Raw genomic sequence first — 57,671 nt, 5'->3', positions numbered from 1 at the left:
GGTCGCGCGATCATGTCCCCACGGGAGATGTCGATCTCGTCCGCCAGGCGGACGGTCACGGCCATCGGGGGGTAGGCCTCCTCGACCGGACCATCGGCGGTGTCGATCGCCTCGATGGTCGTCTCGAGGCCGGCCGGCAGCGCGACGACCTTGTCACCGGGCTTCATGACGCCGGACGCGACCGTGCCCGCGTACCCGCGGTAGTCACGGGCGTCGTGCGACTGCGGCCGGATCACGTACTGGACGGGGAAACGGACGTCCATGAGGTTGCGGTCCGAGGCCACGTGCAGCCGTTCGAGGTGGCTGAGCAGGGCCGGTCCGTCGTACCAGGGAGTGTTCTCCGACCGGTTGACGACGTTGTCGCCTTCCAGCGCGGAGATCGGGATGAACGTCAGGTCCGGGACACGCAGGCGGGACGCAAACTCCGTGAAGTCCCGGCGGATGTTCTCGAACACCTCCTCGTCGTAGTCGACGAGGTCCATCTTGTTCACGCAGACCACGATGTGCGGCACGCCGAGCAGCGTCGCCAGGAACGTGTGTCGGCGCGACTGCTCGATGACGCCCTTGCGCGCGTCGACGAGGATCAGCGCGACGTCGGCTGTCGAGGCGCCCGTGACCATGTTCCGGGTGTACTGGATGTGCCCCGGGGTGTCAGCGATGATGAACTTGCGCTTCGGCGTCGCGAAGTAGCGGTACGCGACGTCGATCGTGATGCCCTGCTCCCGCTCGGCGCGCAGGCCGTCGGTGAGGAGGGCGAGGTCGGTGTAGTCGTTACCGCGGTCCTTCGAGACCTGCTCCACCGAGTCCAGCTGGTCCTCGAAGATCGTCTTCGAGTCGAACAGCAGGCGGCCGATGAGGGTCGACTTGCCGTCGTCGACGGACCCGGCCGTCGCGAACCGCAGCAGGTCGATGGAGCCGTCGGTCAGAGCCTCGGCGGTGGTGTTCTCGGTCGTGGTCATGGCTTAGAAGTAGCCCTCTCGCTTGCGGTCCTCCATCGCGGCCTCGCTCACCTTGTCGTCGCCACGCGTGGCGCCGCGCTCGGTGATCCGGACGGCCGCGACCTCCTCGACGATGGCCTCGAGGGTGGTCGCCTTCGACTCGACGGCGGCCGTCAGGTTGGCGTCACCGACCGTGCGGTAGCGCACGGACCGGACCTCGGAGGTCTCCCCCTCCTTGAGGGGCGTGAACTCGTTGACGACGAACAGCATGCCGTCGCGCTCCACGACCTCGCGCTCCTGGGCGAGGTAGAGGTCCGGGATGTCGATCTGCTCGGCCGCGATGTAGGACCAGATGTCCAGCTCGGTCCAGTTGGACAGCGGGAAGACCCGGATCGACTCGCCCTGGTGGACCCGGCCGTTGTACAGGCTCCAGATCTCGGGGCGCTGGTTCTTCGGGTCCCACTGACCGAAGTCGTCGCGGAACGAGAAGACGCGCTCCTTGGCCCGCGCCTTCTCCTCGTCGCGACGGCCACCGCCGAACGCGGCGTCGAAACCGTGCTTCTCGACGGCCTCCAGCAGCACCGGCGTCTGGATGCGGTTGCGCGAGCCGTTCGGCTCCTCCTGGACCAGGCCGCGGTCGATCGCGTCCTGCACGGAGGCGACGACGAGCTGGATCCCGAGGTTCTCCACCCAGCGGTCACGGCAGTCGAGCACGGTCTGGAAGTTCAGACCGGTGTCGACGTGCATGATCGGGAACGGGATGCGCGCCGGGGCGAAGGCCTTCGCCGCCATGTGCAGCATCACGATGGAGTCCTTGCCGCCGGAGAACAGCAGGACGGGACGCTGCATCTCCGCCGCCACCTCCCGGAAGACGTGGATGCTCTCCGCTTCGAGGCTGCGGAGCTGGCTCAGGACGTGGGACGTCACGACTGGGCACCTTCCTTGATCGCCACGCCGACCTCCTGCAGCGCCGCGCGCAGGTGCGCGGTCAGGGCCGGGTGGCAGACGAACAGATCGGGGAGCCAGGGGTCCTGGCGGTTGTACTCGAGCGGGGAGCCGTCGAGCCGGGTCGCCGTGTGGCCGGCGGCCAGCGCGACACCGACGGGCGCCGCCGAGTCCCACTCGTATTGTCCACCACCGTGGACGTAGGCATCGACCGTGCCGTCGACGGCAGAGACCACCTTGACGCCGGCCGAGCCCATCGGCACCAGCTCGACGTCGTCGCGCCGGGCGAGGTCGGCGACGAACTGCGGGGGCCGGGAGCGGCTGGCGGCGATGCGGAGCGTGCGATCGCCCGCCAGGACCGCCTCGGCGGCCTCGTCCAGGTCCTTGGCCGACGAAGGCGTCACCGTCGTGTGCACGACCTGACGGGCCGGCAGCGCGACGGCGGCTGCCGCGAGACCTCCGGGACCGGCGGTGGCGTCCTCCTGGCCGCGCACCCAGAGGGCGACGTGCACGGCGAAGTCGTCGCGCCACGAGCCGTCCTCGGTGCGCTCGGCGAACTCGCGGGTGCCGTCCAGCGGGTCGATGATCCAGACCCGGTCGGCGTCGAGCCGAGCCGCGCCGTCCTTCGCCTCCTCGGACAGGACCGCATCCTCCGGGCGGGCGTGCGTCAGGGCGGCGGCCAGCCAGCTCTGGGCGGCCGCGTCGCCGGCGTTCTTCAGCTCCCGGGGGTCGAAATCGCCCCCGGCGGCGTCGACGTCGGCGCGCAGCGCGCGGAGCACATGACCGGCTCCGTCGGCGAGGGCGGCAGCGAGCTCAGCGTCGTCCAGGGAAGGATCGGGATGCGCCGGAGAGGGCGTGGTCATCGAACTCCTCGTGTCTCGGGGCTTGACGCACGACGGGTCAAGAACTCGGCTGAGGCTACCATTGCGGCCATGTCTTCCCCCGTTCCGGTCCACCGTGCGGGCCCACTGCTGCCACGGCTCCACCGGGGACCTTCGGAGCCGTCTCCGGTCGTGGCGCCGAGGATCCGGGCGGGATCACCTCCATGATCGACGTCGATCCCGCCCTCGCGCTCGGCGGCCTCGTCGTCGGCTTCGTGGTCGGTCTGACGGGCATGGGTGGCGGGGCGCTCATGACCCCCATGCTGATCTTCGTGTTCCGGGTCGACCCCCTGGTCGCCGTCTCGAGCGACATCGTCGCGAGCCTTTTCATGAAGCCGGCGGGCGCCGTCGTCCACCTCCGGCGTCGGACGGCGAACCTGCAGCTCGTCGGCTGGCTCTGCGTCGGGTCGGTCCCGGCGGCCTTCGGCGGCGTCTTCCTGATCCGGGCGCTCCCCTTCGGCGACTCCCTGGACGAGGCCCTGCGCCTCGTGCTCGGCGTCGCCCTCCTGCTCGCGGCGACGATGCTCGTCGTGCGCGCGACGATCGGCATGGTGCAGCACCAGCGCGCCCTCGGGGAGGGGCCCGTCCGTCCGACCAACGCCGGGGTGGTGGTCCGCCCGGTCCCCACGGTCGCCCTGGGGGCGGTCGCGGGTCTGCTCGTGGGCATGACGTCGGTCGGGTCGGGGTCGATCGTCATCGTGGCGCTGCTGATGCTCTACCCCGCGCTCAAGGCCTCCAACCTGGTCGGCACCGATCTCGTGCAGGCCGTGCCGCTGGTCGCCGCGGCCGCGCTCGGCCACCTGATGTACGGGGACTTCTCGCTGGACCTGACCACCTCGCTGCTGATCGGCGCCGTCCCCGGCGCGTGGGCCGGCGCCCACGTCTCCAGCCGGGCCCCGGGCGGCCTCATCCGACGCGCGCTCGCCGTCCTCCTGCTCGCCTCCGGGCTGAAGCTGCTGGGCGCACCGCTCGCCGTCGTGCTGGGTGCCGCCGCGGTCGCGCTGGTCGGGGGGAACATCGCCTGGGTCGTGATCAGGGACCGGCTGGCCCACCACCCACCACGCACCCCGCCGACGCCGGACCGGGCGTCGGTCTCGACGACGAAGGACGACACCGAACGCCCATGAACACACCGGAGACGACCTACGTCCTGAGCCCGGTCGAGCTCGACCTGCTCGAGCTCCACCTCGGTGGCGGGACGGACACGCTGACCCTGCTCGACCGCCCGGTGCAGGGACCCGTGACGCTCACCGACGCGGAGAACACGCCGCTGGCCGTCCTCGGGGAGGACGGCACCGCGACCGCGCTCAAGCCGATCGCCCGCGCCGCGGGACCGCACTGGGACCCGGCGGTGCGCCGCGGCGCGCACGACGTCGCGCACGAGATCCGCCGCGAGGTCGGGCCCGTCGGTGACGTGCTGGCCCTCCTGGTCGACGCCGCCCCGACACGGGACGAGCTGGACGCCCTCGACGGTCTCGTCGCCGGAGCCGCCGCCGTGCTGGTGCTGGTGCCCGCGTCCCGGCGGCACCCGGAGCCCGGTCACCTCGGCGCGCCCGGCCTCGCGCGCGTCGGCACCGTGGTGGGCGACGCCGTCGCCGCCGCGTTCGACGGGCCGGTCCGGACCGTCGTCGTGCCCTGGGCCGACGGCGCCGGACTGCGCTGGGACGACGTCGCCGCCCACCACGGCGCGGACCGCGTGGAGCGCCTGGCCGACCACCGCACTCCCCCGACGGCGGAGCGGGTGGCAGGTCTGAGCACGCTGTGGTCGAGGGAGGTCGGGACCCTGTACCCCGACGCCGTCGCCCGGGAGGTGGAGCACGCCGCGCGCGGTGCCCGGTCCGAGGGCACGGTCGTGTTCTTCACCGGCCTGTCCGGTTCCGGCAAGTCCACCGTCGCCCAGGCGCTGGCGGCCGAGCTCGACGACGAGGGGCGCCACACGACCCTCCTCGACGGCGACGCCGTGCGACAGCACCTGTCCAAGGGCCTCGGGTTCGACAAGGCGTCGCGCGAGCTGAACGTCGAGCGCATCGGCTACGTGGCCTCGCTGGTCGCGTACCACGGGGGTGTCGCGATCGCGGCACCGATCGCCCCGTTCGCGTCCGGGCGTGCCCGGGTGCGGGAGATGGCCCAGGCCGCCGGCAGGTTCGTCCTCGTGCACGTCTCCACACCGCTGGAGGTCTGCGAGGCGCGGGACCGCAAGGGCCTCTACGCCAAGGCCCGTGCCGGCGAGATCCCCGAGTTCACCGGGATCTCGTCACCGTACGAGGAGCCGACCGACGCCGACCTCGTCGTCGACACGTCGGTGACCTCGGTGGAGGATGCCGTCGCGCGCGTCAAGGACCTGCTCTGAGCCCGGGCGACGGTCAGGCGTCGGGCGCCGGCGCCTTGTCCTGGCGCCGGGCCCTGCCGCCCGAGACCTGACCGCCGCCCCCGCCGTTGCGCTTGCGGCGTCGGCCCCCCGCCTGGCCGCTGGACCGGGCCTGCCGGTGCGCCCGGACGAACTCGCGATAGGCCGCCGTGACCTCCTCGACAGGTCCGTCCATCACGAGCTGGCCCTGGTGCATCCACAGCACCCGGGTGCACATCGCCTCGATCGTGGAGATCGAGTGGCTCACCAGGAAGACCGTTCCTGCCTGCTGCCGGACCTCGGCGATGCGTGCCTTGGAACGCGCCTTGAACGCGGCGTCACCGGTGGCCAGTGCTTCGTCGACCATGAGGATGTCGGGGATGGCCGCCGAGCTGATCGCGAAGCGGAGGCGTGCCGCCATCCCGGAGGAGTAGGTCTTCATGGGCATGTCCACGAAGTCGCCGATGTCCGCGAACTCGACGACCTCGTCGAACCTCTCGTCCACCTGCTTGGGTGTCATGCCGAGGGCCAGGCCACCGATCTCGATGTTCTTCGCCCCGGTCATCTGCGGCATGAGCGCGGCGTTGACCCCCAGGAGCGCCGGTTCGCCGTCCACGTACACCGACCCGGAGTGCGGGGGGATGAGGCCGGTGATCGCCCGCAACAGCGTCGACTTGCCCGAGCCGTTGATGCCGACGATCCCGATCGACTCCCCGTGCCGGGCCATGAAGGACACGCCGCGGACCGCATGGACCTCGGAGACGGCCCCGACGTGCTGGCGTCCGGCGCCGAGCAACCGCTTGACGAGGCTGCGCCGGGGCGGCTCGGCGTCCTGGACGTGGATCCCCTGCGCGCGGGCGCTCTCGGCCGTCTTGCCGCCGAACACCCGGAAGACGATGTGCAGGTCGTCGACGACCAGGCACGGATCACCGAGCGGGATCGCCTCCGCGTGCTCACCGGCGTCGTCGGCCTCGTCCTCCATGTCGAAGTCGAGGTGGGCGTCCGCCTCGGACACGTCGTCAGTCACGTCCGTACCTCTCCTCACCGCGCCAGAAGATGATGAATCCGGCGACGAAGAACACCACGGCCCAGATGATGCCGAGCCACCACTTGAACGGGTCCTGCTGGAACGCGTCCTCGTTCATCAGCGACGCGCGGGCCAGGTAGAGATACACCGCGACCGGCTGGTACTCGAGGATCGTGGCCGTCCAGCCCTGCATCCACTGGGGCAGCTCGTTGACGTACCGCACCACGGGGAAGATGACACCGGAGGCGTACATCGTGAGACGCAGGACGAAGCTGATGACGTTGTCCAGGTCGGGCGTGATCGCGACCAGCCGCGCCATGATGAACGCGATCCCCATGTTGAAGACCCAGAGCAGGCCCACGGCCGGGATCAGCAGCAGCCACTCCCACGTGAGGGGCACAGGGTCGTAGTCGGGCAGCAGTCCGGACCCCAGGACGATCAGGCACATGACCACCAGCGACGGCACGAGCGTCGTCAGGTGCGACATGACGTTCGACAGCGGCAGCACCGCACGCGGGAAGTGCAGGGAGCGGATCAGGTTGGACCGCTTGGCGATCGACTGCGCCCCGCCGTTGACCGACTGCTCCACGAACCGGAAGAGGAACACGCCGATGACGATGAAGGCGATGGTGTTGTCGACACCACGGCTCACGTTGAGCAGCATGCCGAAGATCAGCACGTAGACCGAAGCGTTGAGGATCGGGTTGAGGACCGCCCACAGCTGGCCGAGGTAGGTGTTCTGGTTGCGGGCGTACGCGGTGGACGTGCCGAGCACCCGGATGAACGGTCCGCGCCGGGCCACGTCCTTGATGTAGGTCCACAACGGCGGGCGGACGCCCATCTTCGTCAGGCCGTACTTCTCCGCCTCTGCCCGCCGCTCGGCGGACGAGGTCGCCGGCACGACGGGAGCGGGTGCTTCCGGCGATGATGGACGTTGTGCGCCCTGCGTACCCGAGGTCGCGGTCTTCACGGGGGTCACGATACGGTGCGAACCTGTCTCTCAGGGAATCCGACGGTCCGATCGTACCTACAGGGCGTGAGGCGTTCCGAACCAGGTCGGACATGCTGTCCGATGTCGAGCACCGTTCATCCGGGCGCCATCCCCACGCCGTCTCGAGGTCGTCCGGCGCTGCGACGCTGACCGCGTGAGCGCACTGGTCGAGTCCCCGCTGCAACTGCTCTGCGCCGTCGAGGCGCACGCCGCCGGCCACACCGAGGGGCGCCTGCGCATCACGGCTCGCCAGGGGGTGCCCACGATGCCCGACACCGTGGCGGCGCTTCGCGAGCTCGGCCTGCCCGACGGGGTGGACGTGCAGGTCGGGCCCGCGCGCCGGGCACTGGCTCCGGAGGAGCCCTGGGTGTGCGGCGACCCCTTCTCCGGCGCGTACCAGGCGGCGCTGTCGACAGGCACTCCCTCGCGCCAGGTGGTGGTCGACGACGGCCTGGGCACCCTCGACGTCGTCGACCGGCTCGTGTCGGGCCGGCCACTCGTCCGGCTCTCCGCCCCGCGCCACCCCGTCCGGCGAGTCCTGGGCGCGATGACCACCCGACGGCTGCGACGACAGGCCGCTCGGGGTGGGCTCACCCTCTGCACGATGCTGCCGCTGGGCGACGCCCGCCGTGCGGCGCTGTCCCGGCTCGGCGTGGAGGTGGTCGAGCACTCCTTCGAGTGGTTGGCGTCCCACACCCCCACCGGTCCGGGCGCCGCCGGCGCCGAACCGACGGTCGTGGTCGGGTCCGCGCTCGTGGCAGACCGACTGGTGCACCCCGACCACTACCTCACCTGGCTCCGCGGGCTCGCCGCCGACGGTCCGGTGCGGTACGTGCCGCACCGGCGTCATCACCCGCTCGTGACCGCCGCTGTCGAGACGCTTCCCGGCGTCCGGGTCGACGCGCCCGGCGCCCCGGTGGAGCTGCGTCTGCGCGGCCTGGACCCCGACCAGCAGGTCGTCTCGCTGCCGTCGACGTCGGCGGTGACGCTGACGCGGCTGCTCGGCCCCCGCGGTGTCCGGGTCACCACGCACGACGTCCCCGACTCCTGGTGGACACCGCACGCGACCCCGGCGCTGCGCGACCACCTCCGCCGCGCGGCCCTGCTCGCCCGGGCAGCCACCCCGTCGCGGCGCCCGTCACCGGCCCGCGTCCGGGTGTCATGAGCGTCCCCCGCGTGCTGGCGGTGGCCGACTCGGACTCCTACCTGAAGTGGGCGGCGTGGACCCTGGCCGGTCTCCGGCTCGCGGATCCGGCGAATGCGCCGGGCGCCGAGATGGTCGTCGTGCGCTCTCCTCTGGCACCCAGCGCAGCTCAGCGGCACGCCGCGACCGTCGGCACGGCGATCCCGGACCCCCGCGTCCTCGGGCCCTGGGGGGTCGGCCGTCTCGTGGCCGACACGCGACCGGACGTCGTGCTCGTAGCGGCCACGGGTCCCGTCGCCGAGCTCGTCGCACGCCAGGTCGTGCGCGCCACCCGGCGCGGCGGTCGACCCGCGCTGGTGACGGGGCTGCCCGGGATGGCCCTGCCGGCCACCCCGCACGGCACCGGGTGGCGCCGGTGGGCCGACGCCTTCGTCGTGCACGGCCCGCAGGAAGTGGCCCCCTACGCCGAGGCCTTCGCCGCTCACGGTGTCGGTCCTCGCCTCGTGCTGTCCCGCCTGCCGTTCATGCCGCGGGCCGGGACCGACCGGCCGGACCCGCCCGTCGCACCGCGTCGCGTGGTGTTCGCCGCGCAGGCGAAGGTTCCCACGACCCGTGCGGAGCGGTTGCGCCTGCTCGACGGTCTGGCGACGCTGACGGACGACGGGTACCGGGTGATCGTGAAGCTGCGAGGGCGGGGCGGGGAGCGACAGACGCACAACGAGCCGTTCCCGCTCGACGTGCTGTGGGACGCCGAGCACGGCCGGCTCGGACGCTCGCGCGGCGACCTGGACTTCGCCGTCGGCGCGCTCTCCGACCATCTCGGGCCGGGGACCGCCCTCGTGACCGTGAGCTCGACCGCGGCGCTGGAGTCACTCGCCCGCGGTCTGCCCACCGTGCTGGTCCAGGACTTCGGCGTGGGTCCCGACCAGCTCAACGAGGCGTTCGCCGGCTCCGGGTGCCTGCGACGCCTGGACGAGATCGCGGACACGCTGCGCGGTGGCGGTCCCGTCCCGGACCCGGCCTGGTGCGCGGACGGCTACCTCCACACGCGTGACGACCTGCCCGCCGCGGTCGCGGTGCTCGGCGACCTGTCCCGCCGGGGCGCGCTGCCGCCGGCCACGACCGCGCCGTGGTCGTGGCCACGGCACGTCTGGGCAGCAGCGCGCAGCGCCCTGCCGACCGCCGTCTCGGCACGCCTTCGTCGCCGGCCGTGACCCGGATCAGGCCCGGTGGTCGACCGCCGCCCGGGCGGTCAGACCCCGGACGAACCCCGCGCCCCAGCACAGGTGCATCGTCATGAGCACCACGGGCAGGACCAGGGCGGAACGCGCTGCGAGCCGGGGCCGACGGGTCGCCGCGTGGACGGTGGCCGCCAGGACGCCGAGGAGGTACCCCGCCGGCGCCACGGCCCCGACCGCGGTCAGCACCGGTGCCGCCGTCAGCAGCCCTGCCGCCCCGACCAGCACCGACATCCCGAGGACCGTCACCAGCACGGGCGGTGCCAGGTAGCGCAGACCCGCCGTGGACGGGTCCCGGCGGACCACCTCGCGCCGCCACATCCCGGTGCGCCAGAACTGCTTGGCGACGGCCCGTACGGTCCGTCGCGGGCGGTACTCGACCACGAGCGCCGGGTCGAACCACAGCAGACCGCCGGCCCGGCGGAGCCGGAGGCACAGGTCCCAGTCCTCGGCCCGGAAGAGCGTCGGGTCGTACCCGCCGACGCGGCGCACGGCCTCCCGCCGGAACGCACCCAGGTACACGGTCTGCGCCGGCCCGGGGTCGCCCCCGACGTGGAACGAGGCCGCGCCGATACCCGCCGGGTGGCTCATCGCCCGCGCCGTCGCCTCCTGGACGGTCCCGGTGCCGACCGGGCTCATCACCCCGCCGACCCCGACCGCACCGGTCTGGCGCAGCAGGTCGACGCACCGGCGCACGTAGCCGGGCGGCAGCTCGGTGTGCCCGTCCACCCGCAGGACGACGGGGTGCCCGTCCGCGCCGTCGGCGTGCTCGATCGCGAGATTCAGCCCGATCGAGCGGGATCCCGTCGGGTTGTCGACGAGCACGACCCGGTCGTCCGCGGCCGCGAGCCCGGCCGCGATCCGCTCGGTCGCGTCGCGGGACGGGCCGACGGCGACGACGAGCCTCAGCTCCCCGTCGTGGTCCTGCGCGAGCACGGAGCGCATCGCGGCCTCGAGGTAGGCCTCCTCGTCGCGCACGCAGGCCACGACCGTGACCCCGCAGCGGTCGGGCAGGGCCTCCGTGTGCCGGAGCACCTCGGCGAGGTCCGCGTCACCCACGGGAGGCCACCTTCGCCCGTGCGACGCCGACGGCGGCCCGCAGGTCGTCACCGCCGCCGGAGACCCCGGAGGCGACGAGCCGTCGCAGGCGTCCGCCGAGCAGCCGCCGGTCCGCACCGTCGAGCGCGGCGACCAGCCGCGTGGACCGCCACCACGGCACGGGGAACCCGCCGGGCAGGCCCAGCGCCGTGAGCCGACGGCGTCGGAACCACCGGCGCAGCTCCGCGTCGTCCAGGCCGCGCAGCAGCGCGGCGGTCTCGTCACGGAACGCGGCCAGGCGCTCGGGCTGCTGGCAGTACGAGACGGCACGCACGAGCTGCTGCATCCGCGCGGGGTCCTCGCCCCAGGCCTCGTCGGTCCGGTCGAGCGCGTCGACGACGACCGCCGGCACCCGGTTCGAGTTCGGGTACGGCTCCAGCCGGTCGAGCAGCGTCTCGGTGCCGACGCCGACCGTGGGGATCCGGTAGAGGGCGCGGGCGGTGGCCAGGCCCGTCGAGAAGCAGGTCACGACCAGTCCGGGTGCCGACACGTCGAACACCGACTCGGCGAGCACGGCCGAGGGCGCCACGTCCAGCTCGACACCGCGCGAGGCCGCGTGGGCGGCGAGGTCACGCGTCCCCTGGCTCGGCGCCGACGGGTGCGGCTTGAGGAGCACGCGCGTGAACCCCCGGTCCGCCGCCGCGTCCACCATCCGCCGGTGCAGCGCCTGCTCCTCCTGCGGGGTCAGGAGGCCGATCGCGGCCAGGTACTGCCCGAGGACCAGCGCGTACGACCCGGCCGGCGGCAGCACGCCCGCGAGCGCCGCGCCATCCCGCTCGACGGCGTCCGTCACCGCGGCGACGACCTTGCGGAACGACTCGGCGGGGACGAGCGTGCCGGGCACGTCCCACTCGGCCAGCAGCGTCGGGCGGACGCCGGGCAGCAGGTCGGGGTGCAGCACGCGCTCGACCCGTCCGCCGACCTCGTGGCCGACGTCGAACCGGGTCGGCCCGTAGACCATCAGCCCGTCGGCGTACACGGTCAGGGCCGCGCTCGCGAAGATGGCCACCAGCGCCCCGGTCGGCGGGGTCGCCACGGACTCCCCGACGAGCTCGAGCGGGCCGTCGCCGAGCCGCCACCGCTCGCGCAGCAGCCGCTCCCAGACCGGTGCGTCGGCCGCACGCGGCGTCCACGACTTGGGGTGGTGCGGCGCGACGACGTCGTTCCAGGCGACGACGTGGTCGAACCGGTCGGCCAGCGCGGCGAAGCCGGGGCCGCGGGTGAAGTCCTCCGACGCCTCCGGCGCCGGGACGTTGTGCTGGACCACCAGCACCGTCCGGTCGCGGCGTGGCAGCACACCGGCGTCCCACGCCGCGACGACCGTGGCCGTGCCGAACAGCGTCGAGGCGGTCACGACCTGCGTCCCGATGGTCACAGCCGTACTCCTTGCCTGCGGATCGCCCGGGCACGTTCGGGGCCGATGCCCGCGACCTGCCGGACGAGGACAGCGTCGTCGAGACGGGCCAGGACCTGCGCGGCCCGTCCCGTCATCTGCGTCCAGACGGCGTCCGGGTAGGACGTCCGTCGCTTCACGTGGTGGTGCAGCACCGCCAGGAGGTCGCGGGCGACCTTCGGCTCGTACCGCGTCAGGTCCTGGTCGCGCAGCTGGTCGAGCACCGCGTCGTAGGCCTCGAGGAACCCGAGCTGGCGCGCGTCACCGATGTCGGTCAAGGAGCCGTCCACGGCCCGCCGGTAGACGTAGCCGGGGGCGTCGACGACGGCGTAGGACCGGGTGCCGAGCAGCAGGCGCCACGCCCACTCGCGGTCCTCCGCCGTCGGGAGGCTCTCGTCGAAGACGGCGAGCCCCGCGTCGACGACCCGGCGCGCGAGCAGCCGGGAGGAGACCTGCACGTAGTTCACCATCGTCGACCGGTTCGTCGGCATGATGCCGGTCCGCGGGTCGAGGGCGACGTGCCGACGCGGTTCCGGCGCCCGGACCAGCCGGCGACCCGTGCCGTGCGCCTGCACCTGGTCGCAGACGAGGAAGTCGACGTCGTGCTGCTCGGCCGCCCGCACCATCGCGGCCAGGTGACCGGGGAAGTACCAGTCGTCCGGGTCGAGGAACGTGATCCACCGCCCGGTGGACGCGGCGATCCCCCGGTTGCGGGCCGCCGAGACCCCGCGAGGCGTCGGATGGTGGAGCCGGCGCAGCGCGGGGAACGTCGCGGCGGCGGCGTCGAGCACGTCGCCGGTGTCGTCCGTGGACCCGTCGTCGACGACCACGACCTCCACCTGGTCCAGGTCGAGGCCCTGGCGCCGCAGGGAGCCCAGGGCGTCGGGCAGGTGCCCGCCGGCGTCCCGCGCGGGGACGACGACGGACACCTGGGGTCGAGCGTGGATCATCGGGTCCGCGACCTCCCCGTCCGTCACGCGGTCAGCCGGCGACGCGGCGCAGCCGCGACATGGGGGCATGCTCGCCGGGCATCACGCGCTTCTCGCCGTCGCCGAGCGCGTCCTGGAGGATGCGGATGTCCCGGACCAGGTTGTTCAGACCCTTCGGCTCGACGGACGCGGCATGGTCGGAACCCCACATGGCCCGGTCCAGGGTGATGTGTCGCTCGACCGCGACGGCACCGAGGGCGACGGCACCGAGGGAGATCTGCAGGCCGGTCTCGTGGCCGGAGTACCCCACGGGCACGCCGTAGCGCTCGCGCAGCGTGGCGATGGTGCGCAGGTTCGCCTCCTCCGGCGGGAGGGGGTAGGTCGACGTGGCGTGCAGCATCACCAGACCGTCGGTCCCGAGGATCTCCACGGCGGCGTCGATCTGCTCCAGCGTCGACATCCCGGTCGACAGGATGAGCGGCTTGCCCGTGTCGGCGAGCGCCCGCAGCAGGTCGTGGTCCGTGACCGACGCCGAGGCGATCTTGTGGGTCGGCACCCCGAACTCCTCGAGGAACGCCACCGAGGGGACGTCCCACGGCGACGCGAACCACTGGATGCCCTGCGCCTTGGCGTACTGGTCGATCTCGGTGTACTCGTCGTGCTCGAACTCGACCTTGTACTTGTAGTCGAGGTAGGTCATCTCGCCCCAGGGCGTCTGCCGGATCTTGTCGCGCTGGTCCGGGGGCGTCGAGATCTCCGGGGTCCGCTTCTGGAACTTCACGGCCTGGCAGCCGGCGGCGACCGCGACGTCGACGAGCTGCTTGGCGATCTCGACGTCGCCGTTGTGGTTGATCCCGATCTCGCCGATCACGTACACGGGGTGGCCGGCACCGACCTGGTGCTCGCCGATCTGGACGGGCTGCAGCGCCGCGGTGGTCGTGGTGGTGGTCATGACGGGGTCCTTCCGATGGGTGATGACGATGCGGTCGCAGATCTCGCGCACGGCGCCGTGGCCGCCGCGGGCTGCGGTGACGACCCGCGCGGCGGCGAGCACGTCGGGACGGGCGTCGGCGACGGCCACCGGCCAGCCGACGACACCCAGGGCGGGGAGGTCGTTGAGGTCGTTGCCGACGTAGGCGACTCGTCGGGGGTCGAGGTCGCGTGCCGCGCACCAGGCGCGCAGGGCCGCGGCCTTGTCGTCGACGCCCTGGAGGACCTCGACGCCGAGCTTGCGGGCCCGGGCGGTGACGACGGGGTCGGTCTCCTTGGACAGGATGAGGACCGGGAGTCCTGCGTCGCGCAGCCGGCCGATGCCGAGACCGTCGCCGCGGTGGACGCGCACCGTCTCGACACCTCCGGAGTCGACGAGGACGCGGTCGTCGGTGTGCACGCCGTCGAAGTCGGTGACGAGGGCGTCGACGTCGAGCGCCGCGGCGTCCTGCGGCACGGGGGCGGGCCCGGCGACGCCGTCCGCGGGGCGGTCGAGCAGGGCACGGGCGAGCCAGAGGTCGCGCGGCTCGTCGATCTCGAGCGCGTGCTCCGGCGCCACGGGCTGCAGGCCGACCGACCCGAAGAAGCGGCTCCCGGCCGCCCGGAGCCCGGCCGTGCGCATGACGTAGAAGGCTCCGGTCTCGCGGAAGTGCGGTGCACGGTCCTGGCGCCGCGGACGGTGGTCCGTCGTGTGCCCGACGGGGACGGGGCCGCCGGCGTCCAGGCGCCACTGGAAGTCGTGGGTGGGGGTGACGGCGACGACGACGTCGTGCTCCTCGTCGAGCACCCGGCCGATCGCCAGGTCGAGGTCGGCGGGGTCGACGAACGGGCTGGTCGCCTGCAGCAGGACGGTGACGGCGGGGTCGGGCCGTCCCTGCGCCGCGAGCGTGTCCAGCGCGTGCAGCACGGCGGACTCCGAGCTGGCGGTCGCGCCGGACAGGTTCGCCGGGCGCTCGACGACCAGGGCGCCGTGCCGCCGGGCCTCTGCGGCGATCCCGTCGTGGTCGGTGGACACGACGACGTCGGTCACCGCGGGCGCCGCGGTCGCCGCCCGCACGGAGCGGGCGACCAGCGAGCTCCCGCCGACGTGCTGCAGATTCTTCAGCGGGACGCCGACCGACCCGCCACGGGCGGGGATCACGACGAGGACGGAATGGTGCATGTCGGCGACTCTAGGTCGCCCGGACGACGCCTTCGGCCCATTCCCGGTAACGCGGACGGAACAGTCGGTGGCCGATCGGTGAACATTCTTCAGAATGGCACCACGGACCCTGTGCCCGGCCACGAGAATGTCATGTCAGGGCCCTCCCGGTGCCACCATTCCTCTGACCGACCTCTCGAGAACAGGAGCAACGACGATGCTGGACGCGACGTCGCGGCCCCCCGCCACCGCACCGGCGGTGGCCGTCCATCTCGGTGCCCACCCGCCGACCGCCCGCGCGGTCCAGGACTGGTGCGGGACCCACCGGCGGCCGCTCCGGCGCCGCGGTCTGGCGGCGCGGACCACCTGGTCGGAGCTCCGCCAGGCGGCGCCGGCCCTCGACTGGCGCAGCGACCGCAGCCGACGCCAGATCCGGGAATACCTCACCGCCGAGGGGCCGGCCCTGTTCTCCTCGCACGCACCGCTGGGACCGGCTTTCCACCACACCGGTGGACCGCTGCACCCCACCGCCGCCGCGGGCGTGGACGGTCTCGCCGCCGCGCTGGAGGACGTGCCCTGGACGCTCCATCTGTCCATCGGCCGCCAGGCGGAGACGGTCGTGGGCGCCTGGGTCACGGCGGTCCGCCACGGCCACGTGGTCACGTTCGAGGACTTCCTGACCACGACCGAGGACGCCTCCTGGGTCCCGCTCGTGGAGCACGTGGTCGCGACGGTCGGCGCCGACCGGGTGACGGTCCACGACGTGGCGACCGACCCTGACCGCCGCGACGCGGCCGCCTCGGTGCTCACCACCGCCCTGGGCGAGCTGCTCGGCGGGCCGACCGAGCTCGGCGACGACGCGACCGCCGAGCCGGTGCACCCGTCCTGGTCGCGCCGGCAGACCGAGGTCGCCCTGGCCGCGCTGCCGCACCTGCGCTCCTGGGACGAACGGCGCATGCTGCGCAGCTTCGTCGACGGCATCGACGTCGGCGGCGCACCGGCCTGGCCGCTGACGGCCCGCCAGGAGGAGCTCCTGGCCGCCCGCGACCTCGCCGACCGCACCCGCATCCGCACCCTGGTGGAGGTCCGATGAACCTGATCGACCGCACGACCGCGGCCCTGCGTCGCCGGCGCCGAGCCCCCGCCGACCGCCGCGTCGTGCTCCACCTGGGGTCCCAGAAGACCGGCACCACGGCCGTGCAGGCCTGGTGCCGCGACCACACCGAGACCTTGGCGCGCGAGGGGGTCGCGGTCCGCACGACCCAGCCGGAGATCCGGGCCGCGCTCGGCGGCTGGTACGACACCTCCCGGCCCGGGGCCGACACCCGGCTGAGGACCTTCCTCGAGTCCGCCTGGAGCACGAGCGGCGCCGACGGACTGTTCTACTCGTGCGAGTCCAACGTCGGACCGGCGTTCGTCCGGGACTCGCCGGTGCTGTACCCGCGGCTGTCCGAGGCGGTCGCCGGCATCGACCGCGCCACCGCCGGGGTCCACCGCCACGTGCAGTTCACCGTGCGCAGCTACGGCGACTTCCTCGAGTCCGCGTACCAGCAGCAGCTCAAGCACGGCCGCCCGGTCCGGTTCGACGAGCTGGCCGACCGCGTCCTGGACGGGCTCTCGTGGCGCGCACCGGTCGAACGGCTGGTCGAGGCCTTCGGCGCCGGGAACGTGACCGTCTACGACTACGACCGGGTCCGCCCGGCACCCGAGCGGCCGCTGGTGGGACAGATCCTCACCGACGCCCTGCAGCTCCTGGACGCGGCGGGAGCGGCCGTCGGGGACGAGGTCTCCCGCCGCACCAACACGCGGTACACGCAGCGGATGGCGGACCTGTCCGTCGCGGTGCTGCCGCTGCTGGACGGCGTCGACGAGCGAGCGGCCCTGCACCGCTTCGTGACGGACGCCCTCGGACGCCGTCCGGCCGCCGACGACGTCCCGGCGTCGTTCCTCGACCCGGGCACCGCCGCCGAGCTCCGGGACCGCTACGCCCGCGACCTGGCCTGGATCGACTCGCTGGTCGGTGTGCGATGACGGTGGTCGTAGCCGAAGACCTCCCCCAGCAGACGTTCCCGCGCGGCCACCCGGCCACGGAGGTCCGCGGGGACGGCGAACCCGCGGACGGAGTCCAGGCGTGCGCTGGTGTTGAGCCGCTGCTGGGCCCGGACGGCGGTCAGCGCCGCCTGCCGGGACGGCCGCCACGAGAGGTCGTCGCGCAGCACCAGCGCCTCGAGGTCCTGCGGGAGTCTCTCGTTGCGCAGGACGACGTCCACGACGTGGTGCCGGCGGTACGCCGCCACGAACTCCTCCGGCGACCCGACGTCGCGCATCCACCGGTCGGGCCGCGGTGCGGCGAGGCGTGCCACCCGGTAGGAGAGCAGGCCGGTGTGCTCGGCCACCCCGCGGCGGTGGTAGCTCGGCGGATCCAGCACCGCTGCGGAGGCCGGGTCCAGCACCACGTCGAGCCACCGGTCGAACCCGGCCGCCGTGCCGTCGTACAGCGCGCCGTGGCCGGCGTCGCGCAGCCGGCCGAAGAGCCCGCCCCTGCCCTGGCTCCCGTAGGAGAACAGCGACAGGTAGGTGTCCACGGGGTCCCGGACCGACAGGACGTGCAGCCGCCCCGCGGGCGGACGGTCCTCCAGCTCGTGGTGCTTGCGGCACCACACCTCGTCGTCGTCGAGGAAGTCGCGCAGGAACTGCGAGACATAGGTGGATCCCGACTTCTCGACGTCGAGATAGGCCAGAGTGTGAAAAGCGTGCACGACAGCTCCGCAAGGTCGATGGAGAATCGAGACGATACCCGATCGCCGAGGAATATACCTCGCCGCCGGAAAGGACGATGACATGCTGATGAACACGGCGCGAACGGCAGATGTCGATGCGCATTCCATTCATCTTCTGGACAATTCCGTGCGGCCGTACGACTGGGGGTCCTTCGAGCACATCCAGGACCTGCTCGGCCTGCCCGTCGACGGCCGACCCGCCGCCGAGCTGTGGCTCGGCGCCCATCCGGCCGCGCCCTCGCGGCTCGCCGACGGCACGAGCCTCGGTGACCTCGTCGCGCGGGCACCCGACGAGATCCTCGGCCGACGCACCAGCGACCGCTTCGGCCCGCGCCTCCCCTACCTGCTCAAGGTGCTCGCCGCGCGCCGCGCCCTGTCCCTGCAGGTGCACCCGCGGCCGCACGACGCCCGCGCCGGGTACCGCCGCGAGCGTGCCCTGCCCGCCGACGCCCCGGACCGCTCCTTCCACGACGAGCAGCACAAGCCGGAGATGATCGTGGCGCTCAGCCGGTTCGAGGGTCTGGCGGGGTTCCGCAGCCCGCGCACGGTGCTCGGGCTGCTGGAGGGCCTCGAGGGACGCCTGGTCGAGCAGGTGCGCACCGCCGTGCGCGGGACCCGGTCGGGACCCGGGATGCGTGCCGCGCTCGCGGCCCTCGTCGGCGCCCGCGACGAACCCGCGTGCGCGGACGACGTCGCCGCCACGGTCGCGTCCGTCGCCGAACGGCTGGCCACGGGTTCGCCCGACCCCCGGGCCGACGCCACCGTCCTGCAGCTGGCCCAGGAGCACCCCGGGGATCCCGGTGCGGTGGCGTCGCTGCTGCTGAACCGGGTCTCCCTGGAACCCGGGGAGGCGATCTTCATCCCGGCCGGAGAGGTGCACGCCTACCTGTCCGGCCTGGGGATCGAGGTCATGGCGGCGTCCGACAACGTGCTGCGCGCCGGGCTGACGGGGAAGCACGTCGATGCCGACGCGCTGCTGGGGTGTGCCGCATTCGCACCGCGGCCCCCGGTACGGCCGGACACCGTCGTGGCGGGGACGTCCTCGCTGGTGACCAGCTACCGGACGCCCGTCAGCGAGTTCGCGCTGCTCACCGCAGACCTGCACCCGGCCGAGCCGGTGGTGCTGCCGGCGGACGGGCCGCGCGTCGTGCTCGTGCTGGACGGTGACGTCCGGCTACTGACGCAGGCCGGGACCACCCCGCTGCGCCGGGGTCAGTCCTGCCTCGTCCCCGACGCCGCCGGGGCGGTCACCGCCGACGGCGACGGACGGCTGGCGTGCGCCTGGGTGCCGTGACGGCGCCCGCTAGGAGAGCTTGTTGTCCACCATCGACAGCGCCGACCCGATGGCCATGTGCATGTCGAGGTACTGGTAGGTGCCGAGGCGGCCGCCGAAGTGCACGTCCTGCTCGCCGTCCATCAGCTCGCGGTAGCGCCGGAGCCGCTCACGGTCCTCGGGCGTGTTCACCGGGTAGTACGGCTCGTCCTGGCGCTCGGCGAACCGGGAGTACTCCCGCATGATGACGGTGCGGTCGCTCGGGTAGTCCCGCTCCGGGTGGAAGTGCCGGAACTCGTGGATGCGGGTGTACGGGACCTCGGCATCGGCGTAGTTCATCACCGAGGTGCCCTGGAAGTCGCCGACGTCCAGCACCTCGGTGTCGAAGTCCAGCGTGCGCCACGACAGCTCGCCCTCGGCGTAGTCGAAGTACCGGTCGACGGGCCCGGTGTACACCACGGGCACCTGCCCCACGACGGCCCGCTGGTGGACCGGCTGGGACGTGTCGAAGAAGTCCGTGCCCAGGCGCACCTCGATGTTCGGGTGGTCCGCCATGCGTTCCAGCCAGGCGGTGTACCCGTCCACGGGCAGACCCTGGTGCGGGTCGTTGAAGTACCGGTTGTCGTACGTGTAGCGCACGGGCAGGCGCGAGATGACCGACGCCGGCAGGTCCCGCGGGTCCGTCTGCCACTGCTTGGCGGTGTACTCGCGGATGAACGCCTCGTACAGGGGGCGGCCGATGAGGCGGACCCCCTGCTCGTCCAGGTTCTCCGGGTTCTTGTCCCCCAGCTCCGCCGCCTGCTCACGGATGAGGGCGCGGGCGGCTTCCGGCCCGTACGCGGACCGGAAGAACTGGTTGATGGTCCCCAGGTTGATCGGCATCGGGAACACCTCGCCCCGGTGCGTGGTGTACACGCGGTGGGTGTACGAGGTGAAGTCCGTGAACCGGTTGGCGTACTCCCAGACCCGCTCGTTCGCGGTGTGGAACAGGTGCGCGCCGTACCGGTGCACCTCGATGCCCGTGGTCGGCTCGTCCTCGGAGTAGGCGTTGCCGCCGAGGTGCTCGCGGCGATCGATCATCAGCACCCGGCGGCCGGCGGACGCCATCCGCTCGGCCACCGTGAGGCCGAAGAACCCGGTCCCGACGACGACGAGGTCGGCGTTCATCCGTTCAGCTCCTGCAGGTCGTTGGAGAGATAACCGCCACGCCGGCGGGTGTAGGCCCGGTAGCCGGCCGCCCGGATCCGCTCGGGCACCAGTCGGTAGCCGGCCCGGACGAGCACGTTCCGCACCAGCTGCGGCGTGGACACGAAACCCTCGTCGTGCAGCGTCCGCTGCAGTGCCAGCTCGGACGCCAGCAGACGGCGGCCACCCCGCCGGGCGTAGGCGCCGGCACCCACGCGGTACAGCACCAACGGGTCCGTGATGTTCTCGGCGTGGGCACCCGCGGCCAGCATCCGGGCGAACAGCAGGTAGTCCTCCATGAGGTCGAGGTGCTGGTAACCGCCGACCGCGGCGACCGCGGACCTCCGGTACACGACCGAGGGGTGGTTGAAGGGGTCGCGGAACCGGGCCGCCACCGCGATGCCGGCCCCGGTGGGCGGCACCCGGACCAGACCGCGGTCGTGCTCGTCCTCGTCGAACTCCCAGATGGCCGAGCCGACGATGTCGAAGCCCGAGGCCACCAGCGGCACCTGCTCCGCAAAGCGAGCCGGCAGCGAGATGTCGTCGGCGTCGGCCCGCGCCACGATCTCGTGCCTGCACACCGCCAGACCCTCTTCGAGGGCGCTGGCCAGCCCGAGATTGCGCGGCAGCGGCACGACGCTGACCGGGACGTCCGTGAGGCCGGGCAGCCGGTCGAGCACCTTCGCCAGCTCCTCGCCGACCGGGCCGTCGCGCACGACGACGACCTCGTCGGGACGCAAGGTCTGGTCGGTCGTGACCGACCGGAACGCGCGCTCCAGGTGCGCGGCGTCGTCACCGCGGTACACCGGCAGCAGCACGGAGAACCTGCGGTCCTCCAGCGGCTCCCCCGCGACGAACGGCCCGGCGGCCTGGGCGATGCGGCCGACGGGTACAGGAGCGGGCGCCGAGGCCCCGGCCTCCAGCCGCGCCACGGTCAGTGCGGCAGCGCCCACGCCCGACAACACCTCGGTGTCCGGCCGGGGGCCGCGGATCAGTCCGTGCCGGAGCCCGCGCAGACCCGCCCGGGCCAGCGTGGCGCGGTCCTGGGAACGCCGGACCGTGCGCACCCAGCGCCGCAGCGTCGATCCCCCGTACAGGACGCGCTCCCCGATGCTCAGCGCGTCGGAGCGCGTGAACATCCAGACCTTGTTCCGGACCTCGTAGTAGAACCGCGGCCCGGGGTCCGCGTCGGTGGCGCCGAGCTTCTTCGTCCGGTGCTCGACCACGCTCCCCGGGACGTACAGACCGACGCGGTCGCGGAGCAGGCGGGTCGCGTACTCGAAGTCGTCGTTCCAGATGAAGTAGTCCGTCACCGGCAGGCCGACGCGGCGCACGTCCGCCGCGTCGATCATCATCGAGACGAAGGACATCGAACGGACCGGCATCGCGCCGGCCGCCCTCGCCCGCTCGACGTCGGCCGACGAGGCCCCCGGACGCGACCGGGGCGTGTTCATCGGGTGGTCGGACCCGTCGGTCCAGACCACCTTGCTGCAGAGCGCGGCGACGTCCCCGTCGTACGCCTCGCGCGCGGCGAGCAGCTCGGACAGCGCGCTGGGGGTGGGGATCGTGTCGTCGTCCATGACCCAGACCAGGTCGGCGGCGTGGTCGGTCACCGCCGTCGCGATGCCGACCGCGAACCCGCCGGCGCCGCCCGTGTTGCGGGCGAGCGCCACGACCTCCGGTGCGGCGGGGTGCTCGCGCGCCACGCGCGGGGCGTCGTCCGTCGAAGCGTTGTCGACGACGACGACCCGGTCGACGGGACGGGTCTGTGCGGCCAGGGCGTCGAGCGCGCAGCGGAGCAGCTCTGCTCGGTTGTACGACACGACGACGGCGACGACGGTGGGTGCGGACATCTCGCACATCCTAGAGGCACGGACGGGGAGGCTCGGGCGGGTCAGCGACCGAAGGTCCGGCGCCACGCCTCCACGGAGGCCAGCTCGGGCGCCGCGGCCCGCCACCGGTCGGCCGTCGAGCGCCACCGCAAGGCGAGGCGCAGGTGAGCGACGCTCGTCGCGACCAGCAACCGCCAGAAGGTGCGCACGTCGCGGCGCAACCACGTCCCGGACCCGCCGTCGCCCGACAGCACGAGCACCGAGTCGTGCCGCGGCACCTCCCACCAGGCCGCCTCCGACCGCTGCAGCACGGCCGACGGCCGACGGCGGTCCGCCGCCGACACCGGACGCAGCGTCCGCGAGATGCTACGCAACGCGAACCATGCCTGCCGCACCCTCCCTTCCGGCTTGGGCGCCACCGGCTGCCCGCCGACGGCCCGGTCGGGCGCGTCGAACACCTCGTCACCGGGTCCGTGGCGCACCGTCTCGACGTACTCCGCGCCGATCGCGCGGGCGTCGGCGACGGTCCGCTCGAGCTCCTGGTGGAGCTGCTGCGGGCCGTCGAGCACCTCGTGCAGGGCGCGCACGTGCAGGTCGACCGGGTAGTAGCGCATCCCCAGCAGCAGCTTGAGGTCGGTGGCCAGCAGGTCGAGCAGCATCGTGCCGCCGCGGGGCCGTCGCGCGTGGAGCAGCGCCGTGACGACGCGGTTGCGGGTGTGCAGGCGGGCCTGCCACTCGACCGTGTCGTCCTTGTCGACCCAGGCGACGTGCCACAGCGCCGCGCCGGGCAGCGAGACGGTCGGGAACCCCGCCTCACCCGCCCGCAGGCAGTACTCGGCGTCGTCCCACTTGATGAAGAAGGGCAGCGACAGCCCAACCTCCCGCAGCACGGTCGTCGGCACCAGGCACATCCACCAGCCGTTGAAGTCGCCGTCCGCGCGGGCGTGCAACCAGGGCGTGTCGCGCAGGGGCGCCGTGGCGAGGTCGTGCCGTTCCTGCTCCCGCACGACCGAGCCCCACATGAAGTGCCGCTGGTCGACGTGCTCGCTGAAGGCGTGCAGCACCGTCGGGGCGTAGTAGTCGAGCATGTGCCCGCCGACGATCACGGGGTCCACGGCGCACCGGTGGAACCGCACGGCGCGGAGCAGCGCCTCCGGGTCGACGGTGACGTCGTCGTCCATGAGCATCACGGCGTCCGCGCCGGACTCGAGCGTCTCGAGCATGCCGCGCGAGAAGCCGCCGGACCCGCCGAAGTTGCCCTGGTCGATGACCGTCAGCTGGTCGCCGAGCGCCCGGGCGACCTCCGCGTGGCGCGGGTGGTCGACGACCTTGTCGGAGCCCTGGTCGATCACGTAGACGGTGTCCACGACCTCGCGCAGCGCCGGCGAGCCGGCGATCGCCGACAACGTGGCGTGGCAGAAGTCCGGCTTGTTGACGGTGGTGATCGCCAGGCTGACGCGGCCCTCGCGCCGCGGAGCCACGTCGACGAGCCACCGCCCGGAACGCACGCGGACCTCGTCGGTCGCCTCGACCTCGAACCAGAGCCATCCGCCGTCCGCGGCGTCACGGACGTCCACGTCGATCGCCAGCTCGGCCGCCACGGGTTCGGTCGCGACGACGGCGGACGACCCGTCCGGTGCGCTCCGGGAGACCCGGACCGTCCCCGCACCCTCGAGCGAGAGCTCCAGCCGCGCGACCGTCGTCCCCGTCCAGCGCACCCAGTACGAGGCGGGGAACGCCCCGAAGTAGGTCGCGAAGCCCTGGGAGGTGCCCGCAGGGACGACGACGGTTCCGTCGGGGGCGACGAGGGCACGGTCCTCGTCGTCCCCGGTGCGTCCCTCCAGATACATCGAGCGGCGATCCGGCATGTCGAGCACGGACAGCACGTGGGCGACGTGCATGGGCACCTTTCGTCAGGCGGTTCGCTGGGCGCGCCCACAGTAGCGGGCGCACGCAGGTCGTGGAATCAACCCTGTCGAACACCGTCGACAACGTCCCGTAGACTCGCGACCTGCCACTGTCGCCGATGAAGGGCCCCTCCTGCGATGAGCTCCGTGACCGCTTCCCGCCTGGGCATGCGTGTTCGCGTTCCCGCCGACCAGCCCGCCGAGACGGTCGACGTGCTCTTCGACGGACAGCGGGTGTGGTCCACGAAGCTTCCGGGTCACACGCGCCATCCGCTCGGCCGACGACTCGCCTGGCCGGATGCCCTGCGCCCCTACCTCCGTGGTCGGACGACGCTGACGGTGCGCCGCTCGGCCGACGACACGATCCTCGGTTCCGGGGAGGTCTCCTTCGGCCGCAGCTCGGACACGCCTCGGGTCACGGTGCAGGACGCGCAGGGTCGTCGGCTCGCGATGAACAAGTGGAACCGGCTGGGCCCCGTGCTCGAGGGTTCCGACGGCGTCCGGGACCGTCTCCTGGTCAACGCCCGCAAGCTGGCCGACGACATGGAGGCCTGGGGCTACCCCATCTACATGGTCGGCGGAAGCCTGCTCGGCGCGATGCGCAACGGGGGCATGCTCCCCCACGACGACGACATCGACTTCGCTTTTCTGTCCGAGGCACGGACCGACTGGGACGCGGGCCGCATCAGCTACGACCTCCAACGGAGGCTCGCGGACGCCGGGTACACCGCGATCGTCCTGAGCCTGGCGCAACTGCAGGTCACGTTCTTCACCGAGAACGGCGAGACCGACCACTACGTCGACATCTTCACTGGTTACCACACCGAGGACGGCCTCTACAACCAGCCCTTCGCGCTCCGAGGCGACCTCCCGCGCGAGACGCTCGTTCCCGTCTCGACCATGCGGATCGACGGCGTCGACCTCCCCGCCCCGGCGAAGCCCGAGGCCTGGCTCGAGTTCGCCTACGGGCCGTCATGGCGTATCCCGGACCCCTCGTTCGTGTTCGTCTCGCCCCGATCGACCCGGAGACGTTTCGACAACCACTTCGGTGTCTTCAACCGACAAAGGGTCTACTGGGAGAAGCACTACGAGAAGTACGCCACCCGCCCACAGGAAGCGGTCGAGGGCGAGCTGCAGGTCGACCAGTTCTTGGCGCTGATCCCGGACGACGCGTTCGTGATCGACCTCGGGTGCGGCGACGGGCGGCTCACCGAACGCATCGCGGCGGGTGGTCACGAGGTGCTCGGTCTGGACTACAGCTACGAGGCGCTGCGCCTGGCCAACCAGACACGCCCGGACAACGTCGAGTACCGATTCTGCAACTTCAACGACCGGCACATGCTGCTCGAGCTGACGCTCGACCTCATCGAGCACGGGCGACAGCCGTACTTCTTCGCGCACCATCTGCTGCACGAGATGCCCGAGCTGGGCAGGTCGGACCTCTTCCAGACGCTGTTCGTCGGAGGGCTCGACGAGCAGACCTTCTGCTTCGCCACAATCTGTAACGACCTTCCCCTGCGCGACCCGCAGAACCCGGAGACCTGGGGTTTGCGGGGCAGCGTGCTCCGTGCGCAGCTGCGGCGCTTCAACCTCACCATGCACACGCTCAGCAGCGGTCACCAGCGCACGTCAGTCGGGCGACGCGAGTCCCTGACCACGCTGATCATGCGGTGACCGCGGACCCACCGAAGGCAGGAATCAGAACCATGTCGCTGAAGAGCTACGTCGCCAAGACCGCACGCCGCATCGCCCCACGCACCGTGCGGAACCTCGAGGCCCTGAGTGACCTCAACGCGGACCACGCCGAGGGGCCGCTCCGTTTCGTCGCCTACGAGCGCGAGCTCCAGGCGCTCCGCCGGGAGGTGGACGGGCTCCGCCGCGACAACCGACGCGTGGCCGAGCTCTACGACGTCGTCTTCGAGCGTGCCCGCCGCGACGCCGTCGATCGCGGTGTTGCCCCGACGGTGGACCCCTCCGTGACAGACCACGCCATCGCGGCGTTCGAGGAGGGCCGCTCGCGGCGTTCCGACGCGAAGAAGGCCTGACGGTACCCGGACACCTATGATCCACCTGTGAGCGAAGTGCCCCGGGTCGACCCGTCGTTCGATGTCCGCGAGCTCCCGCGCCTGTGGGAGAGCTCCTACTGGGACGCGCTGGAGTCCCGTCTCGGTGCGGCCGGCGCCCCGGAGGAAGGGATCGCCCGTGACCACCACCTCCGGGTCGTCGCGCCGGTCGCTGAGTACATGTGCTCCGGTCAGCACCCGGGGCGCAGGGAGCACGTCGTCGCCCGGGCTCACGAGGTGGTGACGGCTCACGTCTCACCTGATCAGGACGCCAGCCTGCCCGGACCGCTGAGGCTGTGGGCCTGGCTGCTGCGCGAGCACCGCACTCCCCTGCTGCAGGAGCTCGCGCGGCTGGACGCGGGCAGGACAGCGTCCACGACCGTCGACGCTGCCTGGTGGGACGGGGCGGCGCTCCGCCTCCGCGCCACCACTCGATGGTCCGGACCGGACGGCGCTCCGCTCGCGTTGCACTCGACGGCCGGTCGGCTGTACCGCGTCCTGCCGTCGTCCTTCGAGGACGTTCCCGGGGAGATGCTCGACGTCACCGATGCTGTCGACGCCGCCACCACGAAGCTCGCGGTGCGCCACCTCGGCAAGCGCCTTGAGTGGCCGGTCGTGTCTCGGAGCGTCGTCGTCCACGAACCCATGGTCCCGCCGGTCGCCGGGGCAGCCCCCGCCGACCCCACGGACATCGGCGTCGCCATCTCGACGACGGCCGACCTGGCCCCTCTTCGCCTCGCGGACGGTCGGCCGCTGCCTCGGGGCCGGTGGGGCCTCGTCGCCGAGAGCATGGGGTTCGGTTTCACGACGCGTGGTCCGGTGCTCGCGGCTCTGCCCGCGCGGCCGGCACTCGTCGGCGGCCGCACCATGGTCGCCCGATCCTCGCCGCCCGAGGGACAGCTGCAGCTGGTGGTGGAGCAGGCCGACCGGTCGCTGCTCGACGATATCGAGCCCGACTGGTCGCGATCGAGCATCGTCTCGGCCCGCGACGGGGTACGGCAGGACCACACGATCCGTGTCCCGCTCTCCGGACTCCACGTCGACGCGGCGACCCGTCTGACGGGGACCGTCAGCATCGAGCCGGTGCGTGGATCACGCCGGTCGGTCCGCAGCGCTGTCCTGCGCCGGTACGGCCGGGTCGTGACCCGACCCGGAACCGTCACGCTCGAGGGAACACACAGCGGGACGGAGCTGCAACTCCAGGTCCCGACCCCGGTCCGAGGACGCTGGACCGTCCGGCCGCGGCTCTCGAACGGACCGACGGCACAAGGGTGGGAGATCCCGCCACCGGTGGGACCGGCGTCGGCCCCCGAGACGGCTCCTGACAACGCGGCCACGCCGGCGGACGTCACCGTGATCATCCCTGCCTACAACGTCGAGGACTACATCGAGGAGTGCATCCGCTCGGTCTTCGCGCAGACGCTCCCGTCCGAGCGCGTCGAGATCCTGGTGGTCGACGACGGCTCCACCGACGACACGCTCCTGCGCCTTGAGAAGCTGGCACCGGAACACCCCCGGATGCGTGTCGTCTCGCAGCCGAACTCAGGATCTGCGTCCCGACCGCGCAACGTGGCGCTGGACCGGGCCACCGGACGGTACATTTTCTGTCTCGACGCGGACGACATGCTGACTCCCTGGGCGCTGGAGCGTCTCGTCGACACGGCCGACTCAACGGGCAGCGACGTCGTGCTGGGCAAGATCCAGGGCATCAACGGGCACGGACAGCCGTCCAAGACGTTCCAGCGCACCGTCCTGGACGCCGACCTCGCCCGGGACCACCTGTTCCACGCGATGACGCCCCACAAGCTCTTCCGCCGCGAGCACCTCGAGACTATCCAGCTGCGGTTCCACGAGGACATGTCGGTGGGTGAGGACGTGATCTTCGTCGCCGAGGCGGAACTGACCGCTCGGAAGATCTCCATCCTGGCCGACGACGCCTATTACCAGTGGCGACAGCGCACCGACACCACCGAGCACATGTCGAAGTCAGGGGCGGGCTTCGAGGGGATCTACGTCAAGGCATCGCGACTGGCCGCACTGATCGAGAAGCACGTCGAACCGGGCCCGCGCCGTGAAGCCCTCATGCGGCGGGTGTACCGGTACGTCTACCACGGGATGCTCCGGAACCTCGCCCTCGAGACCGACGACGAGCGCAGGGCGGAGAACGCCGCACGTGTCCGCGAGACCTTCGGCCCGCTGTGGAGCGACGGCTCGCGCGCGCATCTCCCGACGCACCTGAGCCTGCCGCTCGAGCTGCTGTTCGCCGGCCACGTCGACGACGCGATCGCCGTGGCGCGCCAGGTCCGCGGCGACGTCCGCCGACTCCGCTACGTCATCGAGGAGGACCGGGTCGTGGTCGGCCTCGGGGACGGGCTGGCGGAACGAATCCCGCTCGAGTGGCGTCTCGCCCCGCGCGCCACCTCGACGGCCGTCCTGAACGGCATCGAGACCTCGCACGGGGCGGTGGTCGTCCGGGCGGACGTCGCAGGTTGGAAGATCCGGACGACGCCGGACCGGGTCGTCGCCACGCTGGAGCGCGCAGCCAGGGCACTGGGGGAAGCGATCGTGCTGCCGGTGGAGGTGCTCGGTAGCAGCACCCCTGGCACGTTGAGCATCGCGGTCACCGTGAACTCCGAGGCACTGACGGACCATCGGGGCACATGGCACCTGGTGGTGCGTCCCGTCTGGGGAGCACTCGAGGGCGAGCCGGTGCGGGTCGGCCGGGAGATCGCGGATTCCGTGCCCGAGGATTCCGTCACCGTGCTCGACGCGTCCACGCAGGTCCGACGCAACGCCAAGGGGGCGCTCGTCGTCCGCCGGACCGCCTGAGCTCGGGTCCGCGCCGCCGGACGGGCGGCGCGGACCCGCGCCGACGGTCTAGCGGTGGCGGATCGCCCGGTCCGCCCTGGCACGCACGCGACGAGCCAGCTCGCGCGCCAGCAGCGAGGCGGGCATCCCGTCGATCGTGCCCCTGACGAGATCGTCGCGGGACGCCTCCGCGGCCGCCAACGCCTTCTTCGCCTTCTCGAGCTGTCGCTGCGACTTGATGCTCGCGTCGATCGCGCCGAGCATCCCCTCCCGTGCCGCGTCCAGCGGGACGCTGTCCACCGTGAAGGTCGGTGCGTCGGTACCCGCGGCAGGGGCGCGCAGCGCATCGGTGTCGCCGACGATCCGGACGCCGGTCGCCTCGATCTCGTCGACGTAGCGATTGCCCCGTTCGGTCGCGACCTTCGCGGCCCACGTGGGCAGCTCGAAGCTCGTGTCGTGGTCACCGGGAGTGCGCTCGCGCATCATGCGTTCGGCGGCACCGTTGCGGATCCACCGTTCGTAGGAGGTCCAGCCCAGCTTGCGTCGACGGAACTCGGCGTTCACCGCGCGCAGCAGCTCCGCCTCCTCGACGGACATGCCGCGGTTGCTGGAGAACGAGTCGAGCTCGGCGGACTGCAGGAAGGCCTGGGGCAGGCCCAGGAGCTCCTCGAAAGCGTCCGTCAACAAGTTGGGGGTCTTCTTGTCGATGACCACCGCCGTGACGTTCTCCGGGCCGAAGACCTCGGCCCACCGGGAGACGACCAGGCCTTGGTCGTTCCGGGTGTGGAAGGTCTTCGTCACCTTGCGGTTCGGCGGATCGGCCAGGACGGCCTCGAGCCAGGACTCGAAGTCGACCACGTCGCCCATCTTCATGTACTGCTGCCAGGAGGAGGCAAGGATGGAACCGTAGTGCCGCAGCGTCACCACGACGTGCGTGCGCTCCCCCAGCACCTCCCGGAACCGGCGGACGGTCTCCTCGGAACCCTCGGAGGCGAACTCGTGGCCGAGCCAGATCTTGTTGGTCGTGTCGGCCTCGACCTCGGCCATGAGCCGCGTCCAGTTCTCGAGCGTCGGCTTGGCACCCCAGCCCCAGCCCCGCCCCATGAAGGACGAGACCTCACGCCGATGGTTGAAGGTCGTCCCGGGGTAGCGGACACCGTGCTCGAGCAGCTGCGGGCGCAGCGCCGCGGCGGCGTTCTGGAGCCCGGTGGTCCCTGTCTTCGGCAGACCGATGTGGAGCAGCCTCGCCCGCTCGGGCAGCTGCAACGGGGGGACGTGCTTGTCGTTCACGGAAGCCTCGGGTCTCTTCGCGGATGGAGCAGTCATGATCGTCCTTCTCGACGTGACGGGTACCGGCCTACTCCCAGTCGGCCTGAGCCATGATCTGGTCGGCGATGGTCAGATCGGTCCGCGTCGTGATCTTGATGTTGTAGTCCTCGCCGCGGACGATCTTGACCGACTGACCGGTGAACTCGGCGACCAGGTCCGCGTCGTCGCTGACACGCGCGTAGTTGCTCTCGATCGCCGTCGTGTAGGCCTTGTCGAGCAGCTCCCGCCGGAAGACCTGCGGCGTCTGACCGAGCCAGGAGTGCGACCGGTCGAGGGAACCCGTGATGAACTCATCGTCGTCGACGAGCTTGAGCTGGACGGTCGTCGGCGTGCCCAGCATGGCCGCACCATGCTGCACGCCGGCATCCAGCGCACGCTCGATGAGCTCGGCGTTCACGAACGGCCGGACGCCGTCGTGGACCACGATCATCGAACCGCTGGTCGCGTCGAGACCGAGCTTGGCGGAGATGAACCGTTCCTCGCCGCCGTCGACCAACGTGACGGGAAGGCCCGCGGAGTCGATCAGGATCTCACGGTAGACCTCGCGGTTCTCGGGGCTCACGGTGACGATGATCTCGTCGATCGCGGGGTGGACGAACTCCCGGACGGTCTTCTCCAGGATCGTGATGCCGTTGATCTTCACGAGCAGCTTGTTGCCGCCGAAACGCACCCCCCGACCGGCGCAGTTCACGATCGCGGAGACGTTGTGGGACTTGTACATGGTGGGACGTTCCTCAGCTTTCCTCTTCTTCAGGCGTCGTTGCCCGCGCGAGCCTCGACGACGAAGCTGCGGACCGCGTCGAGAGACTCCTGCCTGCTCATCAGATATCCGTCGGGCCCCCCGTAGAGGGACGCGTGCTCCGTGCGCATGTCACGCGTGTACATGCGCGAGAGCGGGTTCTCGGGCGTGTCGAACTCCTGTCCGGAGATGTCACGGCCGAAGACCTCCTGAGCGATGTCCGCACTGGTGATCGCGGGTGTCGCGATGTTGAGCGAGTCGATCCCGGCATCGAGAGCCCGCTGCGTGTCGGACCACAGCCGCCGGAGGTCGTAGTACTGGAAGAGACCTTCCGGGCGGATGAACTCGACGCGGTAGTCGTTCATCAGGTCGTAGACGATGCCCTTCTTGATCCCCCGGCCGTAGAGCTGGGGGAGCCGGACGGGCAGGAGGTCGAACGCATCGCTCAACCGCCGCTCCATGTGCAGGCGGTTCGCGCCGTACGGGGTGAGCCCCTCCTCGGACAGCGGGGTCGACTCGTCGGGGGTCGTGCCACCCGGGTAGATGCACACGGTGGAGGCCAGCACGAGCCGACCGATCTTCACCGTCTCGAGGAGGTCGACGTAGTCGTCGATCTCAGCCCGGTCGCGCGCTCCGTCGGCGTTGATCCGGTGCGAGTCGGCTCGAGCGGCGGCCGAGACCACCAGGTCGAACTCCTGCCCCCTGATCTCGTCGATGTTCGAGGTGTTGTACAACGCGTCAAACGAGCGAGCAGCTGCGATGTTGGATCCGACGAAGCCGGACCAGCCGATCAGCGCAGTCCTCACGCGGTCCTCCGTACGAGGTCGGTGATAGGTCTGGACCATCGTATGCGATGGCCACGACGCCTCCGACCACGCCGGGCCAGCGTCACGCGAGCCGTCGCAGCCGCGCACCGCCCGACGCCGGCCCCTGCCGTCCGGGGTGACATTCCCGCTCCCGGAGGCCCACGAGATGCTCACGCCCGACCGGTGGGGCACAGTGGAAAGTGGGGGTGAGGAGCATGGTCAAGGACGTGCAACCACGGGCGCTCTCCGTCGCGGATCAGCGGACTCGCTGGAGAGCCCGCACCCTGGCAGCCGTGACGGCAGCCCTGCTGGCTCTCGGCGGAGGCGTCGTGGCCGCCGCCCCTGCTCAGGCGTCGCACTATCCCGACCGGTTCACGATCGAAGGGTCGGGGTACGGGCACGGTGTCGGCATGCCGCAGTACGGCGCCTACGAGATGGCTCGGGAGGGCGCGACGGGTGTCGCGATCCTCAAGCACTACTACGCCGGCGCGCGTGCCCCGTACACCACCACCCCAGCACGGATCAGCGTCCAGGTCTTCGGGCCGGATCCGAACGGCAACCCCCGCTACGGGGACGACGCGTCGTCCACCAAGGTCACCGTCACCGGCGGGGCGTGGCGGCTGCGCGGCCCCGGCGGCGTGACCCTGGCCAAGGGTGCCGGCCCCGAGACGTTCACGGCGTCGACGGTCGACAACAAGATCCGGGTGGCGGTCGACGGCAAGCGCTACACCGGAGGGCCGCTTCGGATCCACTGGTCGGGCACGACCTACTGGAGGCAGGACGGCGCTCCGGCGATCGCAGACGTCGCCGGTGCACACGGGACCTATCGTCACGGCCGACTCACCCTGACGGCGAAACGGGGCGTTCCGAACATCGTGAACGACCTCCTGCTGAACACGGAGTACCTGTACGGAGTGGCCGAGATGCCCTCCTCCTGGGGTCTGTCCGGAGGCAAGCGTGCCCTGCGCGCCCAGGCCATGACGGCTCGTTCCTACGCGATGGCCCATGACACCCGCCGGAAGATCTGCCGGTGCCACGTCGTCGACGACGTCCGCGACCAGAACTTCACCGGGTGGAAGAAGGAGAACGAGGGCAACAACGGCTACTACGGGAAGGTCTGGGTCCGTGCCGTCGACAAGACGACCCGGGGAGTCCGAGAGGCCCGTGTGCTGCGGTACCAGGGCGCCCCGGTGGTGGCGCACTACTTCTCGTCGAGCGGTGGCCGGACGGCGAACTCCGAGGAGGTCTGGTCAGCCGTCATCCCGTACGAACGCAGCCGGAAGGACCCCTACAGCCTCCGCGCCCCCGGCAACTCGTACTCCTCGTGGACGCGCACGCTGACCCAGCAGGCGGCACGCGACCTCTTCGGGCTGTACAACGTCGCGACGATCGAGGTCACGCGCACATGGGCCAGCGGTCAGGTGCGCACGCTGAGGGCGACCCAGCCGAACGGCAAGACCGCGACGCTCACCGGCAAGTCCGACCAGATGCGCGCCTGGTTGGGACGAGCCACGACGCACGGCAGCCTGCCGGCGGCGTGGATCAGGTCGATCGACCCGTCCTGAGATCGGGCGGGCTCAACCCTGGGTCAGGGGCCGCGCCTCGCTCTCCAGCAGGACCGGGATGCCGGCGCGGACGGGGTAGGCCAGCGGGCGGTCCGGGTCGGTCGAGCGCAGCTCCGGGGCGCCGTCCGGACCGACGGCGTCGACGAGCTCGGCCCCGGTCACGGGACAGCGCAGCACGCTGCGCACCCACGGGTCCATCCACGGGGTCTGGTCGTTCACAGGGCCTCCTCGTGCACGAGGGACAGGACGTCGTCCCGAAGCTTGGTCATGATGTCGTGGTCGGCGGCCTCGACGTTGAGGCGCAGCAGGGGTTCGGTGTTGGACGCGCGCAGGTTGAACCACCACTTGGGGTGCTGGTCGTCCCAGTGGGTGACGGTCAGGCCGTCGAGGGTGTCCACGACGGCCTCGGGGTAGGCGCGCTCGTAGGCGTCGCGCACCCGCTCGGTGGTCGCACCCGGATCGGTGACCCGCGAGTTGATCTCCCCCGACGCGCTGTAGGGGGTGTACATGTCGGCCAGCGCGCTGGCGGGGTGGGGCTGCGAGCCGAGCGCGGCCAGCACGTGCAGCGCGGCCAGCATGCCGGTGTCGGCGAACCAGAAGTCGCGGAAGTAGTAGTGGGCGGAGTGCTCGCCGCCGAAGATCGCCGAGTGCTCGGCCATCGTCTCCTTGATGAAGGAGTGCCCCACCCGGGTGCGCACCACGGTGGCGCTCTCGCCGAGCAGGTCGGTCACCGCCCGGGAGGTGATGAGGTTGGCGATGACCGTCGCGGGCCGTCCGGCGGCCTGCTCGCGGGCGATCTCGCGCATCCCGACCAGGGCGGTGATCGCGCTCGGGGAGACGGCCGCGCCGGTCTCGTCGACGACGAAGCAGCGGTCGGCGTCCCCGTCGAAGGCCAGGCCCAGGTCGGCGCCGTGAGCCACCACGGCGCGCTGCAGGTCGGCCAGGTTCGCCGGCTCCAGGGGGTTGGCCTCGTGGTGCGGGAACGTGCCGTCCAGCTCGAAGTACAGCGGCACCACCTCCAGCGGCAGGCCGGGGAGCCCGGCGGCGTCGCCCAGGACGGCGGGCACCGTCAGCCCGGCCATGCCGTTGCCGGCGTCGACCACGACCTTCAGCGGCCGGATCCCGGACAGGTCGACCAGCGAGCGCAGGAAGGCGGCGTAGTCGCCCAGGACGTCCTGCTCGACGACCTCGCCCGGCGTGCCGGCGGCCTCCGGCTCGGCGCCGTCGAGGATCTGCTGGGCCCGGTCGCGGATCTGCGCGAGGCCGGTGTCCTGCCCCACGGGCCGCGCCCCGGCCCGGCACATCTTGATTCCGTTGTACGCGGCCGGGTTGTGCGAGGCGGTGAACATCACCCCCGGCGCCTGCAGACTGCCCGAGGCGAAGTACAGCCCGTCGGTCGAGCACAGACCCACGTCGACCACGTCCACGCCGCGAGACGTCACGCCCGCGGCGAACTCCCGGGCCAGCGCGGGGCCGGTGTCCCGCATGTCCCGGCCGACCACCACCCGCGCCGCCCCGTCGGGCACCGCCACGACCTCGGCGAAGGCCACCCCCAGGGCCCACGCCACCCGCGGCGACAGCTCGGCAGGCACCAGCCCCCGCACGTCGTAGGCCTTCACGATCTTCGTCAGGTCCGTCGTCACCCGCCCAGCCTACGGCGCGGAGGACGGGCGTCCGGCACGACGACGAGTGTGGTTGGGTGGGTCCGTGACCGTGCTGCACCCGCTCGCGAACCCCGTGCAGCGCTACGACTGGGGATCCCCGACGCGCATCCCCACGTTGCTCGACCTCCCGGTCGACGGCCTCCCCGTCGCCGAGCTCTGGCTGGGCGCCCACCGCAGCGCACCCAGCACGTCGGCAGGGGTCCCGCTGCACGAGATCGTGCGCGCCGACCCCGCGGCCGTCCTGGGCGACCGGGTCGCCGACCGCTTCGGCCCGCGCCTGCCCTACCTGCTCAAGGTGCTCGCCGCCGACAGGTCGCTCTCCCTGCAGGTCCACCCGCGGCCGCACCTGGCCCGGGCCGGGTTCCACCGGGAGAACCGTCTCGGGATCCCGGTCGACGCCCCCGAACGCTCCTTCCACGACGACCAGCACAAGCCGGAGATGGTCGTGGCGCTCACGGAGTTCGACGGCCTCGCAGGGTTCCGTACCCCACGCAGCACCCTGGCGCTCCTGGAGGGTCTCCCGGGCCCGCTCGTGGCGGAGGTCCGGTCGGCGCTCCGTGCCGACCGGTCGGCGACCGGTGTGCGGGCGGCCTTCTCGGCCCTGCTCTCGAGCCGCGGCGCGGCGTCCTGCCGTCAGGCCGTGGACGAGACCGTCGCGGCGGTCCGCGCCCGCCTGGAGGCCGGGTCACCGTCGGAGCGTGCCGACGCGACCGTGGTGGCGCTCTCCGCGGAGCACCCGGGCGATCCCGGGGTGATCGCCTCCCTGCTGCTCAACCGGGTGACGCTCGACCCCGGTGAGGCGCTCTACCTGCCTCCGGGCGAGGTGCACGCCTACCTGTCCGGCGTGGCGGTGGAGGTGATGGCGTCCAGCGACAACGTGCTCCGCGCCGGGCTGACCAGCAAGCACGTGGACGTCGAGGCGTTGCTGGAGTGCGCGTCGTTCGCGCCGCGCCGCCCCGCGACCCCGGAGATCACCACGTCGGGCGGCCGGGGACAGGTGGTGACCTATCGCGCACCGGTGCCGGAGTTCGCCCTGACGACGGCGGACGTCGACCCCTCCGAGGCGGTCGACCTCCCGGCCTCGGGCCCGCGGATCGTGCTCTGCCTGGACGGTTCGGTGGAGCTCACCGCCGGCGGTTCCGGAGCGGAGCCGCTCCGGCTGTCCCACGGGGCGTCGGTCTTCGTCCCCCACGACGCCGGGACCCTCTCGGTGGCCGGGGCGGGGCACGTCGTCTGCGCCTGGGTGCCCTGACCGGCTCAGACGCCCGCGGCCGGCCCGCCGTCGGACTCCGCCCGGAGCACCCGGAGGTGGCCACGGCGCGCCGTCTCGGTCACGGTCGCCGGCTCCGCGGACACCGGCGTCCGGGTGGCCCGGCCGCCCCGTCCGGCCTCCCGCACGGCCTCGGCCAGCGCCGAGAGGTCGTCCTTGGAGGGGGCCGGCGTGTGGAACTCGGGCTGCAGCCGTACGACCTCCCACCCGCGCGGCGCGGTGAGGCGCTCCGCGTGCTGGGCGCACAGGTCGTAGCTGTGCGGTTCGGCACGCTGCGCGAGCGGCCCCAGCACCGCGGTCGAGTCCGCGTACACGTAGGTGAGGGTCGCCACCGCCGCCTGCGTGCATGCTGTCCGCGAGCACTGCCTCACCGATCTCACCCACGGAGAATACGTGCCGCGCACGGACCTGCGCTCCAGGCGCGCCGTCGGTCGATAGTCTCGGAGCGTGAACCTCACCGCACCGGGGTCAGGACCGCGTCGCCGGGACCGGCGAGGGCGGGGACCACGGGGTCCTCTGATACCCGCCGACCTGCCCGCCCACCGCTCCCGCGCCGAGCGGTTCGACGACGCCGTCCTCGCGTCGCTCGAGTCCATCGAGCGCCGGTGGCCGGCCGTGGCCGGTGCGGAGCTCGGCGTCGAGGACGTGCCGCCCTCCGACCCCGCTCCCTGGGAGTCGTCCGGCGTGCCGCTCGGGCGGGTCTTCCCCGCGACGTCGGGCCGGCCGGCACGGATCGTGATCTACCGCCGGCCGGTGGAGACCCGCTCGACGGACCCCGAGGACCTCGCCGAGCTGGTGCACGACGTCGTCGTGGAGCAGGTGGCGCACCTGCTGGCGCGGACGCCGGAGGAGATCGACCCGCGGTTCGGCGAGCGCTGACCCGCACCGGTCGTCACGGCACGTCGACGCGGCGGACCTCCTCCAGGCCGTCCGTCTCGGCGGACGGCGTCGGGTCGAGGGTGGCCACCAGCGAGCCGTCCGTGCCGGTCCCGTCGGACGCCGTGAGGCGCACGGACCAGACCACCCGCGCGGCGGGGGCCGCGCCGTCGTCGGACGACGCGGGGTCGACGACGACCGCGACCTCGGCGGCCACGTCGTCCGCGGCGACCTCGACGGTCCCCCCGACCGGGACCTCGACCTGTTCCTCGCCGGTCAGGCTCCCGTCGGCCGCCACACCCCGCAGGCGCACGGGCACGACTCCCGAGGGATCCACGTCCGGGGAACGGTCCGCCGGGACGGCGGACAGCACCACCGTCGCACCCTGTGCCACGGCCGGGAGGCCGACCTGCCCCGCGTCGACGGGTCCCGCCGGCAACGACCGCCCCGCGTTCCACGCCACGTCGTAAGGGGTGCCGTCCACGACCGAGTCCTCCGGCTGCTCCCCGGGCAGCGCGAAGCGGGCCGCCCCGACCACCGGGACGTCGGCGTCGACGACGACCGTGTACGTCCCGGGCTCGAGGCCTCCCAACGGCACCGACGTCACCGCGCCCACGGCCAGGTCGACGACCTCGGCGCCGCGCAGCGTCACCCGGCCCTCCGGCCCGTACACGCTGACCCGGGCGACACCGGGCCGGCCGTCGGGGGCCAGGAGCCACAGCGCAGCCGCCTGCGGCGCGTCAGGAGCCTCGCCCCGGCCGACCACCCCGCTGGCCACCATCACCCGGGCCGGCGGGTCGCCCGGCTCCAGCAGGTCGACACCGGTCGGCACGAGCCCGTCGATGCCCTGGGTCTGCCACGAGGCCGTCACCCGGGCGCCGGTGGCACGGACGTGGACCGCGAGGCGGCGCTGCTCGGGGGCGAGCGAGTCGAGCCGGAGCACCTCCTGCTCCCCCGGCGCCACCGTGAACGCACCCTGACCGCCGATCGACACCGGGCCGTTCGGCCCGTACACCTCCAGGCTCACGGCGGCCGGCTCCACACTCGGGTTCTGCACCGTGAGCAGTGCGGTCCGGCCGACCTCGCTGCCGCCGCCGACCAGCCAGTGGTCCGTCGCCGGAGCGCGGCACGACGCGGCCGCAAGCCCCCGCAGGTCGCCCGCGGCGGTGCTCCCCGCGAGGGCTGCCGCGACGCGCAGCGGGGCACCGGCCCGCGGCTCGGCCCGGAGCACCCGGACGCCCCGGACCTGCTCGGACAGCACGTCCACCGCCGGACCCGCCGTGATCCCCCGTGCCCGCGTGCCGTCGAGACGCGCGAGGAGCGGCGTCCCGGCCGCACCCTCGACGGCGGCCGCCACGGCCGAGCGGCTCTCGACCGGGGCGGCCCCGAACTGGTCGTCCCCCACGTCGGAGCCGGCGGGCAGGCGCACCGGGCGCGGACACACGGCCACGGACGTCGGCGGCCGCACCTCGACCTGCCGCGTGGCCGCGGCGACCGCGACCTCGTCCGCGGCCGTCCACCGCTGCGTCCACTGCTCGCCGACCGCCGCGGTCGCGACGAGCGCTGCGGCGACGAGCGTGCCGGAGACGACCAGGCCCGCGCGGCGCAGGGTCGGGGCGGCCCTCATCGGTTCCTCCGCCGGGACAGCGGCAGGGCCAGCAGCACGTAGACCACCAGCACCAGGCCGCACAGCGCGAACCAGGGCGGCCGTGACGGCGCGGCGTACCCGACGTGGACCTCACCGGCGTCCGCCCCGAGCACGAAGGCCTGCCGACCGTCGACCTCGGTCGCCGGCAGCCGCCGCCCGTCGACGTCCGCGCGCCATCCGGCACCGGCGGACTCCGCGAGGACCAGGACGCGGTCCGGGTCGCCGGTCCCCACGACGTCGTCCACGGTGCGGCCGTCGCTGTCGAGGGTGCGCACGGGGGCAGAGGCCCGTCCGTCCTCCGGGGCCGTGCGCAGCACGGTGGCCCAGGCGGGGCGCGGCCCCGCGGGGTCGACGCGCCACAGGAGCACGGAGCTCTCCGTCACCCGGCTCAGACCGGGCACGAGGTCGAGGGTCGTGACGAGCTCGGGGTCGCCGTCGGGAGGCACCTGGACGGCGCCCACACCGAGAGCGGACAACCGGTCCGCCAGCTCGGGGCTCCGGCCCGCGGCCACCTGGGCGGTGAGCGTGTCGAGCGCGGCGACGTCCGGCCGCTCCCGACCCGGCACGAGACCGGCCTCACGGGCCCGCACGACGACCGAGGAGTCGAGCATGCTCGAGCCGTCGCGACGGAGCAGCGTGGACTCCACCACCCCGTCGACCCGGTCGACCTGCAGGACGCGTGCCGACCGGGGGGCGGCCTGGAGCTCCTGCCCGACCGCCGGGACCACCCCGGCGGCGGCCCGCAGCTCGCCGACGGCGGCGCCCCGGGCGTCGTCGTACCACCAGGCGCCGAGCCCGAGGACCGGGACGAGCAGGGCGACGACCGCCAGCGTGCCCGTGAGCAGTCGCACCGGACGACGGGTCCCGGGCTCCGGGACGGCGGTCAGCGCGGCGACCCCGAGCCCGAGCAGCACCACGGAGAGTCCGGGCGCCGCCCAGCCGTGCACCGCGCCGCCCGCGTCGTCGGCGGCCACGACCGTCCCGCTCGCGACGAGGGCCAGCAGGAGTCCGAGGACGGCGACACCGACGGCGAGCTGCGCCGCGCGGCGGTGGCGACCCCGGAGGAGTCCGGCGGCCGCGAGCGCCAGGAGCCCGGTCCCGAGCACCCACGGCCCGGCCTCCTGGAGGGGCTGCCACGGCAGGTCGAGCCCGGCCGCCCACGGCTGCGGCGGGGTCGGGTGGCCCAGCAGCAGGGTGAGACCGTCGACGGCCCCGGCAGGCGTCGGCGTCCCGACGGAGGCCAGCAGCGGACGCCATCCGCCGGTGGTCCAGGTGGCGACGGCGTGCCACCAGAAGGGCAGCGCGAGGACGACCGTGGGGAGCAGCACGACCAGGACGCGACGCCAGTGCGTCCGGGCGACGACCAGTCCCACCACGCCGGTGAGCAGGGCGACCGCGGCGAGCGCCGGGGCACCGGCGACGACGACGCCCAGCAGCAGGCCGGCCGCCGCGGCCGCACCGAGCGACCCCCGGGGCGCCGCCGGGGGGCCGACGTCGTCGCGGGCCTGGCGGCCGAGCGCACGCAGCACCGCCAGGAGCAGCCACGGCAGGGCCAGGTGGGCGAGCACCGCGCCGAGACGACCCGTGGTGAGGGACTCGAGGAAACCGGGCCATGCCGTCCACACGAGCGCCGCCGCGACCCGCGCCCACACAGACCGGCTGACCGCTCCGGACCCGAACCAGGCGCCGAGCGCGGCCAACGGCAGCGCCGCCAGGACGAGCGCGTTGACCGCCGTCTGTGCGGCACCGCCGACCAGGGCGGTGAGGATCACCAGCACCGCCAGCCACGGGTCCGCCGGGGCCCCGGTGCCGAGACCGTCCTGCACCCATCCGGAGGTCGCCGCGTCGGCCACCTCGCCCAGGGCGGCGGGGGCGGGGAGCAGCGCACCCCCGACGACGCGCCCGCCGTCGGCGAGCACGCCCTGCCAGGACCCGAACGCGGCCAGGGCCAGCAGTGCCGTGCTCACCAGCACGACCGACAGGCCCGTCCGGCGGCGTCGGGCCAGGGCCGTCAGCTCGGCACGTTCGAGGTCGGTGACCGCCCGCCGGGTCCGGTGCGCCTCGGCCCGGGTGAGACGGGCGTCCCGACGGCGGGCGACGACGTCGCGCCAGCCCGCCTGCAGCGGGCGCAGGACCCGCCGCGGCATCCGGCGCGTGCGGGCGGCACGCCGCCTGCCCCTGATCAGCGGGACCAGCCGCAGCACCGTCGCCACCGGGGCGACGAGCTCGTCGCGCGCCTGCGCCGGACGGGTGAGGGCCAGCCGGTAGGCCGCGGCGACGGGCGCCCACACGATCATGGCGACCATGGCCAGCGGGAGCACCGGCAGGGGGACACCGACGAGCCGGGTGTACAGCTGGCTGCGCCGCCGCGCGTAGGCGGAGGCGGACCGGCGTCCGCGGTGCCGGTGACCGCGGGACCCCCGCAGGCCGCGCAGCGACGCCTGTGCGTGATGGACGACGGCGTCCGGGACCACGACGACACGGTGCCCGGCGAGTCGCGCGCGGCGGCACAGATCGAGGCTGTCGCCGAACCGGCCGAGCTCCGGGTCGGTGCCACCGAGGTCGGTCCACACCGTCCGCCGCACGAGCGCCCCGGCCAGGCCGACGGCGAGGACGTCCTCGCGGGCGTCGTGCTGGCCCTGGTCGATCTCCGAGTCGTCGATCCCGGTCATCCGACGGCCGAGCGGCGAGACGGTGTAGCCGACCTCGACCAGGACACCGGGCCGGTCGGGGTCCGGGGGCAGCGGCTGGCCGTCGTCGTCCAGGGGCCACCGCCGTTGCTTGCAGCCCGCGACCGCGACCGCCGACGAGTGCTCGACGGCGCGCAGCAGGGCCGCCAGGGCGTCGGGGGCCGGCGCCGAGTCGTCGTGGAGGATCCACAACCAGGTCGTGCTCTCCAGACCCAGCGCGGTCAGGGCCCGGTCGACGGCCTCGCCGAGGGTGCGCGAGCCGGACGCCCCGACGTACTGCCGGTCCCCGAGGCGCAGGTCGGGATGCTGTCCGGTGGAGGGGGCGGCGTCGACGTCGACGACGACGACGTCCTGGGGTTCCCGGACCTGCGCGGCCACCGCGTCGAGGGTGGCCGGGAGGAAGGGGGTGCGTCCACGGGTGACGACGACGGCCGCCACCGTCACGGACTGCCGGGCCGGCACGCCCGTCACCGACCCGGGGGCCACGTCGTCGCGCGCGGCCCCGTCAGGTGTCCGGGTCAGGTGCGGTGCAGTCATCCTGAGCGCCATGATGCGGCGCCCCGACCCCGGCGTGTGGGATATCGGTCAGACGGCGCGCCGCTTGAGCTTTCGCCGTTCGCGCTCCGAGAGCCCGCCCCAGATGCCGAAGCGCTCGTCGTTCTCGAGCGCGTAGTCCAGGCATTCCGACCGGACCTCGCACGAGGCGCAGACCTTCTTCGCCTCGCGGGTGGACCCGCCCTTCTCCGGGAAGAAGGCCTCCGGGTCCGTCTGGGCGCACAGGGCTCGTTCCTGCCACCCGAGCAGGGTTTCCTCCTCGACGACGTCGTCGCTGCCGAAGAGCGGGAGGACCGGGGCGACCCGATCCGTCTCCTGACCGATGTCAGACGGGAAGGCCCCCTGGTCCCCGTCGAGCAAATTCCACATGGCGTGCCCCTCCATGCCGTCCTCGAAGAAACTGCATACCTGGAATTACACGCGTGTCATCTCGGGTCGTCAAGCCGAAATGTGCTAGGTGGCGCATTTCCATGACGTGTTCACACGGCACTGAGGTCCCGTTGAGGTACCTCTGAGGTTCCTGGACACCTCGTAGGGTGGTCCGGTGACCACCCCAGACACCACCGCGACCGGCCTCCTCGCCCGACTCACCGCCCTCGGCGGACGGCCCGCCCTGACCTGGTACGGCGACGACGGCGAACGGATCGAGCTGTCCGGCGCCGTGGTGGACAACTGGGTCGCCAAGACCGTCAACCTGCTCGTCGAGGAGTTCGACACCGAGCCGGGCAGCGACGTCGTCGTCGACCTGCCCGTCGGCTGGCGGCAGGTCGTCTGGGCGCTGGCCGCCGCCCGGTGCGGGGCCGACGTGGCGCTGCTCGACCCGGCCGCGGACTCTCCGGACCGCGCGGACGCGGACGTGGTCGTCACCTCCCGCCCCGACGCGTGGACCGGGACCGACCAGCTCGTCGCCGTCGCGCTGCCGGCCCTCGCCCGTCGCTTCGAGGGTGAGCTCCCGCCGGGCGCCGTCGACGCCGCGGGAGCGGTCATGACCTACGGCGACGCCATCGTCGTCGACCCGGCGGCCGGTGCGGGCACCCCGCTGACCGCGCTGGCCGGCGGCGAGCCCGTACCGACCACCGACGACGATGCCGGGCGCGTCCTGGTGCGCGGGACCGGGGCGGTTGCCGAGGTCCTCGCCCAGGTCCTCACCGTGTGGGCAGCAGGGGGTTCGGTCGTCCTGACCTCGGCCGCGACGGCGCAGGCCCTGGACGGCGACCCCGAACGGCTCGAGCGGCTCGTGGCCACCGAGCAGATCACGCGGGCCTGACTCAGGGACGGCCGAGGGCGCGGTAGGTCCAGCCGGCGGCCTGCCAGGCGTCGCGGTCCAGGGCGCCGCGTCCGTCCAGGACCTGGGGACGGGCCACGAGGCCGGCGGCGCGGGCGGGGTCCAGGTCGCGGTAGTGGCGCCACTCGGTCAGCACCAGCACCACGTCCGCGCCCGTGAGCGCGGCCTCGAGGTCGCGCTCGTAGGCCAGGGAGGGTTCCTTGCGGCGGGCGTTGTCGATCGCCTGGGGGTCGTGGACCACCACGTGCGCGCCGAGCCCGTCCAGGCGTGCGGCCACGTCCAGGGCCGGCGAGTCGCGCACGTCGTCGCTGTCGGGCTTGAACGCCGCCCCCAGCACCGCCACCCGCGCCCCGGCCACGTCCCCGCCGAGGACCTCGACGGCCAGCTCGACCATCCGTGCCCGCCGCCGGGTGTTGATCGCGTCGACCTCGCCCAGGAACGCCACCGCCTCTCCGGCCCCGAGCTCGTCCGCGCGGGCCATGAACGCCCGGATGTCCTTGGGCAGGCACCCCCCGCCGAACCCGAGCCCGGCATTGAGGAACCTGCGCCCGATGCGCTGGTCGTGCCCGATCGCGTCCGCCAGCCGGGTCACGTCGCCGCCGGCGACCTCGCACAGCTCGGCCATCGCGTTGATGAACGAGATCTTCGTGGCCAGGAACGAGTTCGCCGCGACCTTGACCAGCTCGGCGGTGGCGTAGTCGGTGACCACCTGCGGAGTCCCCTCGGCCAGCGGGGTCGCGTACACCTCGTCCAGCAGCGCCGCGGCCCGCCGGCCGACCTCCCCCTCCGGGACGCCGTACACGATCCGGTCCGGGTGCAACGTGTCGGCCACCGCGAACCCCTCGCGCAGGAACTCCGGGTTCCACACCAACGTGGCGCCCACCGCCTCGACCCGGGCGGCCAGCCCGGTCGCGGTACCCACCGGCACCGTCGACTTGCCCACCACCACGTCACCCACGGCCAGGTGCGGCACCAACGAGGACACCGCCGCCTCGACGAACGACAGGTCCGCCGCCCCCGAGCCCGCCGCCTGCGGCGTGCCCACACAGACGAAGTGCACCCGCGCACCGGCCACCGCCGCCACGTCCGCCGACACCGACAGCCGCCCGGCACCCACCGCCCGCGCCAACAGCTCGTCGAACCCCGGCTCGAAGAACGGCGACTTGCCCAGCGCCAACGACTCCACCCGCGCGGCGTCGACGTCGACCCCCACGACCTCGTGGCCCAGCGACGCCATGGACGCCGCGTGCACGGCACCCAGATACCCCAGACCCACCACGGAGACCCGCATGCCTGCGAGTCTAGGTCGCGGACCTGCGCACCCCCAGGCGTCAGGGATGGCCGCTGCGTGAACACTCGGCGGCCGGCGGGTGCGGGTGAAACTTGCTGGTCGAGGCGCCGGACGGCCGCGTCGGGCGTGCGGGTGCCCAGGGGCGCTCGTAGCGTTCGTCGGGTGACCCACGCCGCACGCGCCGGGTGGAGGTCGTTGACGACCGCCCTCGTCGGCCTGCTGACGTTCTCACTGGTCGCCGTCCCCGGCGCTCAGGCGGTGCCCTCCGCCCCCGCCAGCGGGACGCCGACGGCGTCCGGGGCGGCAGGACCGCTCGGGGCGGCACCCGACAGCCGACCGGAACCGGTCCGGGCGACGACCGACCGGACGGCGTTCGTGCCGGATCCCCGCGGCGGAGAGCGCCGGGGCGGCGGGGCGCACGACACCTCGGGAGACACCGGAGCCGCCGGCGACGCGCTCCTGGCCACCGCGGACGTCAGCGGGTTCGGGGTCGTGGGCGTGACCTGGACCGGCGGTGTCGCCGCCCAGGCGCTCGACGTCGAGGTCCGCACCTCCCGGACGGCCGGTGCCACGTCCGACGGCGACACCGGCTGGGGACCCTGGGAGCACGTCGCCGTCGAGCCGTCGCCGCAGGGCACGCTGGACGGGACGGAACCGGTCGTCGTCGGTGACGTCGCGCAGGTGCAGGCCCGCGTGACCGGCCCGGCGGCCGGGTCCGTGCGCGACCTGGAGCTCTCCGTCGTCGATCCGGGGACGTCGCCGGCCGACGACGATGTGCCCGTACCGCCGACGGCGGCCTCGCCGCACGGTGCCGCCGTCGCCGCGGTACCGGTCCCGGACCGCCCCACGATCGCGTCACGCGCCGCCTGGGGTGCCGACGAGTCGATCATGAGCTGGACACCGCGGCAGGGCGACGTCCGCGCGGCCGCCGTCCACCACACCGCCGGTACGAACTCGTACTCCGAGGGTCAGGTCCCCGGGATCATCCGCGGGATCTACGCCTACCACGCCCAGACCCGTGGCTGGGGAGACATCGGCTACAACTTCGTCGTCGACAAGTTCGGCCGGCTGTGGGAAGGACGGGCCGGCGGGATCACCGCGCAGACGATCGGCGCCCACGCCCAGGGGTACAACAGCGTCTCCACCGGTGTCAGCGTCCTCGGCAACTACGAGACGGCGACCGTGTCGAACGCCGCCGTCGGCGCCGTCGTGGACCTCCTGGCCTGGAAGCTCGCGCTGCACGGCGTGCCTGCCGACGGTTCGACCACGGTCGACGGCACGCCCCTCGCCCACGTCTTCGGCCATCGGGACGTCGGCTACACGGCCTGTCCGGGCAGGACCCTGTACGAGAAGCTGGGCGAGATCCGGCGCCGCGCGGCCGCCATCCAGGAAGCGGCCGCAGCCCTCGACGTGCCCGACGGAACCTTCGTCGAGCGTCCGAACGGGACCTTCGCCCTGGTCGAGCAAGGCCGGAAGCACGTCGGCGGCTGCTCGATCGTGCGTGAGTACGGAGCCTCCTGCAGGAAGGCGATACCCATCACCTGGGCTCAGTCGAACGCCCTCGAGCCGGGTGGCCGGCTGCAGCAGACGGTCCGCACCACGGACGGTCGGCTCTACCGCATCGTGGACGGCACGAAGCGTGAGGCCCTCGACATGGAGTCCCTGCGTCGCATCAACAAGGAGACACCGGTCGTGCGGATGGCGTTCAGTGCGATCGACCGGCTGTCCTACGGGTCGCCCGTGGTGCGGTCGGCCGTGGTGGTCGTGAACCGGGACACCGGGCGGAAACGCCTCGTGGTGGGTGGCCGCAAGCACGGCTACCTCAACAACCCGCTGTACCGGCGAACCCCGCTGGGCGAGCTCGACACGGCACGACTTGACGGGCCGAGCGTGTCGTTGATGCCCCGGGTCCCGCCCACCACCGGAGTGGTGGTCCGCAGGAACGGACGCGAGTTCCTCGTGTCACGACAAGGGCTCGTGCGCATCGACGGCACCGGCAACGTCCGCGCCTCGGCCGTGACCCAGCACTGGAGCAAGGCACTGATGCTCTCCGTCCCCCGGCTCCCCGGCCGGCCCGAGCTCGTCGTGGTGCGCGTCCGGAACCAGAGCCAGCTCTACGTCCTCCGGGACGGCGTGCTGCGTCCCGTCTCCCGGGCCCGCGCCGAGAACCTCAACGACGGCGTGAGGCCACCGGTCCACGTGATCCTCAAGGTCACGAAACGGCAGCTGCCGGAGGGCCCACCGCTCTAACCCTCACAGGATTTCTACGGGAACGGCGGTCCGCTGACGCAGAGATGTGGCCCGTGGCATCTATGCTCGCCTTTCGTGACCTACCCGCCTGCCCGCCACATCGCACCGCGAGACGGCTCCGCGACCGGGCCGGCGCACGCCCGCACGCAGCAGGGCACGTCCATCCTGCGCCTCGGCGCGCTGGTCATGACGGCCGTGCTCGCCTTCGTGGGTGTCGGCGCCGCGACGGCCGCCGTCACGCTCAGCGGGAACATCGCCGCCATCGACGCCGACGCCGCGCTGGGCGAGGACCGTCCGGAGAAGGTCGTCCCCGACGACCCCAACGCCGGCGCGCCGCTCAACATCCTCCTGCTCGGCTCCGACTCGCGCGAGGGGAACAACGGCAACGACGACGGCACCGAGGGTGCTCGGGCCGACACGACGATGATCATGCACCTGGCGGCGGACCGGTCCCGGGTGGAGCTGATGTCGATCCCGCGGGACACCACGACCGACATCCCCTCGTGCCCGACGTCGTCGGGTGGCGAGACACCCCCGCTGTACGGGGTGAAGTTCAACGCGGCGTTCTCCCAGGGGTACGACTACGGCCATGACGTCGAGTCCGGCGCGCTGTGCACGATGAAGACCGTCGAGACGATCTCCGACGTCCGCATGGACGGATTCGTGGTGGTCGACTTCTCCGGCTTCCGGAACATGATCGACGCGCTGGGTGGTGTCGAGATGTGCATCCCGAACGACATCGACGCCCCCAAGGCGGACAACCTGGTCCTGTCGGCGGGCGTGCAGAACCTGGACGGCAAGACGGCGCTGCAGTACGCCCGGGCACGCACGGGCCAGGGCCTGGGCGACGGCTCCGACATCGGACGCATCGCCCGCCAGCAGGAGATGATGGCTGCGCTGGCGCGCACGGTGCTGGAGCAGAACATGCTGACCGACTCGGCGCGACTCCTGCAGTTCCTCGGCGCGACCACGGGTTCCCTGACGATGAGCAGCAACTTCGCCTCGGTCCAAGGACTCGCCGGGCTGGCGTACAGCGCGCGGGGGGTGCGGCCTGGGAACATCGCCTTCATGACCGTCCCGTGGCACTACGACCCGGACAACCCGGCCAACGTGGTGCTCGACGCGGAGGCTGCCTCCGTGTGGGACGACCTGCGGCACGACCGTCCGCTGAGCGAGGTCGTCGCCGGTGCCGACGAGTCGGGCTCCACCGCGGGGGACGGGGACGGCGGGTCGTCGGAGGGCGGGTCGTCGGACGGCGGGTCCGGGACGCCCGAGGGCGACGCGGCCGCCGGGTCCGACGTCACGACGACGTCGGCCACGGACTCCGGCGCCGACGGGTCCGGCGGATCGACGGCGACGCCGAGCGACGAACCATCCCCCGGCCAGACCCGCGACCCCCGCGAGGAAGCCTTCACCGGGGCCGACGTGACCGCGGTCTGCGAGGGTTGACATGACCGACGAACGACGTATCCCGCCGAGCTTCACCCCCGCCGGGGGACGCAGCTCGCGACCGGCGTCGACCAACGACGCGATCTCGGTCGGCGGTTCCGAGCGACCGTCCCGCCCCACCGGGCGGGTCGGTCGGCGCGACGACGCCGTCCCGATGGAGCCCCGGGAACCCCGCGTCCGCCGCCAGTCGTCGCGCGAGGTCCCCGTGGCGCCCGACCGACGCTCCGCCACGCCGGACCGCGCACCGCGCTCCTACCCTCCGGGCGGCGGCCGCACGGCGCGACCGGCGTCCCACGCGCCGGCCGCGCGCTCGAGCCAGCCCTCCGCGGCACGCGCGGGCGCCGCCCCGCAGCGCCGCACGCCGCCGCCCGCCGGCCCGCCCGCCGGGCCGCGCACGGGTTCCGGCGACGACGGCTTCCGCGTGCGCAAGGGGCGCGTCGCGATCCTCGTCCTGGCCGGGGTGCTCGTGCTGCTCCTGGCCTGGCCGGTCGGCCTGCTCGTGTGGGCCAACGGCAAGATCCAGCACACCGAGGCGCTCTCCGACGCGTCCGGGACCCCGGGGACCACGTATCTGCTCGCCGGGTCCGACGCCCGCGGGTCCGGGGGCGTCGACGACGGGACGTCCGGCGCCCGCACCGACACGATCATGGTGCTGCACTCCCCCCGCAGCGGGCCCGCCTCCCTCATCTCGATCCCCCGGGACACCTACGCGGAGATCCCGGGCGAGGGAGCCAACAAGATCAACGCCGCCTACGCGTGGGGCGGCCCGCCGCTGCTGGTGGAGACGGTCGAGGGCCTGACCGGCCTCACCGTCGACCACTACGCCGAGGTCGGGTTCGGCAGCCTCGAGGAGATCGTCGACGCCGTCGGCGGCGTCGAGCTGTGCTACGACGAGACCGTCAAGGACAAGCGCAGCGAGCTCGACTGGGAGGCCGGCTGCCACGTGGCCGACGGCGCCACCGCGCTGGCGTTCTCCCGGATGCGCTACTCGGACCCGAAGGGCGACATCGGCCGGGCCGAACGGCAGCGCCAGGTCATCGGTGCCGTCGCCGACACCGCCGTCCAGCCCGGCGTGCTGCTCAACCCGCTCGACCAGGTCCAGCTCGTCGACGCGGGCACCGGCGCGCTGGTCGTCGACGAGGACACGGGGATCGTGGACCTCGGGCGGCTGGCCCTGGCCTTCCGGGCGGCGACGGGACCGGAGGGCGTCACCGGCACCCCGCCGATCGAGAGCCCGAACTACCAGCCCGGAGGCGTCGGCTCCACCGTGCTGCTGTCCGACGACGCCGACCAGTTCTGGCTCGACGTCCGCGACGGCGACCTCGAACCCGGCAGCACGGTCGGCGGGCTCTAGCCGCGGGCGGCCCGCAGCCGGTCGCCCTTGGCCCGCGCCGCCTCGCGCAGCTCGTCCTGGAAGGCCACCATCCGCTGCCGCAGGGCCAACGACTCCGCGTCGGTCCCGGCCCCGAGGATCTGCGCGGCGAGCAGACCCGCGTTGCGGGCGCCGCCGATCGAGACCGTGGCCACCGGCACGCCCGCGGGCATCTGCACGATCGACAGCAGCGAGTCCATGCCGTCGAGGTGCTTGAGCGGCACCGGCACGCCGATGACGGGCAGTGGCGTCACCGCGGCGAGCATGCCCGGCAGGTGGGCCGCACCGCCGGCCCCGGCGACGATCACGCGCAGACCCCGGTCCGCGGCCGTGCGGCCGTAGTCGATCATCTCGGTCGGCATGCGGTGGGCGGAGACGACGTCGACCTCGCAGTCCACGCCGAGCTCGGCCAGGGCGTCGGCGGCTGCCTCCATGACGGGCCAGTCGGAGTCCGACCCCATGACGATGCCGACGGCGGGAGCGGTGCTCATCAGTCCTCCTGCGAGGTCTCGGGTGACTCGCCGCGCAGCAGGGCGGCGGCGGTGGTGGCACGACGGCGGACCTCGGCGAGGTCCTCGCCGCAGACGTTGACGTGGCCCAGCTTGCGGCCCGGGCGGACGCCCTTGCCGTACAGGTTGACGTGGGCGTCGGGGACCCGCTCGCCCACGGCGGGCAGGGCGTCGGTGAGCCGCTCGAGCGAGGATCCCAGCACGTTCGCCATGACGGTCCAGCGCGCGACCGGTGCGGTCGACCCCAGGGGCAGGTCCAGGACGGCGCGCAGGTGCTGGGCGAACTGGCTGGTGACGGATCCGTCGATGGTCCAGTGCCCGGAGTTGTGGGGCCGCATCGCCAGCTCGTTGACCAGGACGTGCCGGGCACCGTCCGGCCCGGTCGTCTCGAACATCTCCACCGCGAAGACACCGGTGACGTCCAGGCCCTCCGCGATCCGCACCGCGACCTCACGGGCCTCCTCGGCCTCCCCGGCCGACAGGTCGGGTGCCGGGGCGATCACCTCGGCGCAGACGCCGTCGCGTTGGATCGACTCCACGACGGGCCAGGTCCGGACCTCGCCCGAGGGGCGCCGGGCGACGAGCACGGCGAGCTCGCGGGTGAAGGGGACCTTGTCCTCGACGAGCAGCTCGGGGCCGCCGTCCAGGTGCGCCGCGATCCAGTCGTCGGCCTCCTCGGCGCCGCGGACCACGCGCACGCCCTTCCCGTCGTAGCCGCCCCGGGCGGTCTTGACCACGGCCTCGCCGTCGGCCGTCCCGGCGAGGAAGCCCGCCAGCGCCTCGCGCGCCGCGGCGGGGTCGCTCGGCAGGGCCGTCCACCGCGGGCAGGGCACGCCGAGCGCGGTGAGCCGACGGCGCATGACGATCTTGTCCTGCGCGTGCACGAGGGCCTCCGGACCCGGCCGCACCGGGGTCCCGTGGTCGATGAGGTCGGCGAGGAGCGCGTTCGGGACGTGCTCGTGCTCGAAGGTCAGCACGTCCGCGGCGGGGCGCCCGTCGGCCGGTGCGATCAGGTCCCGGATCGCCGCGTCGTCGGACGCCGCGCCCACCGGGGCGTCGACGACCACCTGGGCGGCGGAGGTCGAGGGGTCCTCGACGAGCACGCGCAGCCGCACGCCGAGCGCGGCGGCGGCGGGCGCCATCATGCGGGCCAGCTGGCCACCGCCGACGACGGCGACGACCGGGGATGCGGGATGCGGGGTGGCGGCAGTCACGGACGACGAGAATACCGTCCCCGCCCGGGCGATAGGCTGGCGGCCATGTCCCCGTCGGCCCCCGCACCCGCGCCCCCCGGGCCGTCGATCTGGCCGGTCCGGTTCGTGACGCTGATGTGGCGGCGTCGCGTGGAGCTGCTGCGCTTCGGGACCGTGGGCGGCCTGGCGTTCGTGGTCGACCTCGCGCTGTTCAACCTCATGCTGCACGGTCCGGTCGACGTCCTGGCCGACAAGCCCGTCACGGTCCGCGTCATCGCCGCGGCGGTCGCGACCCTGGTGTCGTGGATCGGCAACCGGTACTGGACGTTCGCCGCCCGACGCACCCGGCGCCGGGTCCGCGAGCTGGTCGAGTACGCCGCGGTCAACGTCGGCGGGGTCGCCATCTCGGCCGGCTGCCTGGCCTTCTCGCGCTACGTGCTGGGGCTGGACTCGGCGCTGGCGGACAACGTCGCCGCCAATGGCGTCGGCCTCGTGCTCAGCATGATCTTCCGCTACGTCATGTACCGCACGGTGGTGTTCCGCGGCGAGGGCTGACGTCAGCCCTCCTCGTGGTGCAGCCACCCGCGCCGGCGCCCGCGCGACGAGATCGTCGTGCCCGGTGGCAGGACGACCCGCGGGTCGAGGGTGCGCGGGACGCCCGCGAGGAAGATCCGGAAGACGGGCGGGCGGCGCTGCGCGAGCTCCAGGCGCCCGCCGTCGGCGGCCACGAGGTCGCGCGCCAGCGCGAGGCCGAGACCGGTGCTGCCCCCGGTGGAGGCCCCGCGCTCGAAGATCCGCGGGGCGATCTCGTCGTCGACCCCGGGCCCCTGGTCCGAGACCTCGAGGGCCACGGCGTTCTTCGGTCCGGAGGGCTTGGAACGGATCGTCGTGGTGCCGTCGCCGTACTTCAGGGAGTTCTCCAGCAGGGTGGCGATCACCTGGGCGAGAGCCCCGGGCGTGGCGAGCACGCGGTGGTCCTCGGCGACGTCGATCACCAGCTCACGGCCCGCCCCGGCGAACGTGTCCGCCCACTCCTCGTGCTGCTGGCGCACGACGTCGAGGAGCACGACGGCCTCAGTGGTCCCGCCCTGGGAGCGGCGTGACGTGGCGAGCAGGTCGTCGACGACCGTGACGAGCCGTTCGACCTGTTCGAGCGAGACCCGGGCCTCGTCGACGACCTCCTCGTCACGAGAGGTCAGCATGATCTCCTCCAGCCGCATCGACAGCGCGGTCAGCGGGGTGCGCAGCTGGTGGGAGGCGTCCTGCGTGAACTGCCGCTCGGCCGCCAGGCGCCCGGCCAGCCGGTCCCCGGACCGGGCCAGCTCGGCCGCGACGAGGTCGATCTCCTCGACCCCGGACGGTTCCAGGCTCGGCCGGACCTGGCCGGACCCGAGCTGCTCGGCCGAGGCCGCCAGGTAGACCAGCGGGGCCGACAACCGGTTGGCCTGCCAGACGGCCATCGCCACCCCGGCCGCGATCGCCACCACTCCGGCGACGACGACGAGCGCGACCATCTGGGCGGCCTGGATGTAGGCCCCGCTGGCGGACACCTCGAACGAGACCCAGGCGCGTCCGCTCTCGGTCTGGCGAGCCTTGACGATCACCGGGTCGGAGGCCTCGTCGCCGTAGGTGAGCTGTTCGCCCCCGGGCAGGCTGACGGTCACCCGGGCGGGCAGGTCACCCTCACGCCCCTCGGCAGCACGCTGCAGCTGGTCGTCCGTGGGCCGCTCGTCCCGTTCGACGGCGCGCGAGACGGTCAGCGTGAACGCGTCGACGCGGTCGGAGATCCGCTGCTCGGCACCGGCGACGACGTACCGCGCCCCGAAGATGCCCAGCGGGACACCCAGCAGGAGGACGGCGACGGCGAGCGCCGAGATCGTCGCCTGGAGGACGCGACGACGCACGGCGCCTCAGACCTGCTGACCGAGCTCGAACCGGAACCCCAGCCCCCGGACGGTCGAGATGTACCGCGGCGCGTTCGCGTCGTCGCCGAGCTTGCGCCGCAGCCAGGACACGTGCATGTCGAGGGTCTTGGTCGATCCGACGGGGTCGGACCCCCACACGTCCCGCATGAGCGTGTCCCGCACGACCACGGAGCCGGCGTTGGCCACCAGCACCTTGAGCAGGTCGAACTCCTTGGTGGTCAGGTGCAGCTCCCGGTCGCCCTGGAACGCGCGGTGCGCGGACACGTCGACGCGCACGTCCTGCGCACGCATCTCCTCGTCCTCGGCGGCCTCGCCGTGGGTCCGCCGCAGCAGCGCCCGCACCCGCGCGAGCAGCTCGGCCAGCCGGAACGGCTTGGTCACGTAGTCGTCGGCGCCGGCGTCGAGCCCGACCACGAGGTCGACCTCGTCGGCGCGTGCGGTGAGCACGAGGATCGGCGTCGACAGGCCCCGACCACGGATCTCGCGGGCGACGTCGAGCCCGTCGACGTCCGGCAGGCCGAGGTCGAGGACGACGATGTCCGCGTCTCCGGCGTGGTCGATCGCTCCTTGACCTGTTCCTTGCACGACGACGTCGTAACCCTCACGAGAAAGGGCCCGCGCCAAAGGCTCGGCAATCGCCGGGTCGTCCTCGGCCAGCAGTACGTGGGTCATTCCCTCATGCTAGCGGCATTACCCCTGGGCACGGCACGTCGGACACGACGGTGAGATCACCCGACGTGCGGCATGTCACGAACCGTCACGGATCAGACCCTGGGGGGACGTCCCCGGCCTTCCGCCTGCCTAGGCTAGCGGCCATGGGCTGGTCAGGACGGGTCAACCGGTGGTTCGAGGGGCACCGGTTCGGGGTCGACGCCGTCGGGGCCGGGACGCTCGCCCTGGCGGTGCTGGTCAGCGCCACCGATCTGTCGGGCGCCGGCCGGGGCCCCGCGGTGCTGGCCTGGTCCCTCGCCCTCGTCGTCCCCCTCGCCTGGCGACGTACCCACCCCGTCGCCTCCGTCGTCGCCGTGTACGCCGTGGGCCTCGCCCACCTGCTCTCCGGCCTGCCCCTGCTGCTGCCCGGGGACGTCGCGGTGCTCTCCGCCCTGTGGGCCGTCACCGTCTACGGACCACGCTGGGCCCACGTCACCGCGATCCTCTCCGCCGTCGCGGGATGCTTCCTCCTCGGTCCGGTGCTGGTTCTGCAGGACGCCTGGTTCGGAGGGCTCGCGGACACGCTCGGGATCAGCCTGTTCTGCTCGACCGTCGCGCTGGCCGTGTGGGCGCTGGCCCTGGTGCGCCGCTACCGGCGCGTCACCGTCGAGGCGCTGCGGGACCGCGCCGAGCGGCTCGAGGTCGAGCGCGACCAGCAGGCCCGGATCGCCACCGCCGCGGAGCGTGCGCGCATCGCCCGCGAGATGCACGACATCGTCGCCCACTCGCTCTCGATCGTGGTCGCCCAGGCCGACGGCGGCCGCTACGCGGCCTCGGCCGACCCGCAGGCGGCCGTCCGTGCCCTCGGCGTCGTGTCCGAGACGGGGCGCGCGGCACTGGCCGACATGCGCCGACTGCTCGGCGTCCTGCGCGACGACGACGCGGCGACGTCGCGCGCACCGGTCCCGGCCGGCGCCGGGCGGGCGGCCGACGAGACCCTGCCGGTCGGCCCCGACGGTCCGACCGGGCCGACCGAGGCTTCACCGCAGGCCCCCGCGCCCCTGCGCCCGCAACCGGACGACGCCGAGCTCGACGGGCTCGTGCAGCAGTCACGCAGTGCCGGGATGCGCGTCTCGCTCGTCCGGGTCGGGACCGCACGCCGGCTCCCCCCGGGGGCCGGGCTCACCCTGCACCGCGTGACCCAGGAGGCCTTGAGCAACGTGCGCAAGCACGCCGGTCCGCGACCGCAGGTGACCGTGGTGCTCCGGTGGACCGCCGACGCGGTGACCGTCGACGTGACCGACGACGGGCGAGGTGCCGCCGCGGTGTCGCACGGCCGCCCCGGCTTCGGGCTGCTGGGCATGCGGGAGCGAGCAGCCGTCTTCGGCGGGAACGTCACCGCCGGCCCCCGTCCCGGCGGAGGCTGGCGGGTACGGTTCGTCCTGCCGGTCCCCGCCTCGGCACCCGCCGCCACAGGACCGTCCGAGGACATCGAGGAGCCCGTATGACCGCGCCGATCCGGGTCGCGCTCGTCGACGACCAGCAGCTCGTGCGCGCCGGGCTGCGGATGGTCATCGACTCCCAGGAGGATCTGACCGTGGTCGTCGAGGCCTCCGAGGGCGCGCAGGCGCTGCGGCTGCTGGCCGACCACCGGGTCGACGTGGTGCTCATGGACGTGCGCATGCCGACCATGGACGGTCTGACGGCCACGGCCCGGCTCACGGCCTCCTCCGACGCGCCGACGGTCGTCGTGCTGACGACCTTCGACCTCGACGAGTACGTCCTCGAGGCGATCCGCGCCGGGGCGTCCGGCTTCCTGCTCAAGGACACCCCGCCGGAGGAGCTGCTCGCCGCGGTCCGGACGGTGCACCACGGCGACGCGGTCATCGCGCCGTCCTCGACCCGCCGCCTGCTGGAGCATCTCGTCACGGCGCTGCCGGCGTCGTCCGCCCCGGCCCAGCACGCGGCGCTGGCCGCGCTGACCGACCGCGAGCGCGAGGTGCTGGTCCTCATGGCGCGCGGGCGGTCCAACACCGAGATAGCGGCCGACCTGTTCGTCGCCGAGACGACCGTGAAGACGCACGTCGGCCGCGTGCTCGCCAAGCTGGGAGCCCGCGACCGGGTCCAGGCCGTGGTGACCGCCTACGAGACCGGGCTCGTCCGGCCCGGGGCCTGAACCGGCCGCCGGGCCCCCGGCGGCTGCCCCTACCCTGGGTGTCGTGTCCCGCGAGTCCTCCCTCGAGCCCAGGTCCTCCGCCGTGGAGGACCCGGCGCCCGAGCCGACCGAGGACCGCTGGGAGCGGCGGTTCGCGTGGCCGGTGATCGTCGCGGCGCTGGCCTCCGTCCCGGCCGTCTGGCTGACGCTGCTCTCCGAGCCCTACTCGACGATCGGCACCGTGGGCAGCCTGCTCACCGGCGCCGTGCTGCTGTCGGAGACCGTGGTGCTGTTCGCGGTCTCCGGCGACAAACGGCAGTGGGTGCGGGAGCACCGCTGGCTGGTCGGGGTCACGCTGGCCATCGTCGTCTCCGCCGCGTTGGCGATCGGACCGGCCCAGCTCCTGCGGCTGATCCGTGCCGTCGGCGCGCTCCGGCTGCTGCGGGCCCGGCACATCGTGCGGGCCGGCAAACGCGTGATGGACCACTCCCGGATGGACAGGAGATGGGAGCGGGCCCTGACCGGGGTGGTCGTGGTCGTCGTGGCGGCCTTCGTGGCCGTGGTGCTCGCCGACCCCACCTCGCAGAGCCGCGTCCTGCTGGAGAGCCTCGTCGGCGGGCCGGTCTACGTCTGGATCGTCCTCACCGCCGGTCTGCTGCTGTCGGCGGCGGTCTTCGTCCTCGTGCGGGCCCGCCTCCGCGACGACGGGTGACGCCCACCAGAATGGGCGGATGACGACCACTCCCCTGACGTCCGCCACCCTCGAGCTGCTCCGCCGTCCGAACCCGGCCGTGATGGCCACGGTGACGCCCTCCGGGGCTCCCGTGTCGGTGGCCACCTGGTACCTCTGGGACGACGAATCCCAGCGCGTCCTGCTCAACCTCGACGCCGGCCGCGCCCGCCTGCGGCACCTCCAGCACGACCCGCGCGTCTCGCTCACCGTGCTGGACACGAACTGGTACCACCACGTGAGCCTGCGCGGCGAGGTCGAGCTCGTCGACGACCCGGACCTGGCCGACATCGACCGCCTCGCCCGCCACTACACCGACAAGCCGTACGTGGTCCGCGACAACCCCCGGGTGAGCGCCTGGATGACCGTGACCTCGTCCCACGTCTGGCCGCCGCGCTGAGCCGACGCTCTCCGGGTTCCCCTTCCCCGGCGTCCGGGGGAACCCGGAGGTCACCCGGGGTGGACGTCCTCCCTGAGGATGACCTGGACGCCCGTCGGGACCAGCCTGCAGACCGACGACGGCGCGTCCAGCGCTCCGTAGCGTCGGTGCCGTCATCGCGCTCCCCGACGGGAGCCGCCAGCACCAGACATGCGGAGAGCATCCCGTGGACACCACCGTGTACGTCCCGATCGACGACGGCGCCCGTCAGGCCGCGGACCCCACCGACCACGTCCCGGCCGTGCGGGCCCGGGCCCTGACGAAGACCTACGGCACCGGCCAGGCGCAGGTCCGCGCCCTGGACGGTGTGGACGTGGACTTCGCGGCCGGCCGGTTCACCGCGATCATGGGCCCGTCGGGCTCGGGCAAG

At 73.1% G+C, this 57,671-nt stretch carries 50 protein-coding genes and 1 pseudogene (2 of these 51 only partly in view); 23 read left to right on the top strand and 28 right to left on the bottom strand.

Going from position 1 to position 57,671, the window contains the following annotated elements; translation table 11 throughout:
• The 3 genes in view from cysN to Q6349_RS06135 are tightly spaced (at most 3 nt apart) and all read right to left on the bottom strand, a layout consistent with a single transcriptional unit that may run on beyond the window.
• Window positions 1-959 carry the 5' portion of a sulfate adenylyltransferase subunit CysN gene (cysN, locus tag Q6349_RS06145; protein WP_171247384.1) on the bottom strand. Its footprint begins 352 nt before the window's first position, so 959 of the gene's 1,311 nt are visible here — the first part of the coding sequence; it begins with the start codon at window positions 957-959; its stop codon lies off the left edge, out of view.
• Between the two features lie 3 nt (window positions 960-962).
• A complete protein-coding gene (gene cysD / locus Q6349_RS06140; RefSeq protein WP_304603329.1) occupies window positions 963-1,865 on the bottom strand; it encodes a sulfate adenylyltransferase subunit CysD in 903 nt (300 codons plus the stop codon).
• The gene (locus Q6349_RS06135) at window positions 1,862-2,746 is read right to left on the bottom strand and encodes an inositol monophosphatase family protein (RefSeq protein WP_304603328.1); all 885 of its coding nucleotides are present in this window, start codon (window positions 2,744-2,746) and stop codon (window positions 1,862-1,864) included. Before Q6349_RS06135 ends, cysD begins: the two co-directional genes overlap by 4 nt.
• A 182-nt stretch (window positions 2,747-2,928) precedes the next feature.
• On the opposite strand from Q6349_RS06135, the gene Q6349_RS06130 reads away from it, so the two are divergent.
• Window positions 2,929-3,891, top strand: a complete 963-nt coding sequence (locus Q6349_RS06130; RefSeq protein ID WP_304603327.1) for a sulfite exporter TauE/SafE family protein — start codon at window positions 2,929-2,931, stop codon at window positions 3,889-3,891.
• Window positions 3,888-5,114 (top strand): adenylyl-sulfate kinase, encoded by a 1,227-nt coding sequence (cysC, locus tag Q6349_RS06125; protein ID WP_304603326.1) that lies wholly within the window; start codon window positions 3,888-3,890, stop codon window positions 5,112-5,114. The genes Q6349_RS06130 and cysC overlap by 4 nt, the downstream gene beginning before the upstream one ends.
• Window positions 5,115-5,127: 13 nt before the next feature.
• Here the strand turns inward: cysC and Q6349_RS06120 are convergent, their stop codons facing one another.
• On the bottom strand, window positions 5,128-6,138 hold the full coding sequence (locus Q6349_RS06120) for an ABC transporter ATP-binding protein (protein ID WP_369810867.1): 1,011 nt from the start codon (window positions 6,136-6,138) through the stop codon (window positions 5,128-5,130).
• Window positions 6,131-7,039 carry an ABC transporter permease gene (locus Q6349_RS06115; protein WP_304603325.1) on the bottom strand — a complete coding sequence of 303 codons (909 nt, stop codon included), beginning with the start codon at window positions 7,037-7,039 and terminating at the stop codon, window positions 6,131-6,133. The genes Q6349_RS06120 and Q6349_RS06115 overlap by 8 nt, the downstream gene beginning before the upstream one ends.
• Before the next feature lie 244 nt (window positions 7,040-7,283).
• On the opposite strand from Q6349_RS06115, the gene Q6349_RS06110 reads away from it, so the two are divergent.
• Together Q6349_RS06110 and Q6349_RS06105 are read left to right on the top strand one after the other, a co-directional pair.
• The gene (locus Q6349_RS06110) at window positions 7,284-8,294 is read left to right on the top strand and encodes a hypothetical protein (protein WP_304603324.1); all 1,011 of its coding nucleotides are present in this window, start codon (window positions 7,284-7,286) and stop codon (window positions 8,292-8,294) included.
• Window positions 8,291-9,487: a DUF6716 putative glycosyltransferase gene (locus Q6349_RS06105; RefSeq protein ID WP_304603323.1), complete on the top strand. Its 1,197-nt coding sequence runs from the start codon at window positions 8,291-8,293 to the stop codon at window positions 9,485-9,487. The genes Q6349_RS06110 and Q6349_RS06105 overlap by 4 nt, the downstream gene beginning before the upstream one ends.
• Window positions 9,488-9,493: 6 nt before the next feature.
• Here the strand turns inward: Q6349_RS06105 and Q6349_RS06100 are convergent, their stop codons facing one another.
• The 5 genes and pseudogenes from Q6349_RS06100 to Q6349_RS06080 all read right to left on the bottom strand — a co-directional run.
• Window positions 9,494-10,570 (bottom strand): glycosyltransferase family 2 protein, encoded by a 1,077-nt coding sequence (locus Q6349_RS06100; protein WP_304603322.1) that lies wholly within the window; start codon window positions 10,568-10,570, stop codon window positions 9,494-9,496.
• The gene (locus Q6349_RS06095; protein ID WP_304603321.1) at window positions 10,563-11,984 is read right to left on the bottom strand and encodes a polysialyltransferase family glycosyltransferase; all 1,422 of its coding nucleotides are present in this window, start codon (window positions 11,982-11,984) and stop codon (window positions 10,563-10,565) included. The genes Q6349_RS06100 and Q6349_RS06095 overlap by 8 nt, the downstream gene beginning before the upstream one ends.
• On the bottom strand, window positions 11,981-12,979 hold the full coding sequence (locus tag Q6349_RS06090; protein ID WP_304603320.1) for a glycosyltransferase family 2 protein: 999 nt from the start codon (window positions 12,977-12,979) through the stop codon (window positions 11,981-11,983). The genes Q6349_RS06095 and Q6349_RS06090 overlap by 4 nt, the downstream gene beginning before the upstream one ends.
• 4 nt (window positions 12,980-12,983) lie before the next feature.
• Complete coding sequence (locus tag Q6349_RS06085) at window positions 12,984-13,883, bottom strand: N-acetylneuraminate synthase family protein (RefSeq protein WP_216077611.1); 900 nt, start codon at window positions 13,881-13,883, stop codon at window positions 12,984-12,986.
• A gap of 72 nt (window positions 13,884-13,955) precedes the next feature.
• Window positions 13,956-15,083, bottom strand: a pseudogene (locus Q6349_RS06080) (cytidylyltransferase domain-containing protein); the annotation flags it as partial.
• A gap of 196 nt (window positions 15,084-15,279) precedes the next feature.
• Here Q6349_RS06080 and Q6349_RS06075 point away from each other — a divergent pair.
• Both Q6349_RS06075 and Q6349_RS06070 read left to right on the top strand, forming a co-directional pair.
• The gene (locus Q6349_RS06075) at window positions 15,280-16,155 is read left to right on the top strand and encodes a hypothetical protein (RefSeq protein WP_304603319.1); all 876 of its coding nucleotides are present in this window, start codon (window positions 15,280-15,282) and stop codon (window positions 16,153-16,155) included.
• Entirely contained in the window at window positions 16,152-17,093 is a 942-nt protein-coding gene (locus Q6349_RS06070; RefSeq protein ID WP_304603318.1) for a hypothetical protein, read from the top strand. Before Q6349_RS06075 ends, Q6349_RS06070 begins: the two co-directional genes overlap by 4 nt.
• On the opposite strand, the gene Q6349_RS06065 is transcribed toward Q6349_RS06070, so the two are convergent.
• Window positions 17,045-17,821 (bottom strand): hypothetical protein, encoded by a 777-nt coding sequence (locus Q6349_RS06065; RefSeq protein ID WP_304603317.1) that lies wholly within the window; start codon window positions 17,819-17,821, stop codon window positions 17,045-17,047. The two genes, Q6349_RS06070 and Q6349_RS06065, sit on opposite strands and share 49 nt — an antisense overlap.
• Before the next feature lie 82 nt (window positions 17,822-17,903).
• Here Q6349_RS06065 and manA (Q6349_RS06060) point away from each other — a divergent pair, with 82 nt between their 5' ends.
• A complete protein-coding gene (gene manA / locus Q6349_RS06060; RefSeq protein WP_370375601.1) occupies window positions 17,904-19,136 on the top strand; it encodes a mannose-6-phosphate isomerase, class I in 1,233 nt (410 codons plus the stop codon).
• 9 nt (window positions 19,137-19,145) lie between these two features.
• Here the strand turns inward: manA (Q6349_RS06060) and glf are convergent, their stop codons facing one another.
• From glf to Q6349_RS06045, 3 genes are read right to left on the bottom strand one after another with little or no spacing between them, the layout of a single operon-like run.
• Window positions 19,146-20,282 (bottom strand): UDP-galactopyranose mutase, encoded by a 1,137-nt coding sequence (gene glf / locus Q6349_RS06055; RefSeq protein ID WP_304603315.1) that lies wholly within the window; start codon window positions 20,280-20,282, stop codon window positions 19,146-19,148.
• The gene (locus tag Q6349_RS06050) at window positions 20,279-22,153 is read right to left on the bottom strand and encodes a glycosyltransferase (RefSeq protein ID WP_304603314.1); all 1,875 of its coding nucleotides are present in this window, start codon (window positions 22,151-22,153) and stop codon (window positions 20,279-20,281) included. The genes glf and Q6349_RS06050 overlap by 4 nt, the downstream gene beginning before the upstream one ends.
• Window positions 22,154-22,194: 41 nt before the next feature.
• Window positions 22,195-24,033: a glycosyltransferase gene (locus tag Q6349_RS06045; RefSeq protein ID WP_304603313.1), complete on the bottom strand. Its 1,839-nt coding sequence runs from the start codon at window positions 24,031-24,033 to the stop codon at window positions 22,195-22,197.
• Window positions 24,034-24,186: 153 nt separating this feature from the next.
• Between Q6349_RS06045 and Q6349_RS06040 the strand changes: the two genes are divergently transcribed.
• Genes Q6349_RS06040 through Q6349_RS06030 form a run of 3 tightly spaced genes read left to right on the top strand, consistent with a single transcriptional unit; the run spans window position 24,187 to window position 28,931 of the window.
• Complete coding sequence (locus tag Q6349_RS06040) at window positions 24,187-25,713, top strand: LicD family protein (protein WP_304603312.1); 1,527 nt, start codon at window positions 24,187-24,189, stop codon at window positions 25,711-25,713.
• Between the two features lie 32 nt (window positions 25,714-25,745).
• A complete protein-coding gene (locus Q6349_RS06035; RefSeq protein ID WP_304603311.1) occupies window positions 25,746-26,084 on the top strand; it encodes a hypothetical protein in 339 nt (112 codons plus the stop codon).
• 27 nt (window positions 26,085-26,111) lie between these two features.
• Window positions 26,112-28,931 carry a glycosyltransferase family 2 protein gene (locus Q6349_RS06030; protein WP_304603310.1) on the top strand — a complete coding sequence of 940 codons (2,820 nt, stop codon included), beginning with the start codon at window positions 26,112-26,114 and terminating at the stop codon, window positions 28,929-28,931.
• A gap of 48 nt (window positions 28,932-28,979) precedes the next feature.
• Here the strand turns inward: Q6349_RS06030 and Q6349_RS06025 are convergent, their stop codons facing one another.
• The 3 genes from Q6349_RS06025 to Q6349_RS06015 all read right to left on the bottom strand — a co-directional run bounded on the left by Q6349_RS06025 (window position 28,980) and on the right by Q6349_RS06015 (window position 31,784).
• Window positions 28,980-30,200, bottom strand: a complete 1,221-nt coding sequence (locus tag Q6349_RS06025; protein ID WP_304603309.1) for a hypothetical protein — start codon at window positions 30,198-30,200, stop codon at window positions 28,980-28,982.
• Window positions 30,201-30,267: 67 nt separating this feature from the next.
• Entirely contained in the window at window positions 30,268-30,960 is a 693-nt protein-coding gene (locus tag Q6349_RS06020) for a 2-C-methyl-D-erythritol 4-phosphate cytidylyltransferase (protein ID WP_304603308.1), read from the bottom strand.
• Window positions 30,961-30,989: 29 nt separating this feature from the next.
• The gene (locus tag Q6349_RS06015; RefSeq protein ID WP_304603307.1) at window positions 30,990-31,784 is read right to left on the bottom strand and encodes an NAD-dependent epimerase/dehydratase family protein; all 795 of its coding nucleotides are present in this window, start codon (window positions 31,782-31,784) and stop codon (window positions 30,990-30,992) included.
• Between the two features lie 293 nt (window positions 31,785-32,077).
• Between Q6349_RS06015 and Q6349_RS06010 the strand changes: the two genes are divergently transcribed.
• Window positions 32,078-33,349: a SpoIID/LytB domain-containing protein gene (locus Q6349_RS06010; protein ID WP_304603306.1), complete on the top strand. Its 1,272-nt coding sequence runs from the start codon at window positions 32,078-32,080 to the stop codon at window positions 33,347-33,349.
• A gap of 12 nt (window positions 33,350-33,361) precedes the next feature.
• On the opposite strand, the gene Q6349_RS06005 is transcribed toward Q6349_RS06010, so the two are convergent.
• Entirely contained in the window at window positions 33,362-33,547 is a 186-nt protein-coding gene (locus tag Q6349_RS06005; protein ID WP_304603786.1) for a Trm112 family protein, read from the bottom strand.
• A gap of 17 nt (window positions 33,548-33,564) precedes the next feature.
• Window positions 33,565-34,992 carry a phosphomannomutase/phosphoglucomutase gene (locus Q6349_RS06000; RefSeq protein ID WP_304603305.1) on the bottom strand — a complete coding sequence of 476 codons (1,428 nt, stop codon included), beginning with the start codon at window positions 34,990-34,992 and terminating at the stop codon, window positions 33,565-33,567.
• A 64-nt stretch (window positions 34,993-35,056) separates the two neighbouring features.
• Here Q6349_RS06000 and manA (Q6349_RS05995) point away from each other — a divergent pair, with 64 nt between their 5' ends.
• Window positions 35,057-36,265, top strand: a complete 1,209-nt coding sequence (manA, locus tag Q6349_RS05995) for a mannose-6-phosphate isomerase, class I (protein WP_304603304.1) — start codon at window positions 35,057-35,059, stop codon at window positions 36,263-36,265.
• Window positions 36,266-36,270: 5 nt separating this feature from the next.
• Here manA (Q6349_RS05995) and Q6349_RS05990 read toward each other — a convergent pair whose 3' ends face one another.
• A complete protein-coding gene (locus Q6349_RS05990) occupies window positions 36,271-36,663 on the bottom strand; it encodes a DUF3499 domain-containing protein (protein ID WP_171247672.1) in 393 nt (130 codons plus the stop codon).
• A 67-nt stretch (window positions 36,664-36,730) separates the two neighbouring features.
• Between Q6349_RS05990 and Q6349_RS05985 the strand changes: the two genes are divergently transcribed.
• The gene (locus tag Q6349_RS05985; RefSeq protein WP_304603303.1) at window positions 36,731-37,162 is read left to right on the top strand and encodes a metallopeptidase family protein; all 432 of its coding nucleotides are present in this window, start codon (window positions 36,731-36,733) and stop codon (window positions 37,160-37,162) included.
• A 13-nt stretch (window positions 37,163-37,175) separates the two neighbouring features.
• Here the strand turns inward: Q6349_RS05985 and Q6349_RS05980 are convergent, their stop codons facing one another.
• From Q6349_RS05980 to Q6349_RS05970, 3 genes are read right to left on the bottom strand one after another with little or no spacing between them, the layout of a single operon-like run.
• Window positions 37,176-38,786 carry a DUF5719 family protein gene (locus Q6349_RS05980; RefSeq protein WP_304603302.1) on the bottom strand — a complete coding sequence of 537 codons (1,611 nt, stop codon included), beginning with the start codon at window positions 38,784-38,786 and terminating at the stop codon, window positions 37,176-37,178.
• Window positions 38,783-42,034, bottom strand: a complete 3,252-nt coding sequence (locus tag Q6349_RS05975; protein WP_304603301.1) for a glycosyltransferase — start codon at window positions 42,032-42,034, stop codon at window positions 38,783-38,785. Before Q6349_RS05975 ends, Q6349_RS05980 begins: the two co-directional genes overlap by 4 nt.
• A 48-nt stretch (window positions 42,035-42,082) precedes the next feature.
• Window positions 42,083-42,421, bottom strand: a complete 339-nt coding sequence (locus Q6349_RS05970) for a WhiB family transcriptional regulator (protein ID WP_304603300.1) — start codon at window positions 42,419-42,421, stop codon at window positions 42,083-42,085.
• Window positions 42,422-42,596: 175 nt separating this feature from the next.
• On the opposite strand from Q6349_RS05970, the gene Q6349_RS05965 reads away from it, so the two are divergent.
• Window positions 42,597-43,319 carry a TIGR03089 family protein gene (locus tag Q6349_RS05965; protein ID WP_304603299.1) on the top strand — a complete coding sequence of 241 codons (723 nt, stop codon included), beginning with the start codon at window positions 42,597-42,599 and terminating at the stop codon, window positions 43,317-43,319.
• A gap of 1 nt (window position 43,320) precedes the next feature.
• On the opposite strand, the gene Q6349_RS05960 is transcribed toward Q6349_RS05965, so the two are convergent.
• Window positions 43,321-44,628, bottom strand: a complete 1,308-nt coding sequence (locus tag Q6349_RS05960; RefSeq protein ID WP_304603298.1) for a UDP-glucose/GDP-mannose dehydrogenase family protein — start codon at window positions 44,626-44,628, stop codon at window positions 43,321-43,323.
• A gap of 162 nt (window positions 44,629-44,790) precedes the next feature.
• On the opposite strand from Q6349_RS05960, the gene Q6349_RS05955 reads away from it, so the two are divergent.
• The 3 genes from Q6349_RS05955 (at window position 44,791) to Q6349_RS05945 (ending at window position 49,681) form a co-directional block, all read left to right on the top strand.
• Window positions 44,791-46,878, top strand: coding sequence for an N-acetylmuramoyl-L-alanine amidase (locus Q6349_RS05955; RefSeq protein WP_304603297.1), 2,088 nt, complete (start codon window positions 44,791-44,793; stop codon window positions 46,876-46,878).
• A 75-nt stretch (window positions 46,879-46,953) separates the two neighbouring features.
• Complete coding sequence (locus Q6349_RS05950; protein ID WP_304603296.1) at window positions 46,954-48,327, top strand: LCP family protein; 1,374 nt, start codon at window positions 46,954-46,956, stop codon at window positions 48,325-48,327.
• A 1-nt stretch (window position 48,328) separates the two neighbouring features.
• Window positions 48,329-49,681, top strand: coding sequence for an LCP family protein (locus tag Q6349_RS05945; protein WP_304603295.1), 1,353 nt, complete (start codon window positions 48,329-48,331; stop codon window positions 49,679-49,681).
• Here Q6349_RS05945 and purE read toward each other — a convergent pair.
• Entirely contained in the window at window positions 49,678-50,190 is a 513-nt protein-coding gene (gene purE / locus Q6349_RS05940; protein ID WP_304603294.1) for a 5-(carboxyamino)imidazole ribonucleotide mutase, read from the bottom strand. The two genes, Q6349_RS05945 and purE, sit on opposite strands and share 4 nt — an antisense overlap.
• Window positions 50,190-51,422: a 5-(carboxyamino)imidazole ribonucleotide synthase gene (locus Q6349_RS05935; protein WP_304603293.1), complete on the bottom strand. Its 1,233-nt coding sequence runs from the start codon at window positions 51,420-51,422 to the stop codon at window positions 50,190-50,192. Before Q6349_RS05935 ends, purE begins: the two co-directional genes overlap by 1 nt.
• Window positions 51,423-51,467: 45 nt before the next feature.
• Here Q6349_RS05935 and Q6349_RS05930 point away from each other — a divergent pair, with 45 nt between their 5' ends.
• Window positions 51,468-51,956: a GtrA family protein gene (locus Q6349_RS05930; RefSeq protein ID WP_246246680.1), complete on the top strand. Its 489-nt coding sequence runs from the start codon at window positions 51,468-51,470 to the stop codon at window positions 51,954-51,956.
• Between the two features lie 2 nt (window positions 51,957-51,958).
• On the opposite strand, the gene Q6349_RS05925 is transcribed toward Q6349_RS05930, so the two are convergent.
• Window positions 51,959-53,305, bottom strand: a complete 1,347-nt coding sequence (locus tag Q6349_RS05925) for an ATP-binding protein (protein ID WP_171247663.1) — start codon at window positions 53,303-53,305, stop codon at window positions 51,959-51,961.
• A gap of 6 nt (window positions 53,306-53,311) precedes the next feature.
• Complete coding sequence (locus Q6349_RS05920) at window positions 53,312-53,998, bottom strand: response regulator transcription factor (RefSeq protein ID WP_171247662.1); 687 nt, start codon at window positions 53,996-53,998, stop codon at window positions 53,312-53,314.
• 143 nt (window positions 53,999-54,141) lie between these two features.
• On the opposite strand from Q6349_RS05920, the gene Q6349_RS05915 reads away from it, so the two are divergent.
• The 5 genes from Q6349_RS05915 to Q6349_RS05895 all read left to right on the top strand — a co-directional run.
• Window positions 54,142-55,485: a sensor histidine kinase gene (locus Q6349_RS05915; protein WP_304603292.1), complete on the top strand. Its 1,344-nt coding sequence runs from the start codon at window positions 54,142-54,144 to the stop codon at window positions 55,483-55,485.
• The gene (locus tag Q6349_RS05910) at window positions 55,482-56,153 is read left to right on the top strand and encodes a response regulator transcription factor (RefSeq protein WP_304603291.1); all 672 of its coding nucleotides are present in this window, start codon (window positions 55,482-55,484) and stop codon (window positions 56,151-56,153) included. The genes Q6349_RS05915 and Q6349_RS05910 overlap by 4 nt, the downstream gene beginning before the upstream one ends.
• Window positions 56,154-56,196: 43 nt before the next feature.
• The gene (locus Q6349_RS05905; RefSeq protein ID WP_304603290.1) at window positions 56,197-56,844 is read left to right on the top strand and encodes a hypothetical protein; all 648 of its coding nucleotides are present in this window, start codon (window positions 56,197-56,199) and stop codon (window positions 56,842-56,844) included.
• 19 nt (window positions 56,845-56,863) lie between these two features.
• Window positions 56,864-57,262, top strand: coding sequence for a TIGR03618 family F420-dependent PPOX class oxidoreductase (locus tag Q6349_RS05900; RefSeq protein WP_304603289.1), 399 nt, complete (start codon window positions 56,864-56,866; stop codon window positions 57,260-57,262).
• Window positions 57,263-57,467: 205 nt separating this feature from the next.
• Window positions 57,468-57,671, top strand: partial view of an ABC transporter ATP-binding protein gene (locus Q6349_RS05895; protein WP_369810865.1) — the 5' portion only. The gene runs 627 nt beyond the window's last position; 204 of the gene's 831 nt are visible here — the first part of the coding sequence; it begins with the start codon at window positions 57,468-57,470; its stop codon lies off the right edge, out of view.

Source organism: Isoptericola sp. 178 (assembly GCF_030586525.1).
GTDB classification, from domain to species: Bacteria; Actinomycetota; Actinomycetes; order Actinomycetales; family Cellulomonadaceae; genus Isoptericola; species Isoptericola sediminis.
The sequence above is the reverse complement of the archived record's forward strand: the minus strand, read 5'-3'. Positions and strand labels throughout refer to the sequence as shown.

Bases quoted from the DNA above. Each gene is read 5' to 3' on its own strand.
- Q6349_RS06135 (WP_304603328.1), bottom strand. From the start codon at position 2,746: ATGACCACGCCCTCTCCGGCGCATCCCGATCCTTCCCTGGACGACGCT.
- Q6349_RS06130 (WP_304603327.1), top strand. From the start codon at position 2,929: ATGATCGACGTCGATCCCGCCCTCGCGCTCGGCGGCCTCGTCGTCGGC.
- cysC (WP_304603326.1), top strand. From the start codon at position 3,888: ATGAACACACCGGAGACGACCTACGTCCTGAGCCCGGTCGAGCTCGAC.
- Q6349_RS06105 (WP_304603323.1), top strand. From the start codon at position 8,291: ATGAGCGTCCCCCGCGTGCTGGCGGTGGCCGACTCGGACTCCTACCTG.
- Q6349_RS06085 (WP_216077611.1), bottom strand. From the start codon at position 13,883: ATGACCACCACCACGACCACCGCGGCGCTGCAGCCCGTCCAGATCGGC.
- Q6349_RS06075 (WP_304603319.1), top strand. From the start codon at position 15,280: ATGCTGGACGCGACGTCGCGGCCCCCCGCCACCGCACCGGCGGTGGCC.
- Q6349_RS06070 (WP_304603318.1), top strand. From the start codon at position 16,152: ATGAACCTGATCGACCGCACGACCGCGGCCCTGCGTCGCCGGCGCCGA.
- manA (WP_370375601.1), top strand. From the start codon at position 17,904: ATGCTGATGAACACGGCGCGAACGGCAGATGTCGATGCGCATTCCATT.
- glf (WP_304603315.1), bottom strand. From the start codon at position 20,282: ATGAACGCCGACCTCGTCGTCGTCGGGACCGGGTTCTTCGGCCTCACG.
- Q6349_RS06050 (WP_304603314.1), bottom strand. From the start codon at position 22,153: ATGTCCGCACCCACCGTCGTCGCCGTCGTCGTGTCGTACAACCGAGCA.
- Q6349_RS06045 (WP_304603313.1), bottom strand. From the start codon at position 24,033: ATGCACGTCGCCCACGTGCTGTCCGTGCTCGACATGCCGGATCGCCGC.
- Q6349_RS06035 (WP_304603311.1), top strand. From the start codon at position 25,746: ATGTCGCTGAAGAGCTACGTCGCCAAGACCGCACGCCGCATCGCCCCA.
- Q6349_RS06020 (WP_304603308.1), bottom strand. From the start codon at position 30,960: ATGTACAAGTCCCACAACGTCTCCGCGATCGTGAACTGCGCCGGTCGG.
- Q6349_RS06005 (WP_304603786.1), bottom strand. From the start codon at position 33,547: ATGGACCCGTGGGTGCGCAGCGTGCTGCGCTGTCCCGTGACCGGGGCC.
- Q6349_RS05980 (WP_304603302.1), bottom strand. From the start codon at position 38,786: ATGAGGGCCGCCCCGACCCTGCGCCGCGCGGGCCTGGTCGTCTCCGGC.
- Q6349_RS05975 (WP_304603301.1), bottom strand. From the start codon at position 42,034: ATGACTGCACCGCACCTGACCCGGACACCTGACGGGGCCGCGCGCGAC.
- Q6349_RS05970 (WP_304603300.1), bottom strand. From the start codon at position 42,421: ATGTGGAATTTGCTCGACGGGGACCAGGGGGCCTTCCCGTCTGACATC.
- Q6349_RS05960 (WP_304603298.1), bottom strand. From the start codon at position 44,628: ATGCGGGTCTCCGTGGTGGGTCTGGGGTATCTGGGTGCCGTGCACGCG.
- Q6349_RS05945 (WP_304603295.1), top strand. From the start codon at position 48,329: ATGACCGACGAACGACGTATCCCGCCGAGCTTCACCCCCGCCGGGGGA.
- purE (WP_304603294.1), bottom strand. From the start codon at position 50,190: ATGAGCACCGCTCCCGCCGTCGGCATCGTCATGGGGTCGGACTCCGAC.
- Q6349_RS05930 (WP_246246680.1), top strand. From the start codon at position 51,468: ATGTCCCCGTCGGCCCCCGCACCCGCGCCCCCCGGGCCGTCGATCTGG.
- Q6349_RS05920 (WP_171247662.1), bottom strand. From the start codon at position 53,998: ATGACCCACGTACTGCTGGCCGAGGACGACCCGGCGATTGCCGAGCCT.
- Q6349_RS05915 (WP_304603292.1), top strand. From the start codon at position 54,142: ATGGGCTGGTCAGGACGGGTCAACCGGTGGTTCGAGGGGCACCGGTTC.
- Q6349_RS05910 (WP_304603291.1), top strand. From the start codon at position 55,482: ATGACCGCGCCGATCCGGGTCGCGCTCGTCGACGACCAGCAGCTCGTG.
- Q6349_RS05900 (WP_304603289.1), top strand. From the start codon at position 56,864: ATGACGACCACTCCCCTGACGTCCGCCACCCTCGAGCTGCTCCGCCGT.